This is a genomic window from Planomicrobium stackebrandtii, assembly GCF_030814955.1.
GTDB classification, from domain to species: domain Bacteria; phylum Bacillota; class Bacilli; order Bacillales_A; family Planococcaceae; genus Planococcus; species Planococcus stackebrandtii.
The window spans coordinates 629,254-674,065 of sequence record NZ_JAUSWB010000001.1 but is presented as its reverse complement, the minus strand read 5'-3'; the positions used below and the strand labels follow the sequence as shown (position 1 = coordinate 674,065).

49 protein-coding genes are annotated in these 44,812 nt (G+C 43.8%); 39 read left to right on the top strand and 10 right to left on the bottom strand.

Features of this window, described 5'->3' with window-relative positions:
• Nucleotides 1-107: 107 nt before the first annotated feature.
• Genes QOZ98_RS03550 through QOZ98_RS03540 form a run of 3 tightly spaced genes read right to left on the bottom strand, consistent with a single transcriptional unit; the run spans nt 108 to nt 1,279 of the window.
• Nucleotides 108-557 (bottom strand): hypothetical protein, encoded by a 450-nt coding sequence (locus tag QOZ98_RS03550; protein ID WP_308786122.1) that lies wholly within the window; start codon nt 555-557, stop codon nt 108-110.
• Nucleotides 557-760 carry a YlaI family protein gene (locus tag QOZ98_RS03545; RefSeq protein WP_308786121.1) on the bottom strand — a complete coding sequence of 68 codons (204 nt, stop codon included), beginning with the start codon at nt 758-760 and terminating at the stop codon, nt 557-559. Before QOZ98_RS03545 ends, QOZ98_RS03550 begins: the two co-directional genes overlap by 1 nt.
• Nucleotides 761-772: 12 nt before the next feature.
• Nucleotides 773-1,279, bottom strand: a complete 507-nt coding sequence (locus QOZ98_RS03540) for a peptidyl-prolyl cis-trans isomerase (protein WP_308786120.1) — start codon at nt 1,277-1,279, stop codon at nt 773-775.
• A 169-nt stretch (nt 1,280-1,448) separates the two neighbouring features.
• Between QOZ98_RS03540 and QOZ98_RS03535 the strand changes: the two genes are divergently transcribed.
• The 3 genes from QOZ98_RS03535 (at nt 1,449) to pyc (ending at nt 6,426) form a co-directional block, all read left to right on the top strand.
• Nucleotides 1,449-1,730, top strand: a complete 282-nt coding sequence (locus tag QOZ98_RS03535; protein WP_006828871.1) for a YlaN family protein — start codon at nt 1,449-1,451, stop codon at nt 1,728-1,730.
• Nucleotides 1,731-1,803: 73 nt separating this feature from the next.
• Entirely contained in the window at nt 1,804-2,970 is a 1,167-nt protein-coding gene (locus QOZ98_RS03530; protein WP_308786119.1) for an FtsW/RodA/SpoVE family cell cycle protein, read from the top strand.
• A 15-nt stretch (nt 2,971-2,985) separates the two neighbouring features.
• Nucleotides 2,986-6,426, top strand: a complete 3,441-nt coding sequence (pyc, locus tag QOZ98_RS03525) for a pyruvate carboxylase (protein ID WP_308786118.1) — start codon at nt 2,986-2,988, stop codon at nt 6,424-6,426.
• A 31-nt stretch (nt 6,427-6,457) separates the two neighbouring features.
• Here the strand turns inward: pyc and QOZ98_RS03520 are convergent, their stop codons facing one another.
• Complete coding sequence (locus QOZ98_RS03520; RefSeq protein ID WP_407676693.1) at nt 6,458-7,417, bottom strand: COX15/CtaA family protein; 960 nt, start codon at nt 7,415-7,417, stop codon at nt 6,458-6,460.
• 304 nt (nt 7,418-7,721) lie between these two features.
• Here QOZ98_RS03520 and cyoE point away from each other — a divergent pair, with 304 nt between their 5' ends.
• From cyoE to QOZ98_RS03485, 7 genes are all read left to right on the top strand, one after another.
• Nucleotides 7,722-8,639, top strand: a complete 918-nt coding sequence (cyoE, locus tag QOZ98_RS03515; protein WP_308786116.1) for a heme o synthase — start codon at nt 7,722-7,724, stop codon at nt 8,637-8,639.
• A gap of 49 nt (nt 8,640-8,688) precedes the next feature.
• Entirely contained in the window at nt 8,689-9,783 is a 1,095-nt protein-coding gene (gene coxB, locus QOZ98_RS03510; protein ID WP_308786115.1) for a cytochrome c oxidase subunit II, read from the top strand.
• 30 nt (nt 9,784-9,813) lie between these two features.
• Nucleotides 9,814-11,697: a cytochrome c oxidase subunit I gene (locus tag QOZ98_RS03505; protein ID WP_308786114.1), complete on the top strand. Its 1,884-nt coding sequence runs from the start codon at nt 9,814-9,816 to the stop codon at nt 11,695-11,697.
• Nucleotides 11,687-12,313, top strand: coding sequence for a cytochrome (ubi)quinol oxidase subunit III (locus tag QOZ98_RS03500; RefSeq protein ID WP_308786113.1), 627 nt, complete (start codon nt 11,687-11,689; stop codon nt 12,311-12,313). The genes QOZ98_RS03505 and QOZ98_RS03500 overlap by 11 nt, the downstream gene beginning before the upstream one ends.
• Nucleotides 12,313-12,645: a cytochrome c oxidase subunit IVB gene (gene ctaF / locus QOZ98_RS03495; RefSeq protein WP_308786112.1), complete on the top strand. Its 333-nt coding sequence runs from the start codon at nt 12,313-12,315 to the stop codon at nt 12,643-12,645. The genes QOZ98_RS03500 and ctaF overlap by 1 nt, the downstream gene beginning before the upstream one ends.
• A 564-nt stretch (nt 12,646-13,209) precedes the next feature.
• Nucleotides 13,210-14,133, top strand: coding sequence for a cytochrome c oxidase assembly factor CtaG (gene ctaG / locus QOZ98_RS03490; RefSeq protein WP_308786111.1), 924 nt, complete (start codon nt 13,210-13,212; stop codon nt 14,131-14,133).
• 25 nt (nt 14,134-14,158) lie between these two features.
• A complete protein-coding gene (locus tag QOZ98_RS03485; protein WP_308786110.1) occupies nt 14,159-14,620 on the top strand; it encodes a DUF420 domain-containing protein in 462 nt (153 codons plus the stop codon).
• Between the two features lie 30 nt (nt 14,621-14,650).
• Here the strand turns inward: QOZ98_RS03485 and ytvI are convergent, their stop codons facing one another.
• A complete protein-coding gene (ytvI, locus tag QOZ98_RS03480; protein WP_308786109.1) occupies nt 14,651-15,706 on the bottom strand; it encodes a sporulation integral membrane protein YtvI in 1,056 nt (351 codons plus the stop codon).
• Between the two features lie 81 nt (nt 15,707-15,787).
• Nucleotides 15,788-16,153, bottom strand: a complete 366-nt coding sequence (locus QOZ98_RS03475; RefSeq protein WP_308786108.1) for a YugN family protein — start codon at nt 16,151-16,153, stop codon at nt 15,788-15,790.
• 163 nt (nt 16,154-16,316) lie between these two features.
• Between QOZ98_RS03475 and QOZ98_RS03470 the strand changes: the two genes are divergently transcribed.
• A complete protein-coding gene (locus QOZ98_RS03470; RefSeq protein WP_308786107.1) occupies nt 16,317-17,381 on the top strand; it encodes a CAP domain-containing protein in 1,065 nt (354 codons plus the stop codon).
• Here the strand turns inward: QOZ98_RS03470 and QOZ98_RS03465 are convergent.
• Nucleotides 17,362-17,871: a PaaI family thioesterase gene (locus tag QOZ98_RS03465; protein WP_308786106.1), complete on the bottom strand. Its 510-nt coding sequence runs from the start codon at nt 17,869-17,871 to the stop codon at nt 17,362-17,364. The two genes, QOZ98_RS03470 and QOZ98_RS03465, sit on opposite strands and share 20 nt — an antisense overlap.
• 75 nt (nt 17,872-17,946) lie before the next feature.
• Between QOZ98_RS03465 and QOZ98_RS03460 the strand changes: the two genes are divergently transcribed.
• A complete protein-coding gene (locus QOZ98_RS03460; protein WP_142826653.1) occupies nt 17,947-18,393 on the top strand; it encodes a YlbF family regulator in 447 nt (148 codons plus the stop codon).
• Between the two features lie 65 nt (nt 18,394-18,458).
• Here QOZ98_RS03460 and QOZ98_RS03455 read toward each other — a convergent pair whose 3' ends face one another.
• Complete coding sequence (locus QOZ98_RS03455; protein WP_308786105.1) at nt 18,459-19,367, bottom strand: glycerophosphodiester phosphodiesterase; 909 nt, start codon at nt 19,365-19,367, stop codon at nt 18,459-18,461.
• A 131-nt stretch (nt 19,368-19,498) separates the two neighbouring features.
• Between QOZ98_RS03455 and QOZ98_RS03450 the strand changes: the two genes are divergently transcribed.
• Nucleotides 19,499-19,771 (top strand): YlbG family protein, encoded by a 273-nt coding sequence (locus tag QOZ98_RS03450; protein WP_308786104.1) that lies wholly within the window; start codon nt 19,499-19,501, stop codon nt 19,769-19,771.
• On the opposite strand, the gene QOZ98_RS03445 is transcribed toward QOZ98_RS03450, so the two are convergent.
• A complete protein-coding gene (locus QOZ98_RS03445; protein ID WP_308786103.1) occupies nt 19,772-20,152 on the bottom strand; it encodes a DUF7147 family protein in 381 nt (126 codons plus the stop codon).
• Nucleotides 20,153-20,235: 83 nt separating this feature from the next.
• Here QOZ98_RS03445 and rsmD point away from each other — a divergent pair, with 83 nt between their 5' ends.
• The 3 genes from rsmD to QOZ98_RS03430 all read left to right on the top strand — a co-directional run bounded on the left by rsmD (nt 20,236) and on the right by QOZ98_RS03430 (nt 22,381).
• Nucleotides 20,236-20,811 (top strand): 16S rRNA (guanine(966)-N(2))-methyltransferase RsmD, encoded by a 576-nt coding sequence (gene rsmD, locus QOZ98_RS03440; protein ID WP_308786102.1) that lies wholly within the window; start codon nt 20,236-20,238, stop codon nt 20,809-20,811.
• Nucleotides 20,804-21,283, top strand: a complete 480-nt coding sequence (gene coaD / locus QOZ98_RS03435) for a pantetheine-phosphate adenylyltransferase (RefSeq protein ID WP_308786101.1) — start codon at nt 20,804-20,806, stop codon at nt 21,281-21,283. Before rsmD ends, coaD begins: the two co-directional genes overlap by 8 nt.
• A 72-nt stretch (nt 21,284-21,355) precedes the next feature.
• Nucleotides 21,356-22,381: a SepM family pheromone-processing serine protease gene (locus QOZ98_RS03430; RefSeq protein WP_308786100.1), complete on the top strand. Its 1,026-nt coding sequence runs from the start codon at nt 21,356-21,358 to the stop codon at nt 22,379-22,381.
• Here the strand turns inward: QOZ98_RS03430 and QOZ98_RS03425 are convergent.
• Nucleotides 22,369-23,568: a nucleotidyltransferase gene (locus QOZ98_RS03425; protein WP_308786099.1), complete on the bottom strand. Its 1,200-nt coding sequence runs from the start codon at nt 23,566-23,568 to the stop codon at nt 22,369-22,371. The two genes, QOZ98_RS03430 and QOZ98_RS03425, sit on opposite strands and share 13 nt — an antisense overlap.
• A gap of 126 nt (nt 23,569-23,694) precedes the next feature.
• Here QOZ98_RS03425 and QOZ98_RS03420 point away from each other — a divergent pair, with 126 nt between their 5' ends.
• The 23 genes from QOZ98_RS03420 to QOZ98_RS03310 all read left to right on the top strand — a co-directional run bounded on the left by QOZ98_RS03420 (nt 23,695) and on the right by QOZ98_RS03310 (nt 44,797).
• Nucleotides 23,695-24,228 (top strand): YceD family protein, encoded by a 534-nt coding sequence (locus QOZ98_RS03420; RefSeq protein ID WP_308786098.1) that lies wholly within the window; start codon nt 23,695-23,697, stop codon nt 24,226-24,228.
• Between the two features lie 24 nt (nt 24,229-24,252).
• The gene (rpmF, locus tag QOZ98_RS03415; RefSeq protein ID WP_006828847.1) at nt 24,253-24,429 is read left to right on the top strand and encodes a 50S ribosomal protein L32; all 177 of its coding nucleotides are present in this window, start codon (nt 24,253-24,255) and stop codon (nt 24,427-24,429) included.
• Nucleotides 24,430-24,551: 122 nt separating this feature from the next.
• Entirely contained in the window at nt 24,552-25,304 is a 753-nt protein-coding gene (locus QOZ98_RS03410; RefSeq protein ID WP_308786097.1) for an enoyl-CoA hydratase/isomerase family protein, read from the top strand.
• Nucleotides 25,305-25,564: 260 nt separating this feature from the next.
• Entirely contained in the window at nt 25,565-26,914 is a 1,350-nt protein-coding gene (locus QOZ98_RS03405; protein ID WP_308786096.1) for an acetyl-CoA carboxylase biotin carboxylase subunit, read from the top strand.
• Complete coding sequence (locus QOZ98_RS03400; protein WP_142826642.1) at nt 26,911-27,126, top strand: biotin/lipoyl-containing protein; 216 nt, start codon at nt 26,911-26,913, stop codon at nt 27,124-27,126. The genes QOZ98_RS03405 and QOZ98_RS03400 overlap by 4 nt, the downstream gene beginning before the upstream one ends.
• A 27-nt stretch (nt 27,127-27,153) precedes the next feature.
• Nucleotides 27,154-28,704, top strand: coding sequence for an acyl-CoA carboxylase subunit beta (locus QOZ98_RS03395; RefSeq protein ID WP_142826641.1), 1,551 nt, complete (start codon nt 27,154-27,156; stop codon nt 28,702-28,704).
• Between the two features lie 82 nt (nt 28,705-28,786).
• Entirely contained in the window at nt 28,787-29,650 is an 864-nt protein-coding gene (locus tag QOZ98_RS03390; RefSeq protein WP_308786095.1) for a ketopantoate reductase family protein, read from the top strand.
• Nucleotides 29,647-30,024: a DUF3397 domain-containing protein gene (locus QOZ98_RS03385; RefSeq protein WP_308786094.1), complete on the top strand. Its 378-nt coding sequence runs from the start codon at nt 29,647-29,649 to the stop codon at nt 30,022-30,024. Before QOZ98_RS03390 ends, QOZ98_RS03385 begins: the two co-directional genes overlap by 4 nt.
• 78 nt (nt 30,025-30,102) lie before the next feature.
• Complete coding sequence (gene bshC / locus QOZ98_RS03380) at nt 30,103-31,722, top strand: bacillithiol biosynthesis cysteine-adding enzyme BshC (protein WP_308786093.1); 1,620 nt, start codon at nt 30,103-30,105, stop codon at nt 31,720-31,722.
• Nucleotides 31,723-31,870: 148 nt separating this feature from the next.
• Nucleotides 31,871-32,302: a division/cell wall cluster transcriptional repressor MraZ gene (gene mraZ / locus QOZ98_RS03375; protein ID WP_308786092.1), complete on the top strand. Its 432-nt coding sequence runs from the start codon at nt 31,871-31,873 to the stop codon at nt 32,300-32,302.
• A 20-nt stretch (nt 32,303-32,322) separates the two neighbouring features.
• The gene (rsmH, locus tag QOZ98_RS03370; RefSeq protein ID WP_308786091.1) at nt 32,323-33,261 is read left to right on the top strand and encodes a 16S rRNA (cytosine(1402)-N(4))-methyltransferase RsmH; all 939 of its coding nucleotides are present in this window, start codon (nt 32,323-32,325) and stop codon (nt 33,259-33,261) included.
• 12 nt (nt 33,262-33,273) lie between these two features.
• On the top strand, nt 33,274-33,633 hold the full coding sequence (gene ftsL, locus QOZ98_RS03365; protein WP_308786090.1) for a cell division protein FtsL: 360 nt from the start codon (nt 33,274-33,276) through the stop codon (nt 33,631-33,633).
• Complete coding sequence (locus QOZ98_RS03360) at nt 33,630-35,930, top strand: penicillin-binding protein (RefSeq protein WP_308786089.1); 2,301 nt, start codon at nt 33,630-33,632, stop codon at nt 35,928-35,930. The genes ftsL and QOZ98_RS03360 overlap by 4 nt, the downstream gene beginning before the upstream one ends.
• Before the next feature lie 25 nt (nt 35,931-35,955).
• Complete coding sequence (mraY, locus tag QOZ98_RS03355) at nt 35,956-36,924, top strand: phospho-N-acetylmuramoyl-pentapeptide-transferase (RefSeq protein WP_308786088.1); 969 nt, start codon at nt 35,956-35,958, stop codon at nt 36,922-36,924.
• Complete coding sequence (gene murD / locus QOZ98_RS03350; protein WP_308786087.1) at nt 36,925-38,289, top strand: UDP-N-acetylmuramoyl-L-alanine--D-glutamate ligase; 1,365 nt, start codon at nt 36,925-36,927, stop codon at nt 38,287-38,289.
• A 19-nt stretch (nt 38,290-38,308) separates the two neighbouring features.
• Nucleotides 38,309-39,094 carry a cell division protein FtsQ/DivIB gene (locus QOZ98_RS03345; protein ID WP_308786086.1) on the top strand — a complete coding sequence of 262 codons (786 nt, stop codon included), beginning with the start codon at nt 38,309-38,311 and terminating at the stop codon, nt 39,092-39,094.
• A complete protein-coding gene (locus QOZ98_RS03340) occupies nt 39,072-39,797 on the top strand; it encodes a DUF881 domain-containing protein (RefSeq protein ID WP_308786085.1) in 726 nt (241 codons plus the stop codon). Before QOZ98_RS03345 ends, QOZ98_RS03340 begins: the two co-directional genes overlap by 23 nt.
• Before the next feature lie 16 nt (nt 39,798-39,813).
• Entirely contained in the window at nt 39,814-40,530 is a 717-nt protein-coding gene (locus QOZ98_RS03335; RefSeq protein ID WP_308786084.1) for a DUF881 domain-containing protein, read from the top strand.
• Between the two features lie 2 nt (nt 40,531-40,532).
• A complete protein-coding gene (locus QOZ98_RS03330; protein WP_142826628.1) occupies nt 40,533-40,895 on the top strand; it encodes a small basic family protein in 363 nt (120 codons plus the stop codon).
• A 102-nt stretch (nt 40,896-40,997) separates the two neighbouring features.
• Entirely contained in the window at nt 40,998-42,281 is a 1,284-nt protein-coding gene (ftsA, locus tag QOZ98_RS03325; RefSeq protein WP_308786083.1) for a cell division protein FtsA, read from the top strand.
• Between the two features lie 58 nt (nt 42,282-42,339).
• Nucleotides 42,340-43,533: a cell division protein FtsZ gene (gene ftsZ, locus QOZ98_RS03320; RefSeq protein WP_006828828.1), complete on the top strand. Its 1,194-nt coding sequence runs from the start codon at nt 42,340-42,342 to the stop codon at nt 43,531-43,533.
• A gap of 113 nt (nt 43,534-43,646) precedes the next feature.
• Complete coding sequence (locus QOZ98_RS03315) at nt 43,647-44,318, top strand: YggS family pyridoxal phosphate-dependent enzyme (protein ID WP_308786082.1); 672 nt, start codon at nt 43,647-43,649, stop codon at nt 44,316-44,318.
• On the top strand, nt 44,315-44,797 hold the full coding sequence (locus QOZ98_RS03310; RefSeq protein WP_308786081.1) for a cell division protein SepF: 483 nt from the start codon (nt 44,315-44,317) through the stop codon (nt 44,795-44,797). Before QOZ98_RS03315 ends, QOZ98_RS03310 begins: the two co-directional genes overlap by 4 nt.
• Nucleotides 44,798-44,812: the final 15 nt, after the last annotated feature.

Here is a 44,812-nt window from a genome sequence, read left to right as displayed (position 1 = left end):
CATGGGACATCGCTCCTTCATTTTCTTTTAGTTTACCTCAAAAAAATATCAAAATAAACAAAAAAAGGCTGTCGAGAGGGTTTCTCGACAGCCTGAAACGCTGTATCTCATTGAGATACAGCGTTTTTGCGTTCAAAAGTTTTATATAAGATTGGCAATAACAGGGCGTAAGTGAGATGAGCAAAAATCCAATACAAAAATGCGCTCCAATCTGTAGCAGCTGGCACCTCTGCTTCGACAGCAAGCCAGGACAATAGAAAGTAGAGGAAAGGAAAAGGTGCGGACATCAGTAGAGAAATGAGCACCAATTGGCCAAACGAATAGTTTCGGCGCTTAGCGACATAAACAAATACAACCCCAATAACCAGGGCAATAATCATATGAAAAATGAATTCTGTAATCTCGGACCATTGCACACTGCCGATTACGGGAACAAAATCAACGTTCAACAAAAGGGTATATACTTGTTCGCCAGTGACAGATTGGATCCATTTTAGTAATAGCCCTAAAATCAACCCGCTCCAAAACCCAATCCAGAGGCCTTTTAAGAGCTTCATCAGAAGTCATCCTCAATGCTGCGGGAGCTGCGGTAAAAACGGAAAGAACCGGTTGCTAAGCGCTCTTTGGTCCTTTGGGTGATCCGGTCATGGCATTCCTCGCACATGTGGGTATGGATTGGTCTGTTGCGCAGGCGCTTTGCCTGAAGTGTATCATCTACTAACTCTTCAATTTTATCGCAGATTACGCATTGTACGCGCATGCTGAATCACTCCTATTCGACTCGGATGGCTTGGATATCGGTAATGGGATTTTCCTGATTGGAACCATCCGGAAGAAGAACATGGACAGGTCCATCTTCTTTCAGTGGTTTGCCGTGATCGCTGAATTTAAAAACCAATTGTTCGGCGTGTTCTATCGGGAAATCGAAATCTCCGTGCAATGTTTCGAAAACGACACGTTTGGCATGTTCATATGGTTCTGCATTCAAAAGAAAAGGTTTGAACAGGATGCCGAAAGTTCCGGTCAGCATTTCTTTCTTTTCTTTATTCTTATAAGTTTTTTCTGAGTTCAAAGTCGGCGGAACGGTGCTGCCTTCCATGATTTCGCGGGACCAGTGTTCGCCCATTCCGCGTTTGTAGTCTTCAAGCTCGTCCTTTTCGATCCGCTCTTCTTGGAAGTAGGTCTCCAAATTCAATTTGCGGTCATCAAAAATCCAGACGGTCGGATCCAATATCAGTTTAAATTTTACTTCACCTTTAAAAGGTATGATAAATTCCATGGGTAAACCCTCCATTTAGATATTCATTCTTTTAACAGTATACCTTTTCGTGTCAAGTTCCTAAAGGGATTGATCTCTATTCGTCATAGAGGCTTGCATTTTCCACACTTAAAAGATACACTTTAAACAGGAAAATAGAGAAGAAAACTCATAAAATGGGGGAGTCCTCATGGAACATACAGAAGAACAAACATACCATTTAAAGGCTTTAGAACTCCTCAGAGCTGATGCTGAAAAAATTGAGCAATTGATCAAGGTGCAAATGGACCACTTGACTTTGCCATCTTGTCCTTTATATGAAGAGGTGCTTGACACCCAAATGTTCGGCCTTTCACGTGAAATCGATTTTGCGGTTAAGCTGGGGCTCATTGAACGCGAGGCTGGGAAAAATTTAATGGATACGCTGGAGAAGAAACTTTCCATTCTTCACGAAGCGTATACAAATAAATGATCTAAAACTCAAACGAATTTTGTTTGAGTTTTTTTACTAATTCTTCACCTATAAAACTAAAAGAGGTATAAAAATGAAATCCTACATCAAGAAGTACGCAAAGTTTTTTGATTACCCATTACTCTTTACTTATTTGGCCTTAACGATATTCGGCTTGATCATGATCTACAGTTCGAGCATGGCCTGGTCGGTCAATTACTATGGCTCTGAGCCTGACCGGTTTTACATACAGCAATTGATAAACTTGGCAATTGCATTTCCCGTCTTCGCGATTGCAGCCGTTTTCCCGTACAAACATTTTAAAAAACGATGGATGATGATGACGATTCTGACAGTGGTTTTTGCTGGTTTAATTGCCGTGCATTTTGTCGGATTTGCAGCTGGAGGCGCCAAAAGTTGGATCAGCTTAGGTTTTGCCAACATACAGCCTTCAGAAGTGGCAAAAGTGGGGATAATCCTTTATTTAGCCGGTGTGTTTTCAAACAAGTACAACAACGGCACCATCAATAAATTGAATGAATCCATCATTCCACCGGTTATCATTTTGACTTTAGTGCTGTTTTCAGTATTTCTTGAACCCGACCTTGGCTCCATGCTGATTATTGGGGCAGTGGGCTTATCTGTAATGTCCGCCAGCGGAGTCCGCTTAAAGCCGTTTATACGGCTTGCCGGCGTCTTTGTTGCAGCAGCATCCATTATCATCGTGCCTTTCTTAATCTTTGCAGGTGACATGATTTTTACTGAAAAGCGTCTTGGCCGGCTGGATGCCTTTTTTAATCCGTTCTCGGATGAGCTGGGTTTTGGGTTTCAAATAGTCAACGGGTACCTGGCAATCGGTTCTGGTGGATTGAGCGGGTTAGGACTCGGACAATCGATACAAAAGTTGGGCTATCTTCCCGAACCGCATACCGATTTCATTATGTCGGTCATTGCTGAAGAACTTGGTGTATTGGGAGTCGTCTTTGTTTTAGGCGGTCTCGGATTTATTGTTTTGCGGGGTCTTTGGATTGCCATGACTACTCACGACCCATTAGCCAGAATGCTTGCAGCGGGGGTTGCCAGTATGATTGGAATCCAATCTTTTGTAAATTTAGGCGGCTTGACCGGCATTATTCCACTGACTGGTGTCACACTTCCGTTTATCAGCTATGGCGGAACGTCCGTAATTTTGTTATCTTTAGCTATGGGAGTATTAATGAATGTTTCCATGTTCAATAAATACGAAAAAACGAAAAAGTAAAGGGTGTGCTGCGGTGTGAAGGAGATCAACAAAATCTTGGTGGCCAACCGCGGAGAAATCGCTATTCGGGTTTTCCGCGCTTGTACAGAACTGAAAATTCAAACAGTTGCGATTTATTCACAGGAAGACAGTGGTTCATACCATCGGTACAAAGCGGACGAATCCTATTTGGTCGGCAAAGGAAAAAAACCGATTGATGCTTATTTGGATATCGAAGACATTATCCGCATCGCGAAAGATTCCAAGGTGGATGCAATTCATCCAGGCTACGGATTCTTATCCGAAAACGTCCACTTTGCAAGACGCTGCGAAGAAGAGGGCATTGTCTTTATCGGTCCAACTTCTAAGCATTTGGACATGTTCGGAGACAAAGTAAAAGCGCGTTCGCAGGCAATTGCGGCAGGAATTCCAGTTATCCCGGGTACAGATGGGCCTGTCGAGTCATTAGAAGAAGTTCAAGAGTTCAGCAAAAAAGCAGGTTTCCCGTTAATGATCAAAGCTTCTCTTGGCGGCGGCGGACGCGGAATGCGGATTGTCAGAACAGAGGAAGAATTAGCATCTTCTTATGAGCGTGCCAAGTCTGAGGCAAAAGCGGCTTTTGGTTCCGATGAGATGTATGTCGAAAAGTTCGTCGATAAGCCAAAACATATTGAAGTTCAAATTCTCGGCGATTCGGATGGCAATGTTATCCATCTATATGAAAGAGATTGTTCAATCCAGCGCCGTCACCAGAAAGTCGTGGAAATCGCGCCTTCTAACTCTATCAGCAACGAATTGCGCAATGAAATTTGTGATGCTGCAGTTAAATTGATGAAAAACATTAACTACATAAATGCGGGAACAGTTGAATTTCTAGTTGCCAATGACGAGTTTTACTTTATTGAAGTAAATCCGCGCATCCAAGTAGAACATACGATTACTGAAATGATTACTGGAATCGATATTGTCCACGCACAGATTCACATTGCCAGAGGGCATATGATTCACAGTGAAGAAATAGGCATCCCGCAACAGGATAAAATTCCATTGTTCGGCTATGCGATCCAATCCCGTGTAACAACAGAAGATCCGTTGAATGACTTCATGCCGGATGCCGGAAAATTGATGGTTTACCGTTCGGGTGGCGGATTCGGTGTCCGTCTGGATGCGGGTAACGGCTTCCAAGGAGCAGTCATTTCACCGTACTATGATTCTCTACTGGTGAAAGTTTCCACTTGGGCAGTTACATTCAAAGAAGCGGCCGCAAAAATGGACCGCAACTTGCAGGAATTCCGGATTCGCGGAATCAAAACCAACATCCCGTTCCTGGAAAATGTTGTAAAGCATAAAAACTTTATTACAGGTGATTTTGATACCAGCTTTATTGATACCACTCCGGAATTGTTTATTTTCCCAGTACGTCAAGATCGCGGGACCAAATTGTTGAGTTATATCGGCAATGTGACAGTCAACGGCTTCCCAGGAATCGAAAAGAAAAAGAAACCGATTTTTGGAGCTCCGCGCAAACCGGAAGTTGATTTGTTGGCTCCGGTGCCAAACGGTACCAAGCAAATTTTTGATCAGCAGGGTGCAGAAGGATTGACCAAATGGATCCATGAGCAGAAAGATGTTTTGTTGACAGACACGACATTCCGTGATGCCCATCAATCGCTTCTGGCTACACGCGTCCGTTCGCACGATCTGTATGAGATTGCCAAGGAAACTGCGCATCTTCAAAAAGATTTGTTTTCATTGGAAATGTGGGGAGGAGCTACTTTTGACGTATCCTACAGGTTCCTGAAAGAAGATCCTTGGGAACGCCTGATTAAGCTTCGCCAGGAAATTCCAAATGTCTTGTTCCAAATGCTTTTCAGAGGGGCTAATGCTGTCGGGTATAAAAATTACCCGGATAATGTCATTCGCGAATTTGTCCGGAAATCAGGAGATGCAGGGATCGACGTATTCCGTATCTTTGATAGCTTGAACTGGATCAAAGGAATGGAAGTAGCGATTGATGAAGTCCGCCAATCCGGTAAAATCGCAGAAGCAGCGATTTGCTATACGGGAGATATTTTAGACCCTAGCCGCGACAAATATACGGTTCAGTATTACAAAGAGATGGCGAAAGAATTGGAAGCGGCAGGCGCCCATATTCTTGCCATTAAAGATATGGCCGGTCTATTAAAACCGGAAGCGGCATACCGTCTAGTATCCGAGTTAAAGGATACTGTATCATTGCCGATCCACTTGCACACACATGATACGAGCGGCAATGGCATCTACCTATACTCGAAGGCAATCGAAGCGGGTGTTGATATCGTAGATACAGCTCTTGGCTCCATGGCCGGCTTAACATCCCAGCCGAGCGCCAATTCCCTTTATTATGCTACGAGCGGCAGCGGGCGTGAAGTTAGAGCTGATGTTGATGGACTTGAAAAGTTGTCCCATTATTGGGAGGATGTCCGCAAATACTACGGCGACTTCGAAAGCGGAATGAACAGTCCGCATTCAGAGGTTTATGTACATGAAATGCCAGGCGGCCAATACAGCAATCTTCAGCAGCAGGCAAAAGCGGTAGGGCTGGGCATGCGCTGGGAAGAAGTTAAGGCTATGTATTCACGCGTCAACCTGTTGTTCGGCGATGTCGTAAAAGTGACGCCATCTTCTAAAGTAGTAGGCGATATGGCGCTGTTCATGGTACAAAACGAACTGGATGAAGAAACGGTTATCTCCCGAGGGAAAACCATTGACTTCCCGGAATCGGTCATTGAATTCTTTGAAGGCTATATCGGCCAGCCTCATGGCGGATTCCCGAAAGAACTGCAGAAAGTCATTTTGAAAGAGCGCGAACCAATTACGGTGCGCCCTGGCGAACTTTTGGAACCTGCAGACTTCGATGAAATCAAAAAGGCTTTGTATGACAAATTAGAGCGTCCTGTGACAAGCCATGAAATCTTGGCCTATGCTCTTTATCCAAAAGTATTTGAAGAGTATACAGCGACCAATATCCAATTTGGGAAAGTATCCGTTCTCGATACTTTGACATTCCTATATGGAATGAGATTGGGTGAAGAAATTGAGGTAGAGATCGAAAAAGGCAAAACCTTGATGATTAAACTGGTATCAATCGGCGAACCGCAAAAAGACGGAACGCGCATCATTTATTTTGAATTGAATGGACAGCCTCGCGAAGTCAGCATTCAGGATATGATGGTTGAAACTGACAGCACCGCCAAACCAAAAGCAAATCCGACAAATGAAAGCCACATCGCAGCAACTATGCCGGGTACTGTATTAAAAGTGCTGACGGAAAAAGGAGCTAAAGTGCGGCGCGGGGACCATTTGCTGGTGACAGAAGCTATGAAAATGGAAACAACAGTTCAGGCTCCATTCGATGGAACAATTCAAGATATCCATGTAGTGGCCGCTGACGGCATTTCTACGGGTGACCTTCTGATTGAAATGGAGAAAAAATAAAAAAAGCTGGCGCAAATGCGCCAGCTTTTTTTTATGAAGATTTTTTGATTCGGCTGCGCGAAACGAGCAGCACCATATAACACAGTAAACCGAACAGCATGGAAATCAATAACGAGTGAAGTAGTGCGACAAACAAGTTCAACTTTGTCAGGACAACGAGCATCCCGGTGGTCGCTTGAAGAAGGACGATAGCAAAAGCAATGATCCAGCCCCAGTAAATCACGCGCTGATTTTTGTACTCTTTGATTGCATGCCAGGCAATGTAACCAAGCCAGATGACAATCAAGCCAGCAGCTGCGCGGTGTCCCATTTGAACCCATTCATACATGTTGCTAGGCAATGCAAAATCGTCATTTCGGCACAGCGGCCAATCTGAACAGATCAGGCTGGATTCCGTATGGCGGACCAATGCGCCGGTATAAACCACAATATAGGAATACAAAGTGACACCCAGCGTATGAAAGCGCAACTTTTTGCTGATCTGCAAGCGGTCAGCATCAAACTTGCGGTCTACTTCGAAAATCAGCAGTGTCAAAAGTAAAATGGAAGCGAACGACAGCAAGGAAATTCCGAAATGCAGCGCCAGGATAAAATCGCCTTGTCCCCAAAGTACTTGAGCCGCTCCGATCAATGCCTGCAAAACTAAAAAGAAAACAGCCATGATTGCTAAAAATTTTGTTTCGCGTACATGTCCGAATTTTCTCCATGCCCAGACTGCCAAAATGACAATCAAAATGCCAACAACACCCGTAACGAGGCGATGGGAAAACTCTATCAATACTTCAGCAGTAATATTATCCGGAATCAGTTTGCCATTGCAATCCGGCCAATTTCGGCCGCAGCCCAAACCACTGTCGGTTTTTGTGACAAGGGCACCGCCCAGAAGAATAAATAACATGCCGACGGTAGCTGCAACAGCAAACCATTTTATATATCTATTTTGCTTCAAAATTCCACCTACTTTTTCTATAGAAAACTTTTCAACGTTCATATGCCTGCATACTCGATAATAGCGAAAGTTTCTTCAAAATACAACGAGAAATCAGCAATAGTGGAAACTTTCAAGATTTGGACATAATAAATAGAGCTTCACAAACTGTTCAAAAACTATTATTTTTCTATCTTAAAATAGTGTGATTGTTAAGGTATGATTAGAGATGGATATTAGTGAGACCAATTACGTGTAAATCATCTCTTTTATCAGGAAATTTCAGTTATATGTAGAAAAACAACTGGAATTTAGATATAGTTATGGTTAGCGGAATATGCTTACAACTTTGAAAGGAGGGACTTACATGTCAAACGGCCGGGCAATGTCTGCAGATACTCATGAAGCACCGGAAGCGACCACATTCCTGAAAGACTTTCTGGCACTTATAAAAATTGGGATTGTCAATTCTAATTTAATAACTGTCTTCACAGGTTTGTGGCTTGCATTTCAGTTTTCCGACAGACATTTTCTGAACGAGCTGGATATTCTTGTCTATACTATCGTCGGTTCAGCACTGATCATCGCGGGTTCTGCAGCTATGAATAATTACATCGATACGGATATAGACCCTTTGATGGAAAGTAAAAAAGCACGTCCGACAGTGACAGGAAGATTCAAGCCATCAGCTGTATTGGCACTAGCTGTTTCTTTCATCGTTATAGGCGAATTGTTTTTGTTTTCCGCTTCTGTATCAGCTGGTGTATTGGGGATAGCCGGAGTTTTAGCTTATGTCGTCTTATATTCCATGTGGTCAAAAAGACGCCATGTCAGCAACACGATTGTTGGAAGCATCTCAGGTGCAATTCCACCGCTTATCGGATGGGCTGCCGTGGAACCGACACTCGGCATGGGTGCCTGGGCATTATTTCTGATTATGTTCATATGGCAGCCGCCGCATTTTTATGCGCTGGCTATGAAAAGAACAGAAGAATATCGGGCAGCGAATATTCCAATGCTACCGGTAGTTAAAGGTTTTCACCGCACAAAAAAATCGATGCTTGCATGGGTTGTAATGCTTTTCCCTCTGCCATTCCTGTTAATGGAACTTGGGATAGGCTTCATCATCTTAGCGACACTTTTGAATATCGGCTGGCTAGTATTGGCCATTCGTGGATTTAAAGTAGCTGATGACTTGAAATGGGCAAAGACGATGTTTATTTATTCATTGAACTATATGACCATTCTATTTGTTTCAATGATCATTTTTGCTGTCTTCATTTAACGTCCATTTCTACAGAGTAATTATTTAAATGAGAGGGGTATGAAAAGCTATGATGAAAGGAATTAAAAAATGGCGGCTTTTTGCATTGATGACCACATTATTGGTTTTTCTTGCAGGATGCGGACGTGAAGAAATTTCGACTTTGATACCAGCTGGCGAAGTTGCCCAAGATCAATTTAATCTATTGATCTTATCATCCATCGTTATGCTATTCGTTATTATTGTTGTATCGATCATTTTCGTTTTAGCAATTGTTAAGTTCCGCCGTTCTAAAATGGGGGAAGACATGATCCCTGAGCAAGTTGAAGGAAGCGCAAGATTAGAGTTCTTGTGGACAGCTGTTCCGATTGTTCTCTTATTGGTTCTTGCTGTACCAACTGTTTATTCTACATTCGATTTGGCTGACGTTTCCACTATGGACGTTCAGGCAGAAGACGGCACTTCAACACATCTGACAGTCAATGTTACAGCTGCACTTTACTGGTGGGAGTTTGAATACCCGGAACAAGGAATTGTAACTGCACAGGAATTGGTCGTACCGACTGATGAACGCGTTTACTTTAACTTAATTTCTGCGGACATCAAGCACTCATTCTGGATTCCATCTGTTGGCGGGAAATTGGACGTCAACCCTGAAAACGTCAATACATTTTACTTATCATTTGACCAGCAATCTTCAGAACTTGAAGATGGTGTATTTTATGGTAAATGTGCTGAGCTTTGCGGACCTTCTCACGCATTGATGGATTTCAAAGTGAAATCTGTGGATCGCGAAGAGTTTGACCAATGGGTAACAGCAATGCAAGAAGAAGAACCGGCTGCTGCCGAAGGCGACCTTGCACAACAAGGGGAAGAATTATTCGGAGCTGACGGATTGGCATGTATTTCTTGCCATGCTACTTCTGGTGCAGGCGGAACTGGTGGAGTCGGCCCTAACTTGGCAACATTCGGCGACCGCAACCGCGTTGCAGGATACTTAGAGCACAATGAAGAAAATCTTAAAAATTGGATTCAAGATCCACAGGAATACAAGCCTGGCAACTTGATGCCAGACGCAGCTTCTTTGAATGATGGAGAAGAATTGTCAGATCAAGAACTCGATGCTCTTGCAGCCTACTTAATGGGCTTATCAGTTGAAGAGTAGAATAAAGCTTAAAAAAGGGAGGTTTACAGTGTGAGTTCTATTGCTCAAAAAAAGGGCTTCGGCGCTACTATTTGGGACTTCATGACAACGGTCGACCATAAAAAAATCGCGATCCTTTATCTCATCTCAGGTGGTTTTTTCTTCCTGGTTGGTGGTGTAGAAGCGATGTTGATTCGTATCCAGCTGGCGAAAGCTGGAAATGACTTCCTAAGTGCCGGACTATATAACGAAATTATAACAATGCACGGTACTACCATGATCTTCTTGGCATCGATGCCAATATTACTGGCTTTCATGAACGCGATTATGCCTTTGCAAATCGGCGCGCGTGACGTAGCTTTCCCATTCTTAAATTCACTTGGTTTCTGGTTGTTTTTCTTTGGTGGAATTTTCTTGAACCTTTCATGGTTCATGGGAGGCGCACCAGATGCAGGTTGGACGAACTATGCTTCGTTGGCGCTAGCATCAGAAGGGCACGGAATTGACTTTTATACACTTGGATTGACGATATCTGGTTTTGGTACATTGATTGCAGGAATTAACTTCCTGGTAACCATCATCAATATGCGTGCTCCAGGCATGACGTATATGAGAATGCCATTGTTCACGTGGACAACTTTTGTTGCTTCTGCTTTAATATTGTTGGCATTTCCACCACTTACAGTGGGACTTTTCTTCATGATTTTTGACCGTTTGTTCGGTGCTAACTTTTTCGCAGTTGATATGGGTGGTAACACAATTATTTGGGAGCATTTATTCTGGATTTTTGGTCACCCTGAAGTTTACATTCTTATCTTGCCAGCTTTCGGTATTTTCTCCGAAATCTTTGCAATCTTCTCGCGTAAACGCTTGTTTGGATACACGGCACTTGTTTTTGCTACAATCCTAATCGGTTTTTACGGATTCATGGTTTGGGCTCACCATATGTTTACAGTCGGCTTAGGGCCAACTGCTAACGCTGTGTTTGCCTTAGCAACTATGATCATTGCTGTCCCAACCGGCATCAAGATCTTTAACTGGTTGTTAACAATCTGGGGAGGAAACATTTCCTTCACAGTCCCAATGATTTACGCTGTAGCGTTTATTCCTTCATTCGTAGCAGGTGGAGTTACAGGGGTTATGCAAGCAATCGCGCCTTTGGATTATCAGTTGCATGATTCTTACTTTATCGTAGCTCACTTCCACTATGTTATTGTCGGTGGTGTTGTATTAGCGATTCTAGCAGGTACACATTTATACTGGCCAAAAATGTTTGGAACAATGCTTAGTGAAAAACTTGGAAAATGGACGTTCTGGTTCTTCTTCATCGGATTCCATTTAACATTCTTTATCCAGCATTTCTTAGGCTTGATGGGTATGCCGCGTCGTGTGTACACGTTCGGAGCAGACCAGGGCTGGGATCTATTCAATGCAATCAGCTCAGCAGGTGCTGTATTGATGGCAATCGGAGTTATCATTATGCTAGTCAATGTTGTGATGACAACGATTAAAAATGAGCGTGTAGGCAATGATCCATGGGGCGACGGCCGTACATTGGAATGGGCAATTCCATCTCCGCCGCCATTCTATAACTTTGCACAAACTCCATTAGTTCGCGGTCTTGATACGTACTGGATCGAAAAAATGGAAGGCAACAAAAAAGGCATGATCTTCGCTGAACCTCTTGGCGATATCCACATGCCGAATGGTTCGATTATTCCTTTCGTGATGTCGCTTGGGATGTTCATTGCTTCATTCGGAGCTTTGTACTTCCTCGATGGCGACAAGCCATGGGCGTTGGCAGTCTTGGTCATCGGTATGTTGATTCTGTTCGGCTCAATGCTCTTGCGTTCATTGAAAGATGATCTAGGTTTCCATATTACGAAAGCAGAATTGCTTGAAGACGCGAAGGGAGGCAAAACCGATGGACATTAATCAAAAATATACCCCTCAATCATGGCCGGATCATCCTGAAACGGCTACGTTGGAAGGAAAAAATAAGTTTATTGGTTTCTGGTTGCTTCTTGCTGCTGAGACAGTAACGTTTGCTTCGCTTTTCGCAACTTATCTTGCATTAAAAGACAAAGGACCAAGCGGCATGGAGTACTCTGCCGCTGGACTTTTTGAACTGCCACTAGTCTTTGCAATGACAATGATTCTATTAACATCTTCACTGACAAGTGTTTATGCAATGTATCACATGAAAAACCATAACTTTAAAGCGATGCAGGCTTGGCTGGGCATAACTGTCATTCTTGGGGCAACATTCCTGGGGCTGGAAATTTATGAGTTCAACCATTATGTTCACTTAGGATTTGGTTTTACAAATAGTGCATTTAGTTCTGCATTTTACGTTTTAGTTGGAACGCACGGAGCTCACGTATTATTCGGTCTAAGCTGGTTTATTGCACTGATGATCCGCAACTCTAAACGTGGACTAAATATGTACAACGCACCGAAGTTCTACCTTGCTTCGCTATACTGGCATTTCATTGACGTCGTATGGGTATTCATCTTTACTGTCGTCTATTTGATGGGAGTGATCGGATAATGGCACACGATACACATATTCAAGTTAGGTCGCAGGCAGAATTCGAGTACGCAAAGAAAAAAAGAGCAGATGAAATGAAAGGCCACTTAGCAACTTTCGCAATTATGATTTTCTTGACATTAATTGCTTTTACTATGGTTGCAGCTGGATTTTCAACCTATCTAATCGTTCCGATTATTCTTTTGCTAGCGGGTATTCAAGTTATTCTTCAACTGTATTATTTCATGCACATGAGCGGTAAAGGACACGGCATGGTTGCGTTCTTTATGTTCTGTGGCATGTTTGTAGCTTTCATCACAGTTCTTGCATTAGTAACAATTGTTTGGTGGTAGGCTCTCCTTAAAACCCCTTACCTTTCGAGGTAAGGGGTTTTTCTGTATAGAAGGAATCTTTATAATAGGAGGCTGAGAAAGTCTTAAATCGCCTTGTGAAGAGAATGGGGATGTGCTCATGCGAGATGTGAAAAAGCATACCGCTGCGGTCGAAGCAATGGGGGAGAGTTGGTTTCTTTATATCAATATATATAGTTAATCTTGATGTAGTCCTGTCTTCAAGGCGCTTCCATATTTCGTATTGTCCAGTTTCAGCGCCCAGATTCTAGGGTCATAAGCCATTCCAGCTGCGCGGCAAGGAACGCCGCACTGCTGATCTGTCTTATGCCCGTCGAATCTATCGGGGCGCTTCCACATTTCGTATTGTCCAGTTTCAGCGCCCAGATTCTAGGGTCATAAGCCATTCCAGCTGCGCGGCAAAGAACGCCGCACTGCTGATCTGTCTTATGCCCGTCGAATCTATCGGGGCGCTTCCACATTTCGTATTGTTCATAGTTCGTTCATTGATATAGTGGGCAAGCCGCTATATAATGAGGGTACTTGAGGAAAAGGAGGTCCCATTACATGCCAATCAGTATCTTCGGGTTTCAAGCTTTGTGGAGTCCCGTTTACTTAGCAGTCCTCGTTCTGGTGACGATTCTATATTTTTTGGCTACTACAAAGTGGCGTGGAAAGTTTAAAGGAAATCAGCCGCTTAGCATAAGGGAAGCTGCACTTTTTGTATCAGGCATCGTCCTGCTTTATATTATTAAAGGTTCACCTGTAGATTTATATGGCCATATTCTGTTTACCATGCATATGGTTCAGATGGCGCTATTGCTGCTGCTGATTCCACCATTGTTAATCATGGGGATACCGACTTATATCTGGAGAGCGTTTATTGGATTGCCGGTAATTAAACCGTTATTCAATTTTCTGACTAGACCCATGCTGGCCCTGATCCTGTTTGGAATGGTCTTTTCGTTTTATCACATTCCGATGGTTTTTGATTTTGTGAAACAGGATGTATGGATCCATGGTGCTGTAAACATTGTCCTGTTCACCTCTGCCATATTCTATTGGTGGCCGGTCGTTAACAACCTGGAAGGCATGCACAAATTCCATGGGCTGAGCAAACTGGCATACTTGTTCGGATTAAGCGTACTGATGACTCCTGCATGTGCACTGATCATCTTCAGCGGAACTCCTTTTTATGCTACCTATACAGATGGAGAGGCATGGCTGCAGGCTATGGCATTGTGTGTGCCTGCTGGTACCTTGTCGCAATTAAATTTATCAGGCCCTGAGTTATTCTCTACGATGTCAGCGATTGAAGATCAGCGTACAGGCGGAATAACGATGAAAGTGCTTCAGGAACTTGTTTTTACCGTATTCCTATGGCTCGTATTCCACGAATGGCTGCGCAATGAGACGGACAAAGCTGATGAGATTACAGCGAAAGTTTTGCAAGACCGCAAAGACATGGCTTATCACAGACACAATGCTTAATGAAACCTAAAGGAGAATAACTTAAATGAATTTGCCGCTATTGCCGACTATCAGTACATTTTTTATCGTATTAAGCGCAATTTTGGTAGCGATTGGCTGGAATCTGATCCGTCGCCGCCAAATAGAAGCCCACAAGAAAGTGATGGTGGGGGCTGGTGCTGCGGCACTGACGTTCTTCATCATCTACATGTCACGCACCATTTTTGTCGGGAATACTGCTTTTGGCGGACCCGACGATTTGAAAATCTTTTATACGATCTTCCTGATTTTCCACATCACATTGGCGACCACAGGTGGTGTCATGGGATTGATCACCATTTACTGGGGATGGAAAAACCAATTGGCGAAACACCGAAAAATCGGTCCAATTACCAGTGTCGTTTGGTTTTCAACTGCGATAACAGGCGTTATGGTTTATTTGCTGCTCTATGTATTTTATGAAGGCGGCCATACAACTTCAGTATTCAAAGCTATTTTAGGCGGATAAAAAAAAGAACCCATTGAGGTTCCTTTTTTTTTATACTTTAAAATCAATTTTTATCATGCCGGCTTCACGTGCTGATGTGAATAGGATGACTATTAACGGACCGACGAAAAATCCGAGAAAGCCGATCAATTGCAGCCCTATGAACATTGCAATCAAAGTCGCTAAAGGCGAAAGTCCAATCTGTGTACCCATAACTTTTGGTTCAACTGTTCGGCGGATAATCAGCAATACGAGCGCCAGAATTGCCAATTGTGTTCCTTGAACAATATCACCTGTGATAAATTCATAAATAAACCAGGGAGTCAAAACAATAATCGAACCCAAAATCGGAATAAAGTCAATTAGCCAAATGAGCAAAGACATAACAATTGCATATTCTGGCGCTATAAAGGCAAGTGAAACGAGTGAAACAACAAAAATAATGCAGCTCACCAGAAATTGTGCTTTTAAAAATCCAAAAATTACTTTGTTCAAACGTGCAAACATGAAACGGACTTTTTCGGCCGTAGAATCTTTCAACCGCTTGAAAAGCATGATTTTCAAGCCAGGCAAGTCCAGCATGAACAAAAATAATGCAATGAGGAACACAATAAAACTGACGAGAAAAGAAGGTATGCCAGTCAGCAGATTAGAGACAGTATCGTAATTGACAATCGTCAGTATCCAATCGCGAATCCCTTCTATAAATCCTGCCAGTTCAGTTTCAAATGAAGAAACCACTTCGACAGGCATATCTTCTGTTGAACGGAAAAAGAACCGTTGAAATTCATCCCACATAATGGACAAGGAGTTTATGTATTCCGGCACCATTTTCGAAAACTGAATAATTTGCCCGATTAATTGAGTTACAGTCCAATAAAGCAAACCGGAAACAACTACCAAAAAAAGGATGAATACGGATATAACAGCCGACTTTCTATGCCATTTGAACCTTTTATGTATAAAATTAACAAGTGGCTCTAAAAAAATAGCAGTGATCAAAGCGATGATCAATGGAATGGAAACTGGCAATATGTAGATGGAGATTAAAATCAAGGCTGCTATGACAACAGCGATTGTTACAGTTTTCTTCGTCAACCACTTCACTGATCGAATCCTCCTTAATTAAGTTGAAATGTTTATGGCCGTTTAAAAAAACCGCAGTTCAATTGCTGAACTGCGGAAATTTTATACGTTAATTTCGAAACCTTGAACTTCTTTTTTGATCGAGCTCAATAATCCGATGCACGTTTTAATCAAGTGTTCAGGGAAATCTTCATCTTCACCGTATTCCACACCGTGCGGATAATAGTGTTTGCCAAGTGCCGGCTTCATAACACGCATAGTAGCGTCATTGGAATCAACGTCACCATTAGTGGCGTATGCAAATACCCGCAAATAGTAAGTGCCTTCGCGAATGATGAATTTACGGTCGTAAGTGACACGCTCGTAATCCCATTGTCCTTCTTTGGTCAAGCCGTGTTTGTTCATGATGCTTTCAAGTAATTCGATATCTACGTGAATGTTTTCAAGTCCTGTATTTTCAAAATACATAGGATCTCTCCTCCTCTATAACAAAAAAGACTACATACTCCTTTAATAATAGATCATAATTTAAGTTGTTGCAATGGCTAGATTGTGTCAGTGTAGAGGCGACTGTTATAATAATATATATAAATTCAACATCTAAAGATACAATAGCAAAGGGGCTGTTCGATTGAAAGACTTGCTGCGCATTATGATTTTTCTATCGATAGTTCTAATCGGTTTATTTTATTTGGATCCATCAATAAATGAAAATGATGTTCTGGAAGCACCACGAACGGTAGATCCTTTGCCAAGCGAAAATATTGCGGATGAAACTTTAGACGTTGCTCGTCCTACTACGGGCATTTCAAGTTTTATAGGCGAGTCTAGCGATAAATGGCTGGAACAATACGGGGAACCCGAGCGGAAAGAACCTTCAGCATACGGCTACGAATGGTGGGTATATAACGCCAGTTACTCCAACTTTATCATGACAGGGGTTAAAGACGGCAAAGTGGTCCAGGTTTACACTGCTGGGACTGCAGTAGATGCAGCACCATATAAGATTGGCCAAAATCTCGATGAAGTATATCGCTTCACCATACTTGAAAATGAAATAACGGTTAAATACGGAACGAATATTTACACATTCAATGTCACGGCTGAGGATATGGACAAGCGGATCCTGGTCAAGTTTGATGGCATCTATGCACAATTGTACATTGATTCAAAAGACCGTGCTTTAGAGGCCGTCCGTTTTATGGATGCGGAGACCTTGATTCGCCATCAGCCTTACGATCTTATGTATTCAGGTGAGCTGCTGCCGGTACAGACCCCATCCTCCACACAGCAGCGTTCCATAGACGAAGGAAATGCCAATCAGATTGTTGATTTGGTAAATGTTTACCGTCTGCATCATTCCACCATGCCTTTGGCGGTTAACCCTCTGGCAAACATGGTGTCAGAAGCAAACAGTGAAGACATGGCAAAGCAAAATTTCCTGTCCGAGGAAATGGAGATCAATGATTTGCACGGCAGGTTGGAACGAGCCAATATTGATTTTGAACAAGCGGCAGTCAACACAGCCACTCGCTATTATGATGCAGCGGAAACCGTACATGGCTGGATCAATTCAGATGCACACCGCAATACGCTGCTCAGCAATGAATACAACCAAACGGGAGTTGGCGTGTTCGGCAAATATTATACACAGATTTTTCTTGAAAAAGAGCCTGCTACTGCTTTTGAGCAATAGCAGGCTTTGAATTTTTAGGGACGATAAAAAAAGTGCCGGTCGCTGTAGCAATATGCTTTCCGTCTTGCTGAAAAATGTTCCCTTCTATTACCAGGGTATGCCTGCCGCTGCGTATGATGCGAGCTTTGGCGCTTATGCTGTCTTCATCCGCCACGGTCAAGTAGTGGATCGTTAAGTTTGTGGTAACAGCACTAAAGCCGGGCTGGCATTTGCTGTTGGCAAGCGTTCCCATTGCAGTGTCGAGGAGAACCGCGAGAATTCCGCCATGCGGGATATTAACGTTATTGTGGATAAAAGCGGTATTGGGTATAGAAACAACAGAAGAATGTTCATCGGTGACACGTGTCATGTTCAGGGCAGCACTTAAATACGTAGCAAAGTCACCTTGCTGTTTTTTCTCGAAATTTGTCAAGTAGTCGCCCAACATCTCAAGATCTTCGGAACTGCTGTTTTTTACAATACGCGCAAGCTGATCGTTTAAAAGACTCATGCTGACAATCCTTTCCTGTCTATAGTGAAATTTAAATATATCTGCTATGATTAAAGCGTAAAGGAGGAATCTGCTATGATTATGACCTATGAATGGGCTGAAATAACTGACTTTGCAGACGAGCTAAGCCAAATGATTCTACAATCAGAGCAAGCTGACCTCTATAGGGAAGCCTATGCCTCTGTCTATAACGATAAAAGTCTTGCGGAAGAAATTCAGGCCTTCGCAAGATTAAAAGACCAATATGAAGAAGTTCAGCGTTTTGGCAAATATCATCCGGAATACTCACGGGTGATGAAGCAAATTCGTGTGGACAAACGGCGATTGGACCTCAATGAGAAGATAGCCAATCTGCGTTTAATGGAAAACGAGTTGCAGGATCTGATGGACCAGGTAAGTTTTATCCTTGGCAGATCGGTATCAGAGGCGGTAAAAATTCCTTCCTCGAATCCTTTCTTTTCATCAGAATCTTCCTGCGGCGGCAGCTGCGGCACAGGCGGCGGCTGTTCTTGTTCAGCCTGACCGTGCAATTTTAAATAGCTCCATAAAAAAAGTGCAACGCTTGCGTTGCACTTTTTTTATATAAGTTACTCTTCCATTTCTGAGATAAGAGCAACGGCAAGATCGGGCCGGTCGGTGATGATGCCTTTGGCTCCAGCTTTAATTAATGTTCGCATAGCTTCTGCTTCATCGATCACCCAATAATGCACCGGGATGTTCAAATTCTCCAAGAATGCAATAAAGCGGGGAGAATCCAGACGGAATACCGATGACTTCACCGGAATCTGGAACACATCTGCACGCGGGTGATACAAATGGCCAAACTGGCTGTTGTAGGAAGCGTAAGCTTTTCTGACTTCATTTTCTCCTGCGCCAATTGCAACCCGGTTTTGCGCATACAAATTGAAACGGTCGATTTGCTCATCATAAAAAGATGTTACGGCTACCCGGTCCTGTACGCCAAGCGAATCGATCAGGCGCCACAGCTTGGAAGGCACTAAACTGCCCTCATACGTCTCAGGATCATCTTTAATGTCAATATTAATATACATCTGCGGGAATTTCTCAATCAGTTCACGAAGCAGCACAACCTGTTCATTTTTGCCGCGATACGAATGCTTGCCTTCTAGGTCGATAAAGTGATAGCCAAGATCAAAAGCTTTCAACTGATCAAGGGACATATCTGCAACTCGGCCAGCTCCATCAGTAGTGCGGTCAATGTATTCATCGTGAAACACAAGGATTTCTTCGTCTTTGGTCATGCGGATATCGATTTCAAATCCGTGTACGCCAAGATCTGCTGACCTGTTGAATGCAGCCAAGGTATTTTCCGGTGCCAATTTGGCGCCGCCACGGTGTGCAAGAACGATCGGGCGTTCATAATTCAGTACTTCTTTAGCAGGACGGAACTGCGGGTTGGCCAAAGCTTTAGATCCTGCCCAAGCAGCCGCTCCGACAGCAGCGGCTGCCAAGCCGATTTTTGTCTTTTTTCCCATACGTTGTGTTACCTCCCTGGAATTCTGTAATAAAAACAGTATAGCGAACTGAGTGCTGTGCTGTCAGTTTATTCGGTTGCGGCTTTTTTCTTTCCTATGGTATTCTAGAAGCTAAGAAAAGAGGGATACTTATGCATGATCGCCAAGGCCTCATTGTCTATGTGCATCATTTGAAACAAGCTAAATCGCTGCGGAAGTTTGGGCATGTCCACTATATTTCCCGCAAATTGAAATATGTAGTCCTCTATATGGATCAGGATGCCATAGAAACAACCAAAACGAAATTAAATAAATTGCCATATGTAAAACAAGTACTCGAATCCTACCGCCCAATGCTCAAAACAGAATATGAAAACGCCAAGCCTGATAAAGCAAAGGAATACGATTACAAAATCGGCCTTTGATTATTGCATTGGCGGAATATAATGGTTTAATCTTAAAACCGAAATCAAGTGGCTATGATAGAATTTTCTATCTGCGTACACGGATGAATGCTTGACTTCCATTTTAATGGGGGTATGGCCAAGTTCTGAAACAGTTTGCTCGAAAATGTCCAAACGCTTGGAATCGAGTGGGATCCCTTCGCGGCAAAGATAAATCGGCATAAAGTTGCCTTCAGAAGCGGGTTTGAATGCAGCCGCAATCGATAAGACATCCTGTCCCTGTGAATTTGTAGAAACAAAAACAAATCCATGCATAAAGCGTTGCTGATTGCTTGTGATGAGTTCGCGGAGCTCGTAAATATCTCCGTACCCTTCTCCAAGTTCAATAAAACGTTGAATCATCATGTCACGTCCTTTCCAGTCTTCATTTTACCATTATGCAATAAAAATGCATCAAGAAAATCATTTAAGTTAGAGGCGATAATATGCGTGTTGTAGCAGGCTCGGTTAAAGGGATTCCGTTAAAAGCGGTGCCTGGCAATTCAACCAGACCGACGACAGACAAAGTAAAGGAATCCATTTTCAATATGATCGGACCGTTTTTTGACGGCGGCTACGCGCTGGATTTGTTTGCGGGCAGCGGCGGACTAGGCATTGAAGCCCTCAGCCGCGGCATTGACCAGGTCATTTTTACCGATAAAGACAAACGGGCAGTGGAAACCATTCAGGCAAACTTGGAAAAAACGCGTTTATCGGACCGTGCAGAAGTTTACCGGGCTGATGCAGAACGTGCAGTCAAAGCTATTCAAAAAAACGGCATACAGGCGCGTCTGCTGTTTCTGGATCCGCCCTACCACATGAAAAAGTCCTACGACCTCATGGATAAAGCGGGAGAATTGGAAATTGTCACAAAAGATGCCATTATAGTCTGTGAACACGATAGGGAAGTAGAGCTTCCGGATCGGACCAGGTATTTTGAGCGTTATAAGAAAGAGCTTTACGGCAGTACCATTATTTCAATTTACCGTTACCAGGGGGAAGAAGGAGAACGTATTGACTAAAATTGCAGTAGTTCCAGGAAGTTTTGATCCCATTACAATGGGGCATCTGGATATTATTAAACGGGCGTCAAAAATTTTTGATGAAGTGAAAGTTGTGGTAATGAATAATTCATCCAAAAATCCGTTATTTGATGTGAATGAGCGCATGGATCTGATAGCGGAAGTAACGCAGTCTATCCCAAACGTTAAAGTGGATTCATTTTCCGGCTTGCTGATCGATTATTCAGTAGAAGTAAAAGCGAATGCCATCATACGCGGACTGCGTGCAGTCAGTGATTTTGAATATGAGATGCAAATTACATCTATGAACCGTTTTTTAAATGAAGATATAGAAACTTTGTTTATGGTATCGAATAACCAGTATTCATTCCTAAGCTCGAGCATTGTTAAAGAAGTGGCAAAATACAAAGGCAATATTACAGGCTTGGTGCCCGAAGCAGTTGAAAAAGCCCTTTATTTAAAATTTCAATAAGTCACGAATCTCGTGGCTTTTTCTTATGCAGAGCCTATAACTAAGGTTTTATCTAATGAAAGGAAGAGCTGCATGAAAAGTAAACGATTACTGACTCTCGTTATTATGATGGCTCTTATAGTTTTTCTGTCCTCTTACCAACTGGACTCGTATATTACAAGGCCGGGCGGCGCTTACGAACTGTCGCCACTGGTACAAGTGGCGGGCGGGGATGAAGATGATGCAGGAAGCCTCAGCCTGATGACGGTTTCCATGCTGACAGCAACTCCTGCTTTATACGTCTGGTCGCAATTTCAGGATGGCTATAAAATTTTGCCTCCGGAACAAGTCCGAAGCCCGCACGAAAGTGATGAAGAATACAACGTACGCCAGTTGAAGCTTATGTCCGATTCGCAAGTGAATGCTCTGCAAATTGCGTTTGAACAGGCAGAACTGCCTTACGAAATCAGCAATAATGGGGTTTTTGTTCTGAATGTACTGACAGGAGGAGCAGCGGATGGAGTTTTGGCGCCAGGCGACCGAGTGCTCAATGTGGATGGCAATAGCTTTGCGGAAATGCAGGAGCTTATCGATTACCTGAGTGAAAAAGAAGATGGGCAGGTGGTGGAGGTGCTTTATGAGCGCGAAGACCGCGAAATCAGCACGGATATTGAATTGGCGCCATTGCCGACCGATCCCGACCGAGTCGGCTTAGGCATTTCTTTTGTTGAAGACAAGAGCATCGAAACGACACCCGAAGTAGAAATCGATTCTGATGCAATCGGTGGGCCGTCAGCTGGCCTGATGTTCACACTCGAAATCCTCAATCAATTGGTGGACGAAGACATTACAAAAGGTTACAATATCGCCGGCACCGGAACTATGGAAAGCGATGGGTCTATAGGAAGAATTGGGGGCATTGACCAAAAAATCATGGCGGCCGATTCTGCAGAAATTGATATTTTCTTTGCTCCAAATGAAGCGGTGGAGGGCGGAGGCGACAGCAATTATGCAATCGCCGTTGAAACTGCAGAAAACATCGGAACAGCGATGGAAATTGTTCCGGTGGATACCATTGAAGATGCATTGGCATTTTTGGATGAGCTTCAACCCCGGTAAATCGGCGGTGTGGTAAATTCTTTTTTCATATCTGTACTACCTAATCCCTGCAGATACATGGCAGTGGCATGAATATCAAGTTTTCCCATCGGGCCGTTCAGATCAGCTGCGCGGCTCACCAAGGGAAGCGTGATATTCTTTTTTATATGGTTTAAATAAAGTCTTCCTGTGCTAGACATGCCGAGAAGCCTGATATATTCAGGGCCTGCAAAAGAATGCAGCTCTTGCCACGTAAATCCAGTAAAAATATGCGTCATCATCCGCTGAATTCGGGTCCTCGTAAAGCGTTTGGATTTGACGAGGGCAATAAAAGCTTCAAAGTTGTCAGCCGTTTTCGCAGATTGGTAGATCAAGTTCTCAATGCCTTCGGTTACTTCAGCATACTGTTTCAGCTGTTCCGGACCATCCCGCAAAACAGTAAATCGCAGCAACGGATAAAATCCTTCCCAACTGCCGAAAGTACCATAGTCATTTTCACTATTTTTTAATGTGGCGATTGACGTTTCTGGCATATAAGCCGACAACTGTTCGACAGAATCCCCTTTAAAAAAAGCTTCTCGAATTCCGGTCGCGCTGGCAATCGGCAGCCCCGCTTCGATAGAGTCATGGTAGTTGGCGCCAATCCGCTGAATCGTCAGCGGCTCCATGGAAGAACCGAGGCGTTGGGCCGCTTCCAAATAATGAAATCCTAAAATATTGTTCGGCTGCGTCAAATCGGCAAACCCCTCCCGGTCAGCCGTTAAAGCCTTATAGGCTGCGTTTAGGGCTTTCGGGTAGCTGATGCCAGTTTGGACTGCCTCGTGGATGAGATATTGGTATTCAGCTGCATGTTCTGTCAGCAACTGGCGGGAGTTCAGGAAAGGGGCGATCGCTCCTTGTTCACTGCCAAAGCAAAAAGAAGAGCAGCCGATTGCCTCGAGCAATGCAATCCCGCCTTTAGCAAAATCAGATGCCTGCGCCGTTGCATAGACATAAGGAAGTTCAATCACCAGATCGATGCCAGCATCCAGCGCCATTTGTGTCCGTGCCCATTTATCGGCAAACGCCGGTTCCCCGCGCTGCAGAAACTGGCCGCTCATAACTGCAATGACGAGGTCTGCGCCTGACTCCGCACGCGCCTGCTCTGCATGATGGAGATGGCCATTATGGAAAGGGTTGTACTCAACAATAATTCCTACAGCTTTCAATCTGCTCACCTCTTTGGTAGAATTAAATCTAGTATACCGATGTTTGAAATAGAGTGACAAGATTTTTTCTTGACATCTTTTTCTGTGCATTATATAATCAACTTTGTTGTCTTGAGGTGATTACTTATGAAAATAGCGATTCAACAGCTTCAAAAGCATCGCAGAGACGGACTGCCAATTGACCAAATGGTTCATTTGGAAGCAGTGAAATCACGGAATAGCGATATTCGGGAAATTTCACCTGTACATGTTACAGGACATTGCACAATTGGTTCGCAACAATTAACGTGCCAACTCCATCTCGAAGGCATGCTTACGCTGCCTTGTGCCAGAACTTGGGAGGATGTTGAGTTTCCGATAAACATCGATTCGGTTGAAATCTTCGATTGGTCTGAAAAAGCCCAGGAAGATAAGCTTAGCGATATTCATGCCGTAGAAACTGAAGTCATTGATCTTCAGCCGATACTGGAAGAACTCGTGCTGCTCCAGATTCCGATTCAAGTGTTTAAGGAAGACGCTGATCAATCCGTTATAAAAGGCGGAAACGATTGGTCGTATTCAACAGACGAAGAGTACGAAGCCGAGAAAGAAGCGGCACCACCAAAACCAGATCCAAGACTTGCTGATTTAGCAAAGTATTTTGATCAGTCAGATGAATAGAATTAGTGTAAGGAGGTGTCACCAATGGCTGTACCAGCTAGAAGAACGTCCAAAACCGCTAAAAGAAAACGCCGTACACATTTTAAATTGTCAGTGCCGGGCATGGTAATTTGCCCAAGCTGTGGCGAAAGTAAATTGGCTCACCACGTCTGCAAAGCATGTGGATCGTACAAAGGTAAAGAAGTAGTAGCAAGCAAATAAAACAGTATTTGCTGCTGAAAGGCTATCGAGAGGCCATGGCTCTCGATAGCCTTTTTCTCTATACATAAGCAAGCAGCGGATTTGTGCTTCCTGCAGGAATTCGCCTGAAAAGAGGGATTTGATTGTCTTACACCATTGGCCTTAAGGACGGCATCATGACATTTACGATAGACCGTCCCCATATCCGCAACGCAGTAAATGACGAAGTGACAGCAGGGCTTGAAGAGTTGGTGCAAAAAGCACAAGACCCTTCTATCCGGCTCATCATCATTACAGCATCCGGCAAGCAAGCTTTTTGTTCAGGTGGCGACCTTTCGGTTTTTCATGCGCTTCGGACAGAAGAACAGGCCTATGGAATGCTGAAGCGAATGAGCGATGTGCTGTATTCGATCAAAACACTGCCTGTACCGGTTGTAGCGGTCGTTAATGGCGCTGCAGTCGGCGGCGGCTGCGAAATCGCTACAGCGTGCGATTACAGGCTTGTATGGGATCATGCGAAATGCGGCTTTATCCAAGGCACTCTTGCCATCACCAGCGGCTGGGGAGGCGGCACTTATCTTCTGGAAACACTGCAGCACGATAAAGCCTTGAAAATGCTCAGCGAAGCGAAAGTGTATACCGCAAACGAGATGAAAGAATTGGGCTGGGCATCCGCTGTTATTCACAACGAGCAGGACCATGAAGAGTTTTTCGAATCAATGAAAAAAATCCATCCAGATGTTCACCGTGCCTACAAGGAAATGGCCATCCGCAAATGGCACATGACCGGTCTGCAGGAACGTGTCGAACAGGAAGTCAGAAGATGCGCCATCCTGTGGGAAAAAGACGCCCACCACGATGCAGTCGATAATTTCCTCAATAAATCCCAAAAATGAAATCCCTTTTCGGAGGGATTTCATTTTTGGTTTTGCCGGCGATAAAATCAATATACGTGGAACTATTGATTTGTGCCTGCTGATATTCCGCAAATCAGCTCCGCTTTCGGTCCAGCTGCCCAAAGCAGCGGAAGCGATGTGAGAAAGAAGATTCTGCTATTCAATTTACTTTGAAAAGAAATATTTCGGCGAATAGTTGAAATCGCTTACAAAATTCGTATATGCTATAGAAGGGAGAAAACATAGGGGGTATTTCAAATATGAAAAAAATCCTGATCGCGAACCGGGGAGAGATTGCACGCCGTATTATTCGGACATGCGAACGCCTTGGAATCGAAACGGTCGCTATTCATTCTGAGGCAGATGGGGATCTGCCTTATGTCAACGAAGCGACTCAAGCTGTGCTGATCGGTCCCAATCCGGTCGTGCAGTCTTACTTGCAAATTGAAAAAATTATTGAAGAAGCCAAGAAACACGGTGTGGATGCTATTCATCCCGGATATGGCCTGTTATCGGAAAATGCCGATTTTGCACGCAAAGTAGCAGAAGCGGGAATGATTTTCATCGGTCCTTCAAGCGATATCATCGAAAAAATGGGAGACAAGATTGAGTCCCGCAGAACCATGATCCAGGCTGGGGTGCCTGTGGTTCCGGGTACAGAAGAAGGCGTGGCAACGCTTGAAGAAGCCTTGCAGGAAGCGACAGTTATCGGCTATCCTTTGATGCTGAAAGCAAGTGCAGGCGGTGGCGGCATCGGCATGGTGCGCTGTGAAAGTGAACAAGCGCTCACTCAACAGTTTGCTTCGGTTAAAAATCGGGCCAAGGCCTATTTTGGCGATGATATTGTGTATCTGGAAAAATTCATTGCCGATGCCCGCCACATCGAAGTGCAAATTTTCGGTGACCACCAAGGCAATCTGGTTCATTTGTATGAACGCAACTGCTCGGTTCAGCGCCGAAACCAGAAAGTAATCGAAGAGTCGCCTTCGCCGCATTTGCCGCAAGATGTGCGAGAGCGCCTTTGCGAAGCTGCAATGCAGGCTGGAAGGGCGGTTGGCTATACAAATGCCGGTACCGTGGAATTTATCGTCAGTCCAAACAATGAGTTTTATTTCCTGGAAATGAATACGCGTCTGCAGGTGGAGCACCCGGTGACAGAAGAAGTGACGGGGCTGGATCTGGTTGAATGGCAGCTGATTGTAGCCGGAGGCGGAGAACTGCCCGCTCAAGACACGATAGAAACCAAAGGCCACGCTATTGAATACCGTATTTATGCGGAAGACCCGAAAACCTTTTTTCCTTCTCCAGGAAAGCTTGAAAAGCTTCAGTGGGGTGAAGGCGCACGGATTGAAACCGGTTATGAAGAAGGCAATTTAGTGACGCCTTTCTACGATCCAATGATTTCAAAAATTATTATACGCGGGTCTGATCGTGTTGATGCACTGTCGAAGTCACAGACATTCTTCAACCGGACTGAAATTGCAGGTGTAAAAACCAATATTTCCTTATTTAAAGAATTTATCAGATCAGAAGAATTTATAGCAGGTGATTACGCAACAGCGGTATTGCCGCAATGGATGGAAAAAACCAAGGAGGAACACACATTATGAGAGAATTAAAAGCGTCTATGGCAGGAACAGTATTGAATATTTTAGCAGCAGAAGGGGAAGCTGTAACAGCTGGTCAAGCTGTATTGACAATCGAATCGATGAAAATGGAAATTCCAATCGAAGCTGAATTTGGGGGCAAAGTGGAAAAAGTGCATGTGGAAGTCGGCGGTTTTGTCAACGAAGGCGATCTGCTGCTGACTGTCGGCGAATAAACGATTCCAAACAAAGGGGACAGTGAAATGACGAAAACAACGGAAACTACGGGGTACAACGAACGTTTGGAACAAAAGCTTGCGAAGATTTTTGCCGGGGGGCAGCAAAAATATCACGAAAAAATGAAAGAAAGCAATAAATTATTTGTTCGTGATCGCTTAAAGCTATTGTTTGATGATGAAAATTACGCAGAAGATGGTCGCTTTGCCAATGTAGAAGCAGAAGATCTGCCTGCTGATGGCGTTGTCACGGCTATCGGCAAAGTAAACGGGGAAACTGTTTGTGTAATGGCCAATGATTCAACGGTCAAAGCTGGATCATGGGGCTCGCGCACCGTTGAAAAAATCATCCGCATCCAGGAAACTGCTGAAAAAATGCAAGTACCAATGCTTTATTTGGTGGATTCAGCGGGTGCCCGCATTACCGACCAGCTCGACATGTTCCCGAATCGCCGGGGGGCAGGAAAAATCTTCCACAATCAAGTGAGAATGTCTGGCATGGTGCCGCAAGTATGTCTGTTGTTTGGCCCATCTGCTGCAGGCGGCGCTTATATTCCCGCTTTCTGTGACATTGTCATCATGGTAGACGGCAATGCCTCGATGTATCTTGGCTCACCGCGTATGGCGGAAAAAGTCATTGGTGAAAAAGTGACGCTTGAAGAAATGGGCGGAGCCCGTATGCATTGCACCGTCAGCGGCGTCGGGGATGTCCTCGTTGCGACAGAAGAGGAAGCCATTTCAGAAGCGCGACGCTATTTGTTGAATTTTCCTGCAAACTTTGCCATGAAGCCCGAAAAGATTGAGGGAAAAGCGGCGAAAGCCGGACGCTCTCTGGAAGCAATCATTCCTGAAAACCAAAATGCACCTTTTGATATGTACGAACTGATCGATCAATTGGTCGACGAAGGCAGCTTCTTTGATATCAAAAAGCTCTTTGCCGGTGAATTGATTACAGGAATTGCGCGTATTGACGGCCAGGTAATTGGCATACTTGCCAACCAGCCAAAAGTCAAAGGCGGCGTCCTGTTCGGTGATTCAGCCGACAAAGGCGCAAAATTCATCAATCTATGTGACGCATTCTCGATTCCGTTGTTGTTCTTGGCTGACGTTCCAGGATTTATGATCGGAACCAAAGTCGAACGGGCGGGCATTATCCGCCACGGCGCGAAGTTTATCGCAGCCATGAGTTCGGCCACCGTGCCGAAAATTTCGGTCATTGTCCGCAAGGCATATGGTGCCGGACTTTATGCCATGGCAGGTCCTGCATTTGAACCGGATGTCTGCATTGCCCTGCCGACAGCGCAAATCGCGGTAATGGGCCCTGAAGCGGCAGTGAACGCGGTCTACTCAAATAAAATTGAAGCGATTGAAGATCCGAAAGAACGTTTACAATATGTGCAGCAAAAACATCAGGAGTACAAAGAGGAAATTGACATTTACCGTCTGGCATCTGAATTGATCGTCGACGAAATTGTAGCGCCTCATCAATTGCGTTCCGTGCTTTCCCAGCGCCTATCTTTTTACGAAACAAAAGATTTGCCGCTGCCATATCGAAAACATCCGATTTATCCTGTATAATAAAAACTATTATTGGAAGTCTGCCTAATATGGGCAGGCTTCTTTTTTAAGAAAAAATTGTGGCACTGTAAGGAGTGATTCCGTGAATTATGCAATTATCGGAGCTGGAGCGAGTGGACTGCTGTCGGCCTATCTATTGAAAAAAGCGGGGCATGACGTGCAAGTGATTGTACAGCGTGAAGAACAAGCCGCATTGATTAACAAGCAGGGAATTATACACAGTGAAAATCGCCAACTTATAAAAGCCTACACGGATGTTGAACAAATTTCTCCGGATGCTTTTGTAATTTTGACGGTAACATATGAAGAATTGCCGCCGATCTTAAGGCTTCTAAAAATTCGCTGCCCAAGCAACAAAATTATTTTTCTGCAGCAGGGTATGCTATTTTTGGAAAAAGCGAGAACTTTGGCTCACCGGCATATTGCCGCTGCCATACTCGAAACGGATTGCGTCAAACTGAACGACAACACGATCAGTTTTGCCAAAGCGCCCCAAATGACTTTGGGAACGGTAAAGGGCAATCCGGAGGAGTTTCTGCCTTTGTTGGAAACCACTGCATGGAAAAGCTCATGGGCGGAAAATATTGAAGAACAGCTTTTTGAAAGCTTGCTGTTCAGCAGCCTGATTGATCCTTTGACGGCCATGATGAAGATTCGAAATGGGGAACTGATCACTAATCCGCACGCCTATGAATTGTTTAGAACGCTGTATAACGAATTGTATTTGGCGTTTCCGGAAATTGAATCGCTGCAGCCTATCGAAAAAGTTGCCGCATTATGCGCATCTGAACCCGACAAAGTGTCTGCCATGTGTGCAGATCGTCTGGCAGGCGATGCAATGGAGGTTGATGGATTGATGTTGTATGTACTAAATCGTTCAAAGTTGGAATTGCCCTTATTTAAAGCTTTTTACCATCTTTTGAAAACGGTTGAGGTAGAAAAATGACGCTATTGCAAACAATCGGTTCTGTCTTTCTCTATATTCCTTTTCTCCTTTTTATAATTGTTTATTTTATTTCATTGAAACGCAAAAGGAAGAAAGCGCTCGGACTGGCATCTGATATTACCACATTCCTATTGTTCTTCTCGGTGCCGGCATCGGTGGATATCTTATGGGGCTATTCAGTTTCAGCCATTATTTATTTTGTTGCACTTGTACTGGCAATCGTCTTCTTGGTCATTGAATGGAGAACTGCCAAAGAAATTGAAATCATACCGTTTTTCCGAAAACTATGGAGAACCTACTTCCTGCTGTTGTCCGCCACTTACGCTCTTGTTTGGCTGGTTGGACTGGTGATTGTTGTTATTAAATCAGTTTAGCAGGCGTATTTTTTTTCTTTAGGAGATGCGTTTGCTATAGTAGATTTTAAATGTAAAGGGAAAAGGGGACTTTTTTTCATGAAAGTAGAGGAACAATACGTAGAACCAGCCAGTAAATTGATGAGTGATTATGTAAATGTCAGACCGGCTATCCGCCAATATTTTTCTTATGACCCACAGGTGGAGTCATTCGAAGAACGATTACAGAAACTGCAAAGCCATTCTGTCGACCGCCAAAAAGTGGCTGGCATCCTGCATAATTACATGGCACCCAACGGATTATCAAAAGCAGCAAAGCAGAATTTAGCCAGCTTTGGAGAAGGGGCGCCGGTAGTTGTCACCGGACAGCAGGCGGGTCTTCTGACAGGACCTTTATATACGGTACATAAAGCAATATCAGTTATTGTTTTGGCTAAACAGGCTTCTGAGCAGCTAAATACCAAAGTGGTGCCGGTTTTCTGGATTGCCGGGGAAGACCATGATTTGGCTGAAATCAGCCACCTTTACCGGGAAGTGAATGGGCGTGTGGATAAGCTGAATATCCCGCATACGGAATATGGCAAAAACTCTGCTTCCTCGGCAATGTTGAACAAATCCAAAATTGCCTCTTTCCTGGAAGAATATTTCCGCAGTTTGCCTGAAACCGAACATTCAAAAGAACTTCATGATCTGGCTTTTGGCCTGTTGGAAAGCTCCCTGTCCTATACCGATTTCTTCGCTTCGCTTCTCCATTATTTTTTCCAGGAGGAAGGTTTGCTGTACATTGATGCGGCAGATCAAGAATTCCGAAAATATGAGTCGCCTTATTTTATGGAAATGATCGAACGTGCTGAAGACATTGCCGAAACCGTTGCCGCTGCAGAGCAGTCGCTGTTAAAGGATGGCTACACTGCAGTAATTGGCGCAGAGAAAACAGCAGCTAACCTTTTCATTACAGTAAAAGGTGAACGATTGCTGCTGGAGCGCGAAGGCGCGGAGTTTGTGGCAAACAACGGCGCTATCCGCTATACCAAAGAACAGCTTCTTGATGTGGCTGAAAAAACTCCGGAACTTCTCAGCAATAATGTCGTGACACGGCCGTTAATGCAGGAAATGGTATTTCCGGTCCTGGCTTTTGTCGGTGGACCTGGTGAAATTGCTTATTGGGCAGCGCTTAAAGGAGCTTTCAATGTGGTTGGCATGGAGCTTCCGGTCATTATGCCGCGCCTAAGCCTGACATTGGTGAACCGCCAAACTCAGCTTTTGCTAGATAAATACAATTTAAGTTTCTTGGATGTAGCAAAAGGTCAGCAAGTTGCTGTGATGAGAAATGATTTGATGGAGTCGATCCGGGAACAGGAAGCTGAAGAATTGATCGATGGAATTCAACAGCAATTGGAATCTGCTTACGCAGATATCCATCGCCAATTTTCTTCGGTCAGCAAAGGGCTTACACCCATTGTTGAAAAGAACCTTCAGCTGCATATTAAGCAATTAAGTTTTTTAAAAAATAAGCTTGAAGATGAAGTGGTGCTGCAAAACAGCATCGAGTTCGGGCATTATGCTTCTATTGAAAATGAGTTGCTGCCGAATGGCGGCTTCCAGGAACGCATTTACAGCCCATTTATTTACATGAATCAATATGGTCCAGAACTTGTAAAAGATCTTTTAGCGCTTCCATTGAAATATGACAAAAATCACAAAATAATTTGTTTATAAATGGAAAAAAGCCTGCATATGCAGGTTTTTTTTATGTCAAAATAACTTGTTGAGATATTTTATTGCAACAAACATGAAATATTTCAAAAACAAGTGGTGACAAGTGGGGGATTGTGGTACATTTATTACAATAAGTGGGGTGAAGGGTATGTTCATGGGCGAATATCAACATAGCGTTGATGCAAAGGGACGGTTAATTGTTCCAGCTAAGTTTCGTGAACTGCTGGGTGAAAATTTTGTCATTACCCGAGGCCTGGATCAGTGCTTATTTGGCTACACTATGGAAGAATGGCAGAAAATTGAAGAAAAGCTGAAAGAGCTGCCGGTTACAAAAAAAGACGCTCGTGCTTTTACACGTTTCTTTTTTTCAGGGGCCACAGAAGTGGAACTTGACAAGCAGGGACGCGTCAATATACCGACGACATTAATTTCTTATGCGAAACTTGAAAAAGAGTGCATCATCTTGGGTGTGTCCAACCGTTTTGAAATATGGGCAAAAGATTCATGGGAAAGCTATTTTGCAGCATCTGAAAATTCCTTTAATGAAATTGCGGAAAATTTAACTGATTTTGACTTTTAAAAGTGAACGGGGGGAATGGATTGTTCAATCACACCACGGTTTTACTGCATGAAACTGTCGATGGTCTGAACGTTCGTCCTGACGGCATATATGTGGATTGTACGCTGGGCGGAGCAGGGCACAGCGAATATTTGGTTCAGCAATTATCTGACCAAGGTCATTTATATTGTTTTGATCAAGACGCGACGGCAATAGCTCATGCAAAAGAAAAACTACAAGATTACTTACATAGAATTACATTTATCCATGCCAACTTTAAATTTTTAAAAGAAGAATTGGAGATGCGCGGAGTAGAGAAAGTCGATGGCATTCTGTACGACCTGGGTGTTTCTTCGCCACAGTTGGATACACCAGAACGGGGATTCAGTTACCACAATGACGCACCGTTGGACATGCGGATGGACCAAAGCGCCGAGTTAAGCGCATATCATGTCGTGAATGAATGGTCATTCGAAGATTTAGTCCGGATTTTTTACCGCTACGGCGAAGAAAAATTCTCTAAACAAATTGTTCGGAAAATCGAGGCTGCAAGAGAAAAGCATCCCATTGAAACAACGGGGCAGCTGGTTGAATGCATTAAAGACGGCATCCCTGCCTTTGCCCGCAGAAAAGGCGGCCATCCCGCCAAACGGGTATTTCAGGCTATTCGAATCGCAGTAAATGATGAACTTGGTGCAGCTGAGACATCTTTGCAGGATGCTATCGATCTTTTGGCAATCGGAGGAAGAATTAGTGTCATCACCTTCCACTCGCTTGAAGACAGGCTCTGCAAAGCGATCTTTAAAGAATCTTCATCGCTTCCGGAATTGCCTCCGAATTTGCCGGTAATTCCAGATGGAATGGAACCAAGACTAAAACTGATCACAAGAAAACCAATTCTGCCTTCAGAAGAAGAGCTGGAACATAATAATCGGTCAAGATCCGCTAAGCTGCGTATTGCAGAAAAAATAAACGAATAAGGACGTGTTCAGATGGCGTTGAATGCAAGAACCGAAACCTACATCCAACAGCCGGCCGTTCCTCAAAATCCGAGTCGGCAGCCGGCAAGAAAAAAAGGGTTAATTACCAAAGGTGAAAAAATACTGTATTTATCTTTCGTAGCAGTTTGTATCTTGTGCGCTTTGCTGGTACTCCAGAATCAATCAACGATTCAGGCTTCTACACAGGAAATCCAAACAATTGAACAATCAGTCAATGAAATAGCGAAGCAAAATACAGACTTGTCGGTACAGGTAAGCGAACTGTCTTCATATGAGCGCATTTGGTCAAAAGCGAAAGAACTTGGCCTAAAATTAAATGAGCAAAATGTAAAGGTAGTGCCTGGACAATGAAAAAAAAGTTTCGATTTCAAGGAGGAGCCTTTCTGCTGTTTTTGTTATTTGCAGGGCTCTTTTTCCTTTTATTGACTAGAATTGTGACAATTCAAGCCACAGGAGAAGTAGAAGGGCAGGAACTGGCCGCCAGAGCGGCTGCCAAGTACAGCCAGGAGGAAGTGCTGACTGCCGAGCGGGGCCGCATACTAGACCGAAGCGGAGAAGTCATTGCTGAAGACACGCTGACATATAAACTTGTTGCCGTACTTGACGAATCAGCAACTCAAAAAGCAAGTGATCCGCGACATGTCGTGGATGTTGAAGAAACAGCAGCTAAGTTAGCGGGTTACCTGGATGCTTCCGAAGAAAGTATTTTGGAAACACTTCAGTCAGGAGTTGAAAATGATCGCTATCAGGTGGAGTTTGGTTCTGCTGGGCGTGAAATCAGCCACACACAAATGCTGGAGATGAAGGAAGAAGAAATACCAGGTCTGTTATTTGTTCGTGATTTAAAACGTCTCTACCCGAATGGCGTGTTTGCCTCTCATCTTGTCGGCTATGCCATGAAAGAAGAGTTAGAAGATGGCGAAACAAGAACAACGGGACGAATGGGACTGGAATCGATACACAACGAGGCATTGACTGGCCAAAATGGTAAAATGGAGTTTGATACGGATAAATGGGGTTTTCTGTTGCCGAACAGCGAATCTGCAGTCACTCCGGCTGTAGATGGTTCGGATGTCCAGTTGACACTGGACAAGACATTGCAGAACTTTCTTGAAGATGCGATGTCCGGTGTCCAAGAGGAATATGACCCGAAACGGATGATTGCCGTGATTGCTGACCCTGAAACGGGAGAAATTCTAGCGATGTCGCAACGTCCGACATTCAATCCAAACACACGAGAAGGACTATCCGAAAACTGGCTGAACGAAAGCGTTCAACTGACGATAGAGCCGGGTTCTCCGATGAAAATGTTTACATTGGCAGCAGCGATTGAAGAAGGCAAATGGGATCCTAATGCCACTTATAAGTCTGGTACTTACTCACTGCTGGACAGTACAATCGGCGACCACAATAGTGGACGAGGCTGGGGAACTATTTCTTATCTGGAAGGTTTCCAGCGTTCTTCCAATGTTTCGATGGCATATTTATTGGAGCGTTTAGGGGCAGATACGTTTATGACTTATGTTGATGCTTTTGGATTTGGTGAACAAACAGGCATTGATTTGCCGAAAGAAGCAGCAGGCACAATACTCGACCAATACCCAATCAATAAGTTAACGACCGCATACGGACAGGGATCAACTGTAACCCCTATTCAAATGATTCAAGCTGCCTCTGCGATTGCAAATGAGGGTGTTATGATGAAACCGTACGTCATCGACCAAATCAAGAACCCCGACACAGGTGAAGTAACTGTCAAAAGCGAACCTGAAGAAGCAGGTCAGCCTATTTCAGCAGAAACCGCAGAACAAGTAAAAGAAGTATTGGCCTCAACCGTTACTTCTGAAGTCGGTTCAGCACAAGGCTTCGCTTTGCAGGATTACACCATAGCCGGCAAGACAGGAACTGCACAAGTTCCGCAAGAAGGCGGGGGCTACCTGCAAGGCAGAAACAATTATTTGTTTTCTTTCCTTGGAATGGCACCAGCTGCTGATCCGGAACTGCTGATCTATATCGGCGTACAGCAACCTGATTTACCGGCGGATGAATACGGCTCCGTACCGGTTTCTAAAATTTTTACTTCTGTTATGGAAAACAGCTTAAAACACATGAACATCCAGCCGGAAAATATGGCGGAAGCAACGACTATGCCTGTTGAAGACTATACAGGCCAGTCGATAGCTGAAGCATCTGAAGCTTTAGAGGAATTAGGGCTAGAAGCTGTGGTTACCGGAGATTCAGAAGAAGTCGTCTCTCAATACCCAGACGCTGGCAGCACCATACTCGACGGTGGACGGGTTATCTTGAAAACAGCGGGAGAAACCAGTTTGCCAGATTTTACTGGATGGTCCAAACGTGAACTGCTGGCATATCAATCATTAAGTGGTTTGTTGCTGGAAATTGCTGGACAAGGCTACGTTCTGACACAAAGCATTGCAGAAGGCGAAACGATAACGGATAATGAGCCTGTAGTGATAGAACTTCATCCTCCTGAGATCTACTATCCTGCGCAAGCAGAAGCTGAAGAGCAGGAAGAGCTGGAGCAGACTGAAGAAGAAGCTTTGGAAGATGCTGCACTTGAAACTGATGCCGAAGAAACGGAAATTGATTTGCAGGCAGAAATACAAACAGAAGAAACAACCGAGTAATCTCGTGTTTAAAGGAGCTCTATAAATGAACACTTATATATTAATGGGTCTTGGAATTGCTTTGTTATTAACAGTAGTGCTGATGCCAATCTTTATTCCGCTGCTGAAACGGATGAAGTTTGGCCAAAGCATTCGTGAAGAAGGCCCCCAGTCGCATATGAAAAAAACCGGCACGCCTACTATGGGCGGCCTGGTTTTCTTAATTTCCATCATCACCACTGTGGTGCTGGTTGCCTGGTTAGCTGATTTATTGTCCGCAAAAGTACTGATTTTGCTGTTGGTTCTTTTCGGATATGGACTGATCGGCTTTCTTGATGACTTTATTAAAGTAGTAGTAAAGCGCAATCTGGGATTGACTTCTTTACAGAAGTTGCTTGCTCAAATTGTGATAGCGGTCATCTCGTTCTTTGTTTTGAGCGGGATTGATTTTGAAACAGGAGTCACTGTTCCTTTTACGGATATTTCACTGGAACTATCCTGGTTTTATGTGTTCTTCATTGTTTTCTGGCTAGTTGGATTTTCCAATGCAGTCAATTTAACGGATGGCTTAGACGGTCTGGTAGCCGGAACAGCATCCATCGCTTTTGCAGCATTTGGTGTCTTGGCAATTTATCAGGACGAAATTGGAATTGCGATTTTTACTTTTTCCGTTACCGGCGGATTGCTCGGGTTTTTGATTTTTAACAAATATCCTGCAAAAGTCTTTATGGGCGATACGGGTTCACTTGCTCTTGGCGGTGCCTTGGCGATGGTGTCAATCCTGTTGAAACAGGAATTTTTGCTGCTGCTGATCGGACTGGTGTTTGTAATTGAAACAGCTTCGGTTATCTTACAGGTTGGCAGCTTTAAACTGCGCCAAAAACGAATTTTTAAAATGAGCCCGATTCACCATCATTTCGAATTGAGCGGATGGTCAGAATGGAAAGTAGTTCTTGTTTTTTGGTCAGTCGGTCTTATCAGTGCGGCAATCGCAGTCTTTTTGGAGGTAATGTAAATGAAAGAGGCGCCACAATTATATCAAAAGAAAATATTGGTTCTCGGGCTGGCTAAAAGTGGTTTCACGGCTGCCCGAATCCTCCACAAGCTTGGAGCATTTGTTACCGTCAATGATTCTAAGCCATTTGAAGAAAACCCAGAGGCACAAGAATTACTGAACATGGGCGTTACCGTGATTTGCGGCAGACACCCTGAAGATCTGTTGGAAGAAGGCTTTGAACTGGTTGTCAAAAACCCGGGAATACCTTATACCAATGTATTGATCGAATCGGCCATAGAGAAAAATATTCCCGTGTGGACTGAGATTGAACTGGCCTATTTGATCAGCGAAGCGCCATTTATCGGAATTACCGGCTCAAATGGAAAAACCACCACCACAACCTTATTGTTCCATATGCTAAATCAGGACAATAAAAATCCACTAATTGCTGGAAATATCGGAACAGTGGCAAGTGGAGTTGCGGAAAAAGCAAGAGCCAAAAATGTGATTGTAACTGAGTTGTCTTCATTCCAGTTGAAAGGCACGGCAGACTTCCGTCCTGAAATCGCGATTATTACAAATATATATGAAGCACATTTGGATTATCATGGAACGATTGAAGATTATCGTGCTTCCAAAATGAAGCTTACTGAAAATCAGACAGAAGAAGATTACTTTATTTACAATGCAGACCAGCCCTTACTTGCTGATCATGCGAAAAACTGCAAAGCCAAGCTTGTGCCATTTACATTGAAAGGCCGTACGCCTACAAGCATCAGTGCGGACAATGATTTCGTATATTGGCAAGGCGAAATATTGATCGAACGTTCAAAGATCATATTGGGCGGCCAGCATAATCTGGAAAACATCCTGGCAGCAACGGCAGCAACTTTAATTTTGGGTGGAACAAAAGAAACAATCATCCGGGTATTGACTTCGTTTACAGGTGTAAAGCACCGTTCACAGTTTATTGTGGAGTGGGAAGGCCGGAAATTCTACAACGATTCAAAAGCCACCAATGCTTTGGCGACAAAGAGTGCGCTTGAAGCTTTCCCCGAAAATATCATCCTATTGGCTGGCGGATTAGATCGACAGCATTCCCTGGAAGAAATTCGTCCGTATATGAACCGTGTCAAAGTCTTGGTTACCTTTGGAGAGACCGCACAACGATTTACTGCATTTGCAGAAGATTGCGGCGTACCGACAATTGTCCAAGCGGGAAGAATGGATGATGCAGTCGAGAAAGCGATTCAGCAGTCAGTTAGCGGAGACACAATCCTGCTGTCTCCTGCATGTGCAAGCTGGGATCAATACGAAAGTTTTGAAATTCGCGGAGATGCTTTCATTACGGCAGTTCAGCAAATGACGGAAGCAAACGAATAAAAGATAAGGAGCAGCAATTATGGACAAAGTGATTGACATCGAAGAACGCATCCCGACGCTACGAGAGCGCCGGATAAAAAGAACCAATCGCAAGTTCGTGGCGCTGCTGTTCATTTTTCTCACTTTGCTTGCCGTACTTTTATACAGCCAGTCGAAGTACAGTGAAATCCAAACCATCACCGTTGAAGGGGCTGTTCTTTTTGACCAGGAAAGCTACCAGGCAGCAAGTGGATTAAGCATCGGAGACTCCATGTGGTCTTTTGATGCCGGAGCTGTCTCACAACAGCTGGAAAATCTGGAATGGGTGGAAGAAGCATCGGTCAAAAAAAATTGGTTGACCGGAGTCGAAATTGACTTGAAGGAATACGTTCAAATGGGGTATTTGGATCGAGGCAACAGCTATCAGATCGTCCTGTCAAATAGCCTGGCCCTGGATCAACCGGTTACAGAAGTGGACGGACCGATTTACTCAAATTTTGAAAATGAGGAGAAACGGGAAAAGCTGATCGAGCAGTTGACCCAAATCGACTCCGAAGTTCTTCAGTTAATATCACAGGTGATCTTGGATCCCGAAGAAAAAGACGCGGATTACGTTACTTTGTACATGAATGACGGAAATGAAATTCGAGGAATTTTGAGCACCTTAGCCGAAAAAATGAATTATTATCCATCAGTTATCGCCCAATTGGAAGACGGACAACAAGGGGTTATTGATATGGAAGTGGGTATTTTCTTCCGGTCCTATGCAGACGTATATGGTTTTGCGAAGGAAGGTGCTGAAGATGAAGCCACCGAAGAAGAATAGCCGAAAGAGTTTCAGCAAGTCGATTGTTTTTTCATTGGTTTTTTTGGTATTAGGATTTATCATGGCCTATTCCTATAGTTTATCGAGTGCCAATAAAGACACAAAAGAATTTACCGGCGGCGCATTTTTTGATCAGGAAGAACAGTATCGGAAAGAATTGATTGATCAGCAGGAACGCAACAAGGACTTGCGGGACGAGCTGCAACTCAAGCAAAGCGAAGTCCAGGAATATGAAAGGTCTTTTGCTGATGGGGAAAACCGCTATACGGAATATGCCGCGGAAGCAGAGGAATTGCGAAGGTTTCTGGGGCTCGTTCCGGTACAGGGAAATGGTCTGAAAGTGACGCTGCAGGATGGTGGCTATAATCCTGATTCAGTTAATCCGAATGATTATATTGTTCATGAAAGCCATGTGTTTCAAGTGATTAACGAATTGTATATCTCAGGTGCTCAAGCCATTTCCATCAATGGCCAGCGCATTCATGGAAATTCGTATATTGTCTGCACCGGCCCGGTTATTACTGTAGACGGTGTACAATATCCCGCTCCTTTTGTTATTGAAGCGATAGGTGAGCCGGAAGTGTTGACATCTTCAATGGAATTGACCGGTGGAATCATGGATCAGTTGATCAACGATAACATTATCGTGACATTGGATGAAGGGCAGCTTATCGAAATGCCTGCTTTGCTGATAGAATCATGACTAAGGGGGGAGTCGCATGAAGAAAAGGATTCTTACCCGGTTTACAGCAATAATGTTTATCATCGGTTTGATGGCGGCTATTCAATATAATACGATCAATGAGCCAAACCTCCGGGATACACGGGATGAATGGGAAATCAGACAGGAACTGTCAAGAGAAAAGCAGCTTCACTCTCAGCTGCTGTCTGAAATTGGATCTCTTGACGAAACTTTGAATAAGTACCGAGCGGCTGCAGATGCCAGTCCGGAACAAGCTTTGCGCGAAACCGCTGGCGAACTGAGAAAGTCTGCTGGCTTGTCAGAGGCAAAGGGCCCCGGAATCGAAGTTCTTGTCGAACCTTCTTTGGAAGCGGTTGCGATGGGGCTGGAAATTGAAGGGATCTCTCCGGATTTGCTCATTCGGCTCGTTAATGAAATCAATCGCTATAATGGTCTCTACGTTTCCATTGATGGCAAAAGAATCATTAATACAACAGCAATTCGAGACATAAATGGCCAAACGGCTGTTAACACAAAACCGGTGGATACGCCTCCTTTTTCAATAAAAATTATATCCGAGTCGATGGAAGACTCGAAAAAGCTGTATAATCATTTATTAGCGTCACGTATTTTAGATGACTTTTACATCGACAACCTGACGCTGAACGTTTCGGAGCCGCAAAATGAGCTGGTCATAGAGGCGTATGATGGCACTGTAGACACAAAATATTTACAGGCATCAGAGGGGGAATAGCGATGTGGCTGTCCATTTTAGGTTTAATACTCGGAATATCGCTGGGGCTTCTTACAGACATCCAAATCCCGCCGGAATATGCCAATTACTTATCAATAGCTGTTCTGGCATCACTGGATACGCTTTTCGGCGGCATTCGGGCTCATTTGCAGCAAGTATACGATGATAAAGTATTTGTATCCGGATTTTTCTTCAATATTGTCTTGGCAGCCGGTCTTGCTTTTCTCGGGGTCCATTTAGGAGTAGATTTATACTTAGCTGCAATATTTGCATTCGGTGTCCGGCTGTTCCAGAACATTGCGGTCATCCGCCGCATCATTTTGGCGAAATGGGCTGAAAAGAAGGAAGTTAGAGGAACTATTTGAATAATCAAAGGAAATTTTTCTAAGTTTTGCGATTTTCTTAGACAAGGTGCATAATTTACAATAGAATATAAGTACAGCAGTTTAATAAGGAGGTGCCACGAATTGGGTCAATCAGAATTATACGTAAGTCTAGACATCGGTTCGTCATCCGTTAAAGTACTAATCGGAGAAATGGCCAACAAGTCGCTAAATGTAATCGGCGTCGGAAATGTAAAATCTAATGGAATTAAAAAAGGTGCGATTGTTGACATAGATGCAACTGTGCAGTCCATTAAAAAAGCTGTCGATCAGGCAGAGCGCATGATCGGCAAATCAATCCACGAAGTGGTTCTTGGAATACCAGCCAACAAAGCGGTCCTTCAGCCTGTTAAAGGAATTGTGGCAGTGAACAGTGAAAACCGGGAAATTACTGATGATGACCTGGACCGTGTATTAGAAGCGGCACAAGTTATGTCGATTCCACCGGAACGTGAATTGGTCAACATTATTCCTGAACAATACGTTGTTGATCATTTGGGTGAAATCAAAGATCCTCGGGGCATGATTGGTATCCGCCTTGAAATGGATGGTACAATGGTGACAACTTCTAAAACAATTTTGCATAACGTGCTGCGTTGTGTAGAAAGAGCAGGGCTTGAAATTCGTGATATTTACGTACAGCCGCTTGCTGCAGGAAGCTATGCATTGACTGAAGACGAAAAAAATCATGGAACAGCGTGTATCGATATCGGTGGGGGCTCTACTTCTATTGCTATCTTCCAAGACGGCCATTTGACTGCTTCTTCTGTAATTCCAGTTGGAGGCGACCACGTTACAAAAGATTTGTCCATCATTTTAAAGACACCGACGGATCAAGCTGAAAAAATTAAACTCGAACATGGCCACGCATTTTTCGAAGATGCTTCAGAAGATGAAGTTTTTGAAGTTCCAGTCATCGGATCGGATTCTACAGAACAGTATAACCAAAAATACATATCTGAAATAATCGGGGTTCGCCTGGAAGAACTTTTCGAACTGATTTTGGATGAGTTTTACCGACTGGGTGTTCAAGACCTGCCAGGAGGAGTCGTTTTAACAGGTGGCATGGCTAAGTTAGATGGCTTGCCTGAACTGGCCCGCAATATTTTGCAGACTCGTGTCCGTTTGTTTACTCCGGAATTTATCGGTGTCCGTGAACCTCAATATACGACAGCAGTTGGCTTGATTCAATATGCGTACATGGAAGATGTTTTCTATGGCCGGGTGGGCAATGGCGGAGCTGTTTCTGGAACTGCAAAAATTGAGCATCAAGAAGTACAGCAGCCTAAGAAACAAAAGCAGCCAAAACAAAATTCTGATGGTGTCGTAACTAAAGCCAAGAAGATGTTTGATCGATTCTTTGAATAAAATCAACATTGTATCTAGCTTGTACTACAAAAGCTAAGCAATTTTAGGAGGAAAAAGAATGTTGGAATTTGATACAAATATTGACGCACTGGCCGTAATAAAAGTTATTGGTGTAGGCGGCGGCGGTAACAATGCTGTAAACCGTATGATTGAACACGGAGTTCAAGGTGTAGAATTTATTGCTGTAAATACGGATGCACAAGCTTTAAACTTATCTAAAGCGGAAGTGCGCTTACAAATTGGCGGAAAACTTACGCGTGGACTTGGTGCCGGTGCTAACCCTGATGTAGGGAAAAAAGCGGCAGAAGAAAGCAAAGAGCAGATCGAAGAAGCTCTTCGTGGAGCGGATATGGTTTTCGTCACAGCTGGAATGGGCGGCGGTACGGGTACTGGTGCAGCACCTGTAATTGCTGGAATCGCTAAAGAGCTTGGCGCATTAACTGTAGGTGTTGTAACGCGTCCATTTACTTTCGAGGGACGTAAGCGTTCTACGCAGGCAATCGGCGGCATTTCTACCATGAAAGAGTCGGTTGATACGTTGATCGTCATTCCAAATGATCGCCTTCTTGAAATTGTTGACAAAAACACACCAATGCTTGAAGCATTCCGTGAAGCGGATAACGTGCTTCGCCAAGGTGTATCCGGTATTTCCGATTTGATCGCCGTACCTGGATTGATCAACCTGGATTTTGCCGATGTTAAAACAATCATGTCGAACAAGGGATCTGCATTGATGGGAATCGGGGTTTCTTCAGGAGAAAACCGTGCTTCAGAAGCGGCTAAGAAAGCTGTTTCAAGTCCATTGCTTGAAGTTTCTGTTGATGGAGCAAAAGGCGTCTTGATGAACATCACTGGCGGTTCAAACCTTAGCCTTTATGAAGTGCAGGAAGCAGCGGATATCGTAGCTTCAGCTTCTGATGAAGAAGTAAACATGATTTTCGGATCTGTTATCAACGATAACTTGAAAGACGAAATTATCGTGACCGTTATTGCTACTGGTTTTAACGAAGAGCAGCTGCAGCCAAGAACGCCTAGAGGATCTGGATTGAATTCAAGCCGAGTTCAATCGATTCAACAGCAGTCTCCGGCACCTTCGATCCGTGATGCACGCCGCGAAGATCAACGCCGCGACGAGCAGCGCCGTGAAGAACAGCCTCCTTACTACAATCAGGAACCGCAAAGACAGGAAAAAAATAATGATGATGCATTGGATATTCCAACATTTTTACGCAATCGTCAAAAGAGACGTTAATCCGAACAGCTGCCGGTTGGGCAGCTGTTTTTTTTTTCGGCAATGGGCTCGATTGATAAATTAGCCAAATCTTGTTACAATATACTGGACTTCTATAGAAAAGTTGTGAATGCATGAAACCAATAAAACCAGTCTTTAAAGAAATTACAGAGCAGCTAAACACTGTGAGAGATGGTATACAAATTATTGCAGTTACGAAGCAAGTTGGCGTAGATCGCACGCAGGAAGCAATCCATGCGGGAATTCGCCATTTAGGGGAAAACCGCCCGGAGGGTTTAGCGCAAAAACTTGAAACTATTGTCGAAGATGTGTCTTGGCACTTTATTGGCAATCTGCAAACAAGAAAAGTAAAAGATGTTATCAATGAAATTGATTATTTACATTCATTGGATCGCCTAAGTTTGGCGAAAGAAATACAAAAACGGGCAATCAGACAAGTAAAGTGTTTTGTGCAAGTTAATGTTTCAGGCGAAGAGTCAAAAAGTGGGCTCTCACCTAGTGAAACAATTGATTTTATCGAATCTTTGAAGCAATATGATAAAATTCAAGTAGTTGGATTGATGACGATGGCACCAAATACCACAGATGAGTTGGTTATTCGCGAAGCTTTTAAAGGATTAAAGTTACTCCAACTCCAAATATCAGAAAAACACTGGACCCATGCACCATGCACAGAGTGCTCTATGGGCATGTCCAATGACTACTTAATCGCTGCACAAGAAGGGGCAAGTTTTGTCCGAATTGGAACAGCGTTAGTCGGGTCGGAAAGTGAGGCAAAGCAATGAGTGTTAAAAACAAATTCAAAAATTTCTTTTATTTAGATGAATATGAAGAAGAACCAGTGCGGGAACAGCCTGCACCACAACAAAAGCCAGCTCCGAGGTATGAAAAACCGGCTCCAGCAGTTCAAGAGCCGAAAAAAGCACCGAAAGAACGGCGCCAGAAAGTGGAGGAGACCATTGTGCCTAATTTAGTCAGTTTGCAGAGTGCTTCAAAATCTTCAAAAGTCAGCTTGGCGGAACCAAGAGTTTACGCTGAAGCACAGGATATTGCAGAGAGCCTGAAAAGCAAGCAGGCTGTAGTTGTTAATCTTCAGCGCATTGAAAAAGATCAAGGTCTTCGGATCATCGACTTTTTGAGCGGAACAGTCTATGCCCTTGGCGGAGACATTCAACGCATTGGAACTGACATCTTCCTCTGTGTACCAGACACTGTTGAAGTGGATGGCGCCATTTCAGATTATTATTACGATGATCAACAATAAGAGGGGTGCCATAAA

Coding starts and splice junctions, on each gene's coding strand:
- QOZ98_RS03550 (WP_308786122.1), bottom strand. CDS start 557: ATGAAGCTCTTAAAAGGCCTCTGGATTGGGTTTTGGAGCGGGTTGATT.
- QOZ98_RS03545 (WP_308786121.1), bottom strand. CDS start 760: ATGCGCGTACAATGCGTAATCTGCGATAAAATTGAAGAGTTAGTAGAT.
- QOZ98_RS03540 (WP_308786120.1), bottom strand. CDS start 1,279: ATGGAATTTATCATACCTTTTAAAGGTGAAGTAAAATTTAAACTGATA.
- QOZ98_RS03535 (WP_006828871.1), top strand. CDS start 1,449: ATGGAACATACAGAAGAACAAACATACCATTTAAAGGCTTTAGAACTC.
- QOZ98_RS03530 (WP_308786119.1), top strand. CDS start 1,804: ATGAAATCCTACATCAAGAAGTACGCAAAGTTTTTTGATTACCCATTA.
- QOZ98_RS03520 (WP_407676693.1), bottom strand. CDS start 7,417: ATGAACGTTGAAAAGTTTTCTATAGAAAAAGTAGGTGGAATTTTGAAG.
- cyoE (WP_308786116.1), top strand. CDS start 7,722: ATGTCAAACGGCCGGGCAATGTCTGCAGATACTCATGAAGCACCGGAA.
- coxB (WP_308786115.1), top strand. CDS start 8,689: ATGATGAAAGGAATTAAAAAATGGCGGCTTTTTGCATTGATGACCACA.
- QOZ98_RS03500 (WP_308786113.1), top strand. CDS start 11,687: ATGGACATTAATCAAAAATATACCCCTCAATCATGGCCGGATCATCCT.
- ctaF (WP_308786112.1), top strand. CDS start 12,313: ATGGCACACGATACACATATTCAAGTTAGGTCGCAGGCAGAATTCGAG.
- ctaG (WP_308786111.1), top strand. CDS start 13,210: ATGCCAATCAGTATCTTCGGGTTTCAAGCTTTGTGGAGTCCCGTTTAC.
- QOZ98_RS03485 (WP_308786110.1), top strand. CDS start 14,159: ATGAATTTGCCGCTATTGCCGACTATCAGTACATTTTTTATCGTATTA.
- QOZ98_RS03475 (WP_308786108.1), bottom strand. CDS start 16,153: ATGTATTTTGAAAATACAGGACTTGAAAACATTCACGTAGATATCGAA.
- QOZ98_RS03465 (WP_308786106.1), bottom strand. CDS start 17,871: ATGAGTCTTTTAAACGATCAGCTTGCGCGTATTGTAAAAAACAGCAGT.
- QOZ98_RS03460 (WP_142826653.1), top strand. CDS start 17,947: ATGATTATGACCTATGAATGGGCTGAAATAACTGACTTTGCAGACGAG.
- QOZ98_RS03455 (WP_308786105.1), bottom strand. CDS start 19,367: ATGGGAAAAAAGACAAAAATCGGCTTGGCAGCCGCTGCTGTCGGAGCG.
- QOZ98_RS03450 (WP_308786104.1), top strand. CDS start 19,499: ATGCATGATCGCCAAGGCCTCATTGTCTATGTGCATCATTTGAAACAA.
- QOZ98_RS03445 (WP_308786103.1), bottom strand. CDS start 20,152: ATGATTCAACGTTTTATTGAACTTGGAGAAGGGTACGGAGATATTTAC.
- rsmD (WP_308786102.1), top strand. CDS start 20,236: ATGCGTGTTGTAGCAGGCTCGGTTAAAGGGATTCCGTTAAAAGCGGTG.
- QOZ98_RS03430 (WP_308786100.1), top strand. CDS start 21,356: ATGAAAAGTAAACGATTACTGACTCTCGTTATTATGATGGCTCTTATA.
- QOZ98_RS03420 (WP_308786098.1), top strand. CDS start 23,695: ATGAAAATAGCGATTCAACAGCTTCAAAAGCATCGCAGAGACGGACTG.
- rpmF (WP_006828847.1), top strand. CDS start 24,253: ATGGCTGTACCAGCTAGAAGAACGTCCAAAACCGCTAAAAGAAAACGC.
- QOZ98_RS03405 (WP_308786096.1), top strand. CDS start 25,565: ATGAAAAAAATCCTGATCGCGAACCGGGGAGAGATTGCACGCCGTATT.
- QOZ98_RS03400 (WP_142826642.1), top strand. CDS start 26,911: ATGAGAGAATTAAAAGCGTCTATGGCAGGAACAGTATTGAATATTTTA.
- QOZ98_RS03395 (WP_142826641.1), top strand. CDS start 27,154: ATGACGAAAACAACGGAAACTACGGGGTACAACGAACGTTTGGAACAA.
- QOZ98_RS03385 (WP_308786094.1), top strand. CDS start 29,647: ATGACGCTATTGCAAACAATCGGTTCTGTCTTTCTCTATATTCCTTTT.
- bshC (WP_308786093.1), top strand. CDS start 30,103: ATGAAAGTAGAGGAACAATACGTAGAACCAGCCAGTAAATTGATGAGT.
- mraZ (WP_308786092.1), top strand. CDS start 31,871: ATGTTCATGGGCGAATATCAACATAGCGTTGATGCAAAGGGACGGTTA.
- ftsL (WP_308786090.1), top strand. CDS start 33,274: ATGGCGTTGAATGCAAGAACCGAAACCTACATCCAACAGCCGGCCGTT.
- QOZ98_RS03360 (WP_308786089.1), top strand. CDS start 33,630: ATGAAAAAAAAGTTTCGATTTCAAGGAGGAGCCTTTCTGCTGTTTTTG.
- mraY (WP_308786088.1), top strand. CDS start 35,956: ATGAACACTTATATATTAATGGGTCTTGGAATTGCTTTGTTATTAACA.
- murD (WP_308786087.1), top strand. CDS start 36,925: ATGAAAGAGGCGCCACAATTATATCAAAAGAAAATATTGGTTCTCGGG.
- QOZ98_RS03345 (WP_308786086.1), top strand. CDS start 38,309: ATGGACAAAGTGATTGACATCGAAGAACGCATCCCGACGCTACGAGAG.
- QOZ98_RS03340 (WP_308786085.1), top strand. CDS start 39,072: ATGAAGCCACCGAAGAAGAATAGCCGAAAGAGTTTCAGCAAGTCGATT.
- QOZ98_RS03335 (WP_308786084.1), top strand. CDS start 39,814: ATGAAGAAAAGGATTCTTACCCGGTTTACAGCAATAATGTTTATCATC.
- QOZ98_RS03330 (WP_142826628.1), top strand. CDS start 40,533: ATGTGGCTGTCCATTTTAGGTTTAATACTCGGAATATCGCTGGGGCTT.
- ftsZ (WP_006828828.1), top strand. CDS start 42,340: ATGTTGGAATTTGATACAAATATTGACGCACTGGCCGTAATAAAAGTT.
- QOZ98_RS03315 (WP_308786082.1), top strand. CDS start 43,647: ATGAAACCAATAAAACCAGTCTTTAAAGAAATTACAGAGCAGCTAAAC.
- QOZ98_RS03310 (WP_308786081.1), top strand. CDS start 44,315: ATGAGTGTTAAAAACAAATTCAAAAATTTCTTTTATTTAGATGAATAT.